Annotated in this window: 53 protein-coding genes, 1 tRNA gene and 2 pseudogenes (2 of these 56 cut by a window edge); 30 read left to right on the top strand and 26 right to left on the bottom strand. The window is 69.7% G+C overall.

Translation table 11 applies throughout. The features are described from left to right. The 3 genes from LX16_RS17490 to LX16_RS17500 form a co-directional block, all read right to left on the bottom strand. A protein-coding gene (locus tag LX16_RS17490; RefSeq protein ID WP_147140167.1) for an AI-2E family transporter crosses the window boundary here: on the bottom strand, positions 1-629 show its 5' portion. It extends 547 nt beyond the left edge of the window; 629 of the gene's 1,176 nt are visible here — the first part of the coding sequence; its start codon is at positions 627-629; the stop codon falls past the left edge of the window. Between the two features lie 197 nt (positions 630-826). Next, positions 827-2,680: a hypothetical protein gene (locus LX16_RS17495; RefSeq protein ID WP_158645641.1), complete on the bottom strand. Its 1,854-nt coding sequence runs from the start codon at positions 2,678-2,680 to the stop codon at positions 827-829. Positions 2,681-2,956: 276 nt separating this feature from the next. Next, a complete protein-coding gene (locus LX16_RS17500; protein ID WP_147140171.1) occupies positions 2,957-4,192 on the bottom strand; it encodes a coiled-coil domain-containing protein in 1,236 nt (411 codons plus the stop codon). 351 nt (positions 4,193-4,543) lie between these two features. Between LX16_RS17500 and ahcY the strand changes: the two genes are divergently transcribed. The 6 genes and pseudogenes from ahcY (at position 4,544) to LX16_RS28275 (ending at position 12,861) form a co-directional block, all read left to right on the top strand. Beyond that, positions 4,544-6,004: an adenosylhomocysteinase gene (ahcY, locus tag LX16_RS17505; RefSeq protein ID WP_147140172.1), complete on the top strand. Its 1,461-nt coding sequence runs from the start codon at positions 4,544-4,546 to the stop codon at positions 6,002-6,004. 113 nt (positions 6,005-6,117) lie between these two features. Continuing rightward, positions 6,118-6,612 carry a hypothetical protein gene (locus LX16_RS17510; RefSeq protein ID WP_147140174.1) on the top strand — a complete coding sequence of 165 codons (495 nt, stop codon included), beginning with the start codon at positions 6,118-6,120 and terminating at the stop codon, positions 6,610-6,612. 314 nt (positions 6,613-6,926) lie between these two features. After that, on the top strand, positions 6,927-8,690 hold the full coding sequence (locus LX16_RS17515) for an ABC transporter family substrate-binding protein (RefSeq protein ID WP_158645642.1): 1,764 nt from the start codon (positions 6,927-6,929) through the stop codon (positions 8,688-8,690). Between the two features lie 98 nt (positions 8,691-8,788). Continuing rightward, positions 8,789-9,829 carry an ABC transporter permease gene (locus LX16_RS17520; RefSeq protein ID WP_147140179.1) on the top strand — a complete coding sequence of 347 codons (1,041 nt, stop codon included), beginning with the start codon at positions 8,789-8,791 and terminating at the stop codon, positions 9,827-9,829. After that, positions 9,822-10,745 (top strand): ABC transporter permease, encoded by a 924-nt coding sequence (locus LX16_RS17525; protein WP_147140181.1) that lies wholly within the window; start codon positions 9,822-9,824, stop codon positions 10,743-10,745. Before LX16_RS17520 ends, LX16_RS17525 begins: the two co-directional genes overlap by 8 nt. Further along, a pseudogene (locus LX16_RS28275) lies at positions 10,742-12,861 on the top strand (ABC transporter ATP-binding protein). The gene LX16_RS17525 and the pseudogene LX16_RS28275 overlap by 4 nt, the downstream one beginning before the upstream one ends. Before the next feature lie 566 nt (positions 12,862-13,427). Here the strand turns inward: LX16_RS28275 and LX16_RS17540 are convergent. After that, on the bottom strand, positions 13,428-14,096 hold the full coding sequence (locus tag LX16_RS17540; RefSeq protein WP_147140185.1) for a GNAT family N-acetyltransferase: 669 nt from the start codon (positions 14,094-14,096) through the stop codon (positions 13,428-13,430). 107 nt (positions 14,097-14,203) lie between these two features. Next, complete coding sequence (locus LX16_RS17545) at positions 14,204-15,190, bottom strand: stage II sporulation protein M (protein ID WP_147140187.1); 987 nt, start codon at positions 15,188-15,190, stop codon at positions 14,204-14,206. A gap of 92 nt (positions 15,191-15,282) precedes the next feature. Between LX16_RS17545 and LX16_RS17550 the strand changes: the two genes are divergently transcribed. From LX16_RS17550 to LX16_RS17565, 4 genes and pseudogenes are all read left to right on the top strand, one after another. Beyond that, positions 15,283-16,224, top strand: coding sequence for an RDD family protein (locus LX16_RS17550; protein WP_147140189.1), 942 nt, complete (start codon positions 15,283-15,285; stop codon positions 16,222-16,224). Positions 16,225-16,410: 186 nt separating this feature from the next. Then, positions 16,411-16,496: transfer RNA gene (locus LX16_RS17555), tRNA-Leu, on the top strand. A 339-nt stretch (positions 16,497-16,835) separates the two neighbouring features. Beyond that, positions 16,836-17,144, top strand: a pseudogene (locus LX16_RS17560) (glyoxalase); the annotation flags it as partial. Positions 17,145-17,557: 413 nt separating this feature from the next. After that, complete coding sequence (locus LX16_RS17565; protein ID WP_147140193.1) at positions 17,558-18,901, top strand: MFS transporter; 1,344 nt, start codon at positions 17,558-17,560, stop codon at positions 18,899-18,901. Positions 18,902-19,087: 186 nt separating this feature from the next. Here the strand turns inward: LX16_RS17565 and LX16_RS17570 are convergent, their stop codons facing one another. The 4 genes from LX16_RS17570 to LX16_RS17585 all read right to left on the bottom strand — a co-directional run bounded on the left by LX16_RS17570 (position 19,088) and on the right by LX16_RS17585 (position 22,070). Further along, on the bottom strand, positions 19,088-19,276 hold the full coding sequence (locus tag LX16_RS17570) for a hypothetical protein (RefSeq protein WP_147140195.1): 189 nt from the start codon (positions 19,274-19,276) through the stop codon (positions 19,088-19,090). Positions 19,277-19,562: 286 nt separating this feature from the next. Further along, the gene (locus LX16_RS17575) at positions 19,563-20,072 is read right to left on the bottom strand and encodes a hypothetical protein (protein ID WP_147140197.1); all 510 of its coding nucleotides are present in this window, start codon (positions 20,070-20,072) and stop codon (positions 19,563-19,565) included. Then, on the bottom strand, positions 20,069-21,166 hold the full coding sequence (locus tag LX16_RS17580) for a DNA polymerase III subunit beta family protein (protein ID WP_147140199.1): 1,098 nt from the start codon (positions 21,164-21,166) through the stop codon (positions 20,069-20,071). Before LX16_RS17580 ends, LX16_RS17575 begins: the two co-directional genes overlap by 4 nt. A gap of 412 nt (positions 21,167-21,578) precedes the next feature. Next, on the bottom strand, positions 21,579-22,070 hold the full coding sequence (locus LX16_RS17585; protein WP_147140201.1) for an SRPBCC family protein: 492 nt from the start codon (positions 22,068-22,070) through the stop codon (positions 21,579-21,581). A 384-nt stretch (positions 22,071-22,454) separates the two neighbouring features. On the opposite strand from LX16_RS17585, the gene LX16_RS17590 reads away from it, so the two are divergent. The 5 genes from LX16_RS17590 (at position 22,455) to LX16_RS26690 (ending at position 27,905) form a co-directional block, all read left to right on the top strand. Continuing rightward, positions 22,455-23,081, top strand: coding sequence for a TetR/AcrR family transcriptional regulator (locus LX16_RS17590; RefSeq protein WP_147140203.1), 627 nt, complete (start codon positions 22,455-22,457; stop codon positions 23,079-23,081). Beyond that, positions 23,078-23,863 (top strand): SDR family oxidoreductase, encoded by a 786-nt coding sequence (locus LX16_RS17595; RefSeq protein ID WP_211354560.1) that lies wholly within the window; start codon positions 23,078-23,080, stop codon positions 23,861-23,863. Before LX16_RS17590 ends, LX16_RS17595 begins: the two co-directional genes overlap by 4 nt. A 500-nt stretch (positions 23,864-24,363) precedes the next feature. Next, positions 24,364-25,035, top strand: a complete 672-nt coding sequence (locus tag LX16_RS17600) for a GAP family protein (RefSeq protein ID WP_147140205.1) — start codon at positions 24,364-24,366, stop codon at positions 25,033-25,035. Positions 25,036-25,044: 9 nt separating this feature from the next. Continuing rightward, a complete protein-coding gene (locus LX16_RS17605; protein WP_147140207.1) occupies positions 25,045-26,697 on the top strand; it encodes a SulP family inorganic anion transporter in 1,653 nt (550 codons plus the stop codon). A gap of 731 nt (positions 26,698-27,428) precedes the next feature. Beyond that, on the top strand, positions 27,429-27,905 hold the full coding sequence (locus LX16_RS26690; RefSeq protein WP_158645643.1) for a hypothetical protein: 477 nt from the start codon (positions 27,429-27,431) through the stop codon (positions 27,903-27,905). A 91-nt stretch (positions 27,906-27,996) separates the two neighbouring features. Here the strand turns inward: LX16_RS26690 and LX16_RS17615 are convergent, their stop codons facing one another. After that, entirely contained in the window at positions 27,997-30,861 is a 2,865-nt protein-coding gene (locus LX16_RS17615; protein WP_211354561.1) for an AfsR/SARP family transcriptional regulator, read from the bottom strand. Positions 30,862-30,993: 132 nt separating this feature from the next. On the opposite strand from LX16_RS17615, the gene LX16_RS17620 reads away from it, so the two are divergent. Next, positions 30,994-31,284, top strand: coding sequence for a hypothetical protein (locus tag LX16_RS17620; protein WP_147140211.1), 291 nt, complete (start codon positions 30,994-30,996; stop codon positions 31,282-31,284). A 14-nt stretch (positions 31,285-31,298) separates the two neighbouring features. Continuing rightward, positions 31,299-31,757, top strand: a complete 459-nt coding sequence (locus tag LX16_RS17625) for a carboxymuconolactone decarboxylase family protein (RefSeq protein WP_147140213.1) — start codon at positions 31,299-31,301, stop codon at positions 31,755-31,757. A 167-nt stretch (positions 31,758-31,924) separates the two neighbouring features. Here LX16_RS17625 and LX16_RS27210 read toward each other — a convergent pair whose 3' ends face one another. The 3 genes from LX16_RS27210 to LX16_RS17640 form a co-directional block, all read right to left on the bottom strand. Beyond that, entirely contained in the window at positions 31,925-33,655 is a 1,731-nt protein-coding gene (locus LX16_RS27210) for a hypothetical protein (RefSeq protein WP_211354562.1), read from the bottom strand. A gap of 282 nt (positions 33,656-33,937) precedes the next feature. After that, positions 33,938-34,573: a TetR/AcrR family transcriptional regulator gene (locus LX16_RS17635; RefSeq protein ID WP_147140215.1), complete on the bottom strand. Its 636-nt coding sequence runs from the start codon at positions 34,571-34,573 to the stop codon at positions 33,938-33,940. Positions 34,574-34,578: 5 nt separating this feature from the next. Next, positions 34,579-35,073: a DUF6463 family protein gene (locus tag LX16_RS17640; protein ID WP_147140217.1), complete on the bottom strand. Its 495-nt coding sequence runs from the start codon at positions 35,071-35,073 to the stop codon at positions 34,579-34,581. 368 nt (positions 35,074-35,441) lie between these two features. Here LX16_RS17640 and LX16_RS17645 point away from each other — a divergent pair, with 368 nt between their 5' ends. Genes LX16_RS17645 through LX16_RS17655 form a run of 3 tightly spaced genes read left to right on the top strand, consistent with a single transcriptional unit; the run spans position 35,442 to position 37,286 of the window. Then, a complete protein-coding gene (locus LX16_RS17645) occupies positions 35,442-36,242 on the top strand; it encodes a Bax inhibitor-1/YccA family protein (RefSeq protein ID WP_147140219.1) in 801 nt (266 codons plus the stop codon). 9 nt (positions 36,243-36,251) lie between these two features. Continuing rightward, the gene (locus tag LX16_RS17650; protein ID WP_147140221.1) at positions 36,252-36,611 is read left to right on the top strand and encodes a hypothetical protein; all 360 of its coding nucleotides are present in this window, start codon (positions 36,252-36,254) and stop codon (positions 36,609-36,611) included. Positions 36,612-36,662: 51 nt separating this feature from the next. After that, positions 36,663-37,286, top strand: a complete 624-nt coding sequence (locus tag LX16_RS17655) for a VanZ family protein (protein WP_147140223.1) — start codon at positions 36,663-36,665, stop codon at positions 37,284-37,286. Here the strand turns inward: LX16_RS17655 and LX16_RS17660 are convergent. Beyond that, positions 37,247-37,840: a GNAT family N-acetyltransferase gene (locus LX16_RS17660; protein WP_147140225.1), complete on the bottom strand. Its 594-nt coding sequence runs from the start codon at positions 37,838-37,840 to the stop codon at positions 37,247-37,249. The two genes, LX16_RS17655 and LX16_RS17660, sit on opposite strands and share 40 nt — an antisense overlap. A gap of 189 nt (positions 37,841-38,029) precedes the next feature. Between LX16_RS17660 and LX16_RS17665 the strand changes: the two genes are divergently transcribed. The 4 genes from LX16_RS17665 (at position 38,030) to LX16_RS17680 (ending at position 40,132) form a co-directional block, all read left to right on the top strand. Then, positions 38,030-38,353: a hypothetical protein gene (locus LX16_RS17665; RefSeq protein ID WP_147140227.1), complete on the top strand. Its 324-nt coding sequence runs from the start codon at positions 38,030-38,032 to the stop codon at positions 38,351-38,353. A 69-nt stretch (positions 38,354-38,422) separates the two neighbouring features. Continuing rightward, a complete protein-coding gene (locus LX16_RS17670; RefSeq protein WP_158645644.1) occupies positions 38,423-39,037 on the top strand; it encodes a histidine phosphatase family protein in 615 nt (204 codons plus the stop codon). 338 nt (positions 39,038-39,375) lie between these two features. Beyond that, entirely contained in the window at positions 39,376-39,666 is a 291-nt protein-coding gene (locus LX16_RS17675) for a F0F1 ATP synthase subunit epsilon (RefSeq protein WP_147140231.1), read from the top strand. A gap of 28 nt (positions 39,667-39,694) precedes the next feature. Beyond that, complete coding sequence (locus LX16_RS17680) at positions 39,695-40,132, top strand: DUF2550 domain-containing protein (protein WP_147140233.1); 438 nt, start codon at positions 39,695-39,697, stop codon at positions 40,130-40,132. A 99-nt stretch (positions 40,133-40,231) separates the two neighbouring features. On the opposite strand, the gene LX16_RS17685 is transcribed toward LX16_RS17680, so the two are convergent. Further along, a complete protein-coding gene (locus LX16_RS17685) occupies positions 40,232-40,804 on the bottom strand; it encodes a cob(I)yrinic acid a,c-diamide adenosyltransferase (protein WP_147140235.1) in 573 nt (190 codons plus the stop codon). A 140-nt stretch (positions 40,805-40,944) separates the two neighbouring features. On the opposite strand from LX16_RS17685, the gene LX16_RS17690 reads away from it, so the two are divergent. Beyond that, complete coding sequence (locus LX16_RS17690) at positions 40,945-41,802, top strand: 3-hydroxyacyl-CoA dehydrogenase family protein (RefSeq protein WP_147140237.1); 858 nt, start codon at positions 40,945-40,947, stop codon at positions 41,800-41,802. 91 nt (positions 41,803-41,893) lie between these two features. Here the strand turns inward: LX16_RS17690 and LX16_RS17695 are convergent, their stop codons facing one another. The 7 genes from LX16_RS17695 to LX16_RS17725 form a co-directional block, all read right to left on the bottom strand. After that, positions 41,894-42,115 carry a MazF family transcriptional regulator gene (locus tag LX16_RS17695; protein ID WP_147140239.1) on the bottom strand — a complete coding sequence of 74 codons (222 nt, stop codon included), beginning with the start codon at positions 42,113-42,115 and terminating at the stop codon, positions 41,894-41,896. 56 nt (positions 42,116-42,171) lie between these two features. Beyond that, positions 42,172-42,405, bottom strand: a complete 234-nt coding sequence (locus tag LX16_RS17700) for a hypothetical protein (protein ID WP_147140240.1) — start codon at positions 42,403-42,405, stop codon at positions 42,172-42,174. Positions 42,406-42,572: 167 nt separating this feature from the next. After that, positions 42,573-43,880, bottom strand: a complete 1,308-nt coding sequence (locus LX16_RS17705) for a DUF58 domain-containing protein (protein ID WP_211354564.1) — start codon at positions 43,878-43,880, stop codon at positions 42,573-42,575. After that, entirely contained in the window at positions 43,877-44,851 is a 975-nt protein-coding gene (locus LX16_RS17710) for an AAA family ATPase (RefSeq protein WP_147140242.1), read from the bottom strand. Before LX16_RS17710 ends, LX16_RS17705 begins: the two co-directional genes overlap by 4 nt. Continuing rightward, positions 44,848-46,143 (bottom strand): DUF4350 domain-containing protein, encoded by a 1,296-nt coding sequence (locus LX16_RS17715; protein ID WP_147140244.1) that lies wholly within the window; start codon positions 46,141-46,143, stop codon positions 44,848-44,850. Before LX16_RS17715 ends, LX16_RS17710 begins: the two co-directional genes overlap by 4 nt. Continuing rightward, positions 46,140-46,718 (bottom strand): DUF4129 domain-containing protein, encoded by a 579-nt coding sequence (locus LX16_RS17720; protein ID WP_147140246.1) that lies wholly within the window; start codon positions 46,716-46,718, stop codon positions 46,140-46,142. Before LX16_RS17720 ends, LX16_RS17715 begins: the two co-directional genes overlap by 4 nt. After that, complete coding sequence (locus tag LX16_RS17725; protein ID WP_147140248.1) at positions 46,715-47,566, bottom strand: hypothetical protein; 852 nt, start codon at positions 47,564-47,566, stop codon at positions 46,715-46,717. The genes LX16_RS17720 and LX16_RS17725 overlap by 4 nt, the downstream gene beginning before the upstream one ends. 249 nt (positions 47,567-47,815) lie before the next feature. Between LX16_RS17725 and mtrA the strand changes: the two genes are divergently transcribed. From mtrA to hpf, 5 genes are all read left to right on the top strand, one after another. Further along, complete coding sequence (mtrA, locus tag LX16_RS17730; RefSeq protein ID WP_147140250.1) at positions 47,816-48,505, top strand: MtrAB system response regulator MtrA; 690 nt, start codon at positions 47,816-47,818, stop codon at positions 48,503-48,505. Between the two features lie 119 nt (positions 48,506-48,624). Next, on the top strand, positions 48,625-50,265 hold the full coding sequence (mtrB, locus tag LX16_RS17735; protein ID WP_147140252.1) for an MtrAB system histidine kinase MtrB: 1,641 nt from the start codon (positions 48,625-48,627) through the stop codon (positions 50,263-50,265). Continuing rightward, entirely contained in the window at positions 50,249-52,021 is a 1,773-nt protein-coding gene (locus LX16_RS17740) for an LpqB family beta-propeller domain-containing protein (protein WP_158645645.1), read from the top strand. Before mtrB ends, LX16_RS17740 begins: the two co-directional genes overlap by 17 nt. 58 nt (positions 52,022-52,079) lie before the next feature. Continuing rightward, positions 52,080-52,805: a phosphoribosyltransferase family protein gene (locus tag LX16_RS17745; protein WP_147140256.1), complete on the top strand. Its 726-nt coding sequence runs from the start codon at positions 52,080-52,082 to the stop codon at positions 52,803-52,805. 178 nt (positions 52,806-52,983) lie between these two features. Beyond that, positions 52,984-53,604 carry a ribosome hibernation-promoting factor, HPF/YfiA family gene (hpf, locus tag LX16_RS17750; protein WP_147140258.1) on the top strand — a complete coding sequence of 207 codons (621 nt, stop codon included), beginning with the start codon at positions 52,984-52,986 and terminating at the stop codon, positions 53,602-53,604. A 298-nt stretch (positions 53,605-53,902) separates the two neighbouring features. Here hpf and LX16_RS17755 read toward each other — a convergent pair whose 3' ends face one another. The 4 genes from LX16_RS17755 to LX16_RS17770 all read right to left on the bottom strand — a co-directional run. Further along, a complete protein-coding gene (locus tag LX16_RS17755; protein ID WP_147140260.1) occupies positions 53,903-54,376 on the bottom strand; it encodes a pyridoxamine 5'-phosphate oxidase family protein in 474 nt (157 codons plus the stop codon). 73 nt (positions 54,377-54,449) lie between these two features. Continuing rightward, a complete protein-coding gene (locus tag LX16_RS17760; protein ID WP_147140262.1) occupies positions 54,450-55,211 on the bottom strand; it encodes a protein phosphatase 2C domain-containing protein in 762 nt (253 codons plus the stop codon). Beyond that, on the bottom strand, positions 55,202-56,332 hold the full coding sequence (locus tag LX16_RS17765) for a GNAT family N-acetyltransferase (protein WP_147140264.1): 1,131 nt from the start codon (positions 56,330-56,332) through the stop codon (positions 55,202-55,204). The genes LX16_RS17760 and LX16_RS17765 overlap by 10 nt, the downstream gene beginning before the upstream one ends. After that, positions 56,329-56,469: the 3' end of a GNAT family N-acetyltransferase gene (locus LX16_RS17770; protein ID WP_158645646.1), read on the bottom strand. The gene runs 1,020 nt beyond the window's last position; only the last 141 of its 1,161 coding nucleotides appear in the window; the start codon falls outside the window, past its right edge; it ends in the stop codon at positions 56,329-56,331. Before LX16_RS17770 ends, LX16_RS17765 begins: the two co-directional genes overlap by 4 nt.

Consider the following 56,469-nt stretch of genomic DNA (forward strand, 5'->3'; position numbering starts at 1 on the left):
AGGACGATCATGACCCCGTCGAAGACCGAGCCGATCGCCACTCCCAGCACGCTGGCGATACCGCCGGCGGCGTCGAACACGGTGGCGGCGCTGAGGCCGCTGGCGGCGTCACGCAACGCCTGCACGATGTCGTACCGCTCCTGGAGTTGCAGGACCCACGGCTGGTGGCTGAGCGTGTCGATGTAGTCCGGCAGCGCGTCGATGAACGCCGTGCCCTCGGTGATGATCGGGGGCACGATCGCGAGCAGTCCCCCGCACAGTACGAGTATCGCGGCCAGGCACACCGTCGTCACGGCCAGGCCACGTGGCAGCCCGAGGCGTTGAAGCCGGACGACCACCGGGTTCAGCCCGATCGCGATGAACGCCGCCACGACGATGACGACGAGGAGCCCGAGCACGACCCCCAGGCTCTGGTAGATCAGCCACGCCGCCAACAGGCCGAGCCCGCCGTACAGCCCCTGATGGAAGGGCGTCTTGGCGAAGGGCCGCCCGGACGCTCCGAAGGGGGACGCGGGCGCGCCCGCGGCCGGAGTGTCCGCCGGCGGCGGTTCGGGCGAGGTTCCCCGGGCGTCCGTGTCGTCGGAGGGCGGCTCGACCGGCTTACGCCGGCGATCACGTCGTCTGCTCATGGCCGTCTCTCATCACCAGGGGGTGGTTCTGCGTTGTGGATCCGGTGGTGGAGTGGTGTGCCCGTGCGACCGTCGCCGGCCACGGGGAACCGCCTCCCGCCCACCCGATGCGCCCGTACCGGTACCACCGTGGCCGCTCACCGAGCGGGCGTGTACGGGGAAACCGCACACGCCCGGATGACGACCGCCGCGAGGGCTCAGTTGGGCGTGGAACCAGTGTGCACGGTCTCACCGTCCGATGCACGGTCGGTGCCGTTCTGGCCGCGGTTCCTGCCCTTCTTGCCGCCGTTCTTGCCACGGTTCGGCTTGTTGCCGCCGTGCGGCTGGCCGGAGTGCTTGGCACGCTCGACGCTCGACGCGTCGATGGCCTGGGTGGCGTCGGTGTCCGCGGGGCTCTCCGGGGCCGCGGGGGAGTCGGCCTCCTTCGGCGCCTCGTTCCCGGTGTCGCCGGCGGTGACGGCGGCGACGTCGATCGCGGCCGTGGGTGGTTCGGCGTCACCCCCGGTGGCGGCGGGAGCCCCGGTGTCGCCCGCCGGTGTCCCGTCCGGCGTGGCCGGCGTGGTCCGGGCCGCCGCGGCGACGTCCGCCTTACTGATGACGACCGTCTCGTCCTCGGGGTTCTTGCCCTGGCGGGCCTGGGCCACCAGGCGCTTGGCCTGCGCGCGTGCCGTGGCGAGGATGGCCTCGGCGTCACGGCGCGCGGTCTGGACGGCGGCCTTGGCCGCCTCCTCCGACCTGGTCCTGACCGATTCGGCGCGCCGTTCGGCGGCGGCGGTCTGTTCCTCCGCGCGCTCGGCCGCCTCGGTGGTGAGCCTGCGGGCCTCCTGGTCCGCCTCGGAGGTGAGCGCGGCGATCTGCCGGTCCGCCTCCTCGGTGACCCGGGAGGCGCGCGCCTCCGCCTCGGCGGTGATCCGGGCGGCGTGCTGCTCGGCGTCGGCCACCAACTTCTCGGCCGTGCGGGTCGACTCGGTGGTCAGCTTCTCGGCCTCGGCGCGGCTGGACTCGGTGAGCTGCCGCGCGGTCGCCTCCGCGTCGGCGATCAGCGCGGCGGCGTTGCGTTCGGCCTCGGCGAGCGCGGCTGCCGCCTTCCGGTGGTTCTCGGCGGTCTCGGTGCGGAGCCGTTCGGTCTCTGCCTCGGTGGCGGCCCGCAACCTGGCGGCCTCCTCCTCGGCCTGAGTGCGGATGACCAGGGCCGCGGCCTCGGTCTCCTGCTTGAACCGTTGGGCGTTGGCCTCGGCCTCGTTGCGGATCTGCTGGGCAGCCGACTGTGCCTCGGTGCGCAACCGTTCCGCCTCGGCGGTGGCCTGCCCGACGGTGTCCTTGGCCTGGTTGGTCGCCGAGACGCGGATCTGTTCGGCCTCGACCTCGGCGTCCTGCTTCGCCTGATGTGCCTCGGTCCGGAGCCGTTCGACGTGGACGACCAGTTGCCGGGCCTGTTCGTCGGCCGCCTCGCGGATCCGCACCGCCTCCGCCTCGGCGTCGCTCTTCATCGCGGTCGCCTTCTGGGACGCCTCGGTCAGCATGTCCTGGGCCTGTTGGGCACGCTTGTTCATCTCGGCGTCGACGATGCGGCGGCGATCGGCCTCCGCCTTCTCCGCGGCGGCGCGGCGCGCGGCCAGAGCGGTCTCGAAGTCGCGGCGGGCGGACTCGGTCTCGGCCTCGACGTCGCGGCGCATCTGCTTCAGAGATTTGCGCTCCTCGTCGAGCTCGGCGGCGGCGCGTTGCTTGATCGAGTCGGCCTCCTCCTCGGCGAGGGTGAGGATGTGCTCCACCCGCGGTCCGAGGTGCCGGTACGACACCTTGTCGTCCACGGCGGTGCGGCGGCGGATGTCCACGATCTGAGCCTGAAGCTGCTGCACCTGCATGACGAGCCGGTCGACCTGCCCCACGGCCTCGGCGCGTTCCGCGGCGAGCTGGGCGATCTCCTGATCCATGTTGCTCAGGTACTTGTCGACCTGCTTCTTGTCATATCCCCGCAGCGACTGCTCGAAGTCCCGGCTGGCGCCGTGGGACGATCCAAAGCTGCTGAAGAAGTCTCCACCGTGCGACATAGGCCCCATCCTCACACGCGAACGCATCCGTCACATCGGATATGACGGGACAGCTCACGATTCTGCTTGATAACCGTCGAATAACGATCTGATCGATTTCCTGCCGTTAAGACGTTAGCTCGGAAGCACGGGAACTGGGAATGCACCCTGGAACACTGCTAAATGTGTTGATATCGTCACAGTCCGGCCCATTATGGACCGACCCGGCGGCCGGCGCACGGAACAGGCCCGCCGTCGAGGTGTCGACGGCGGGCCTGTCGTGTCGCCATGCGCGGGTCAGGAGGACGCCGCGGTGTCCTTCTCCTTCTCGGACTGCTTCTTGTCGTCGGGGTCGCCACCCAGGGCGCCCAGGCCGATGCCCTGAAGCTGGCCCATCATCGTGCGCAGCGTGGACTGGACGTTGTCGCGCTCGCGGGTGAGCATGTCCACCTCCTTGCGCGCCTTCGTGGTGGTCTCCTCCGCGTCGGCCTTGGCGTCGGAGATGAGGCGGGACGCCTCGGCCTTGGCGTCGGCGACGGCCTTCTCGGCGGCCGACTTGGCCTTCTCGGTCGTGTCGGTCGCGTACCGCTCCGACTCGATGCGACGGGCCTCGGCCTTGGACTCGATCTCCTTGGCGCGTTCCTCGGCGGTCTTGGCCCGCAGCTCGGCCTCCGTCACCAGCTTCTGGGTCGCGGCGATCGCCTCGGCGTGACGCTCGGACTCCTCGCGCTCCGCCCGCTCGCGGCGCTCCGCGAGTTCCAGGTCCAGCGCCTGGAGCTCCTTGTCGCGCTTCTCCTTGGCGTCGGCGAAGAGCTTGGCGGCCTCGGCGCGCTTCTCCTCGGCCTCCCGCGCCGCCTTGGCGCGCAACTGGGTGATCTCCCGGTCGGCGGTGGCGCGCAGGCTCGCGACCTCGCGTTCGACGCTGGCCTTGAGTTCGGCCACCTCGTGCCCGGTCGAGGTGCGCAGCTGCTTGGTCTCGCGCTCGGCGTCCGACCGGAGGGTCTCGGCCTCGCGGCGGGCCTGCACCCGCATCTCGGCGGCCTCGCGTTCGGCGGCGGTACGCAGGTTGCCTGCCTCGCGTTCGGCGGCCTGCTTGTAGCCGTTGGCCTCGTTGCGGGCGGCGTCGGTGATCTCGCGGGCCTCGAGGCGTGCCGCGGACAGGATGCCCTCGGTCTCACGTTTGGCCTCGGCCCGGTGTTCGTTCGCCTGCTCCTCGGCCAGGCGCAGGATCTGCTCGACCCGCGTCCCCAGGCCCGACAGAGTGGGGCGGCTGTTCTCCTCGAGCTGTTGTGCCTGCTCCGCCAGCCGCTGTTCCAGCCCGGTGACCCGCTGCTCCGCCTGGCGGAGTCGCCGCTGAGCCTCGGTCATTCGCTGTTCGGCTTCGGAGCGTGCCTGCTCGCTCTGCTTCAGCGAGGCGTTGACGCGCTGGAAGTGTTCCTCGACCTGATTCCGGTCGTAACCGCGAAGTACGACGGGGAATTCGACCTGTTGGTGTGACGGTTCGAAGAAGGAATTGGAGGGCTGCTGGGACATTGGCCTATCGTCGCAGATCGACTGGGGGGAAGCGCAACCCCGGTGGAGGATTTCACCCGAAAATTTTGGGCGGATCGTACGTTGGTATGCCGGAATCGTGACACTATGTGGGATTCGCCGGGTTTGGCCCGGCCTCACAACGAGCTGAAATCGATTTCGTTACGCAATGACGCAGTCGGATAGCCGACAGTTCGATCCGGTTCGATGTGACCCGTGGGAGACTGCCCGATTCACTGTGCCATGCGGGGACCGGCCGCCACCGCCCGGCGGCCACGGCGCGCCGGTGACGTACGACCGCACCGGGGGTTGCGGCCGGTCGGCGCGGCGGAGCCGGTGGGTAGCATCCACCCCATGACAAAGTCGCTCACTCCCGATGATTACAAGGTCGCAGACCTGAGCCTGGCCGCGTTCGGTCGCAAGGAGATCGATCTGGCCGAGCACGAGATGCCGGGCCTCATGGCCGTGCGCCGGGAGTTCGCCGACGCGCAGCCGCTCGCCGGTGCCCGGATCACCGGCTCACTGCACATGACCGTGCAGACCGCGGTGCTCATCGAGACCCTCGTGGCGCTCGGCGCCCGGGTCCGCTGGGCGAGCTGCAACATCTTCTCCACCCAGGACCACGCCGCCGCCGCGGTCGCGGTGGGAGCCGGGACCCCGGAGGACCCGCGGGGTGTGCCGGTCTTCGCCTGGAAGGGTGAGACCCTGGAGGAGTACTGGGACTGCACCGAACGCGCCCTCGACTGGGGCGACGAGGAACCGAACATGATCCTCGACGACGGCGGCGACGCCACCCTGCTCGTGCACAAGGGCGCCGAGTACGGCAAGGCCGGCGGAGTCCCGGACCCGGCGACCGCCGACAACGAGGAGTTCGCCATCGTGCTGGCGCTCCTGCAGCGCGTCCTGGCGGCCGACCCCGACAAGTTCACCCGGATGGCCGCGGAGATCCGCGGTGTCACCGAGGAGACCACGACCGGCGTCCACCGGCTTTACGAGATGTTCAAGTCGGGAACGCTGCTGTTCCCCGCCATCAACGTCAACGACGCCGTCACCAAGAGCAAGTTCGACAACAAGTACGGCTGCCGGCACTCCCTCATCGACGGCATCAACCGGGCGACCGACGTGCTCATCGGCGGCAAGGTCGCGGTCGTCTGCGGCTACGGCGACGTCGGCAAGGGATGCGCGGAGTCACTGCGCGGCCAGGGCGCCCGTGTGATCATCACCGAGGTCGACCCGATCTGCGCCCTGCAGGCCGCGATGGACGGATACCAGGTGACCACTCTGGACGACGTCGTCGGGGAGGCCGACATCTTCGTCACCACGACCGGTTGCAAGGACGTCATCACCGCCGACCACATGCGACGGATGAAGCACCAGGCGATCGTTGGTAACATCGGCCACTTCGACAACGAGATCGACATGGCCGGACTCGCCAAGACCGACGGCGTCGTCAAGACGGAGGTCAAGCCGCAGGTGCACGAGTGGCTGTTCCCGGCCGCGGACGGCCGCGACGCGCACAGCATCATCGTGCTGTCGGAGGGCCGGCTGCTGAACCTGGGCAACGCCACCGGGCACCCGTCCTTCGTGATGAGCAACAGCTTCACCAACCAGGTGCTCGCCCAGATCGAACTGTACACAAAGCCCGGTGAGTACCCCGTCGGCGTGTACACGCTTCCCAAGGCGCTGGACGAGAAGGTGGCGCGCCTGCACCTGGACGCCCTGGGCGTCAAGCTCACCACACTCTCCAAGGACCAGGCGGACTACCTGGGTGTGCCCGTGGAGGGTCCGTACAAACCGGACCACTACCGGTACTGATCGGCCACGTCTTCGGCGCCCCGCGCCTCCGCCGTCCACGGTGGGGCGCGGGGCGTTCCATGTCGGCCGGGAGGTGACGCCACGGCCGCCCGCCGCTGGTTAGAGTCATCCTCATGACCGACTACAACAACGACCCGGTTACCGGGATGCCGTCGCCGCATCAGCCCGGCTACCCGGACCAGCCCGGTTACCCGGTCGGCCCCGGAGGTTATCCGGCCGGGGGCCACCCGGGATACAGCCCGGGTTATCCGGGCTCGGGGGCGCCGGTGGTGCTGACCATCGGGGACATCGCGGTGACCCAGCACGAGGTGATCGTGCCGCAGGGACGATTCCCGTTGCGGGGGACGACCTGGACGGTGCAGGACTCCAGCCACATGCAGGAGAGCATCCCCGCCTACGCGATCGTGCTCGCCGTGATCTTCTTCTTCTTCTGCCTGTTGGGTCTGCTGTTCCTGTTGATCAAGGAGCGCAAGTACACCGGCATGGTGATCGTCAGCGTCGCCGGTGAGGGGCTCTACCACTCGGTGCAGCTACCGCCGGGTCCCGGCACCGTCCATCAGGTGACCCAACAGGTGAACCAGGCGCGCGCGATGGCGGCGATGGCGTAGACCGAGTTGCTTCGGTCAACTAACTGAAGGGTCGTTCGTGGACGCCGCGCGGTCCACCCGACCTGGTGCGGCGTCCCCGCTTCCCGTTGGGGTTATGGGAAACTTATGGAATCGGCGGCCGGGCGGCCGCCGTTCCCCTCCACCGTTCGGACGGGCCGACCAGCCGATCGCGCGACGTCACACGCTGTGCAAATAACAAGGTCATCACGAAAGGGCTGCGGTTGGTTGCCGAGGGTCCAGATCCCCTGGAGCTTATGCAAAGCTGTCTCAATCGACGGATGCCGATCGAGTAGATGGAGCAGAATTCAATGCGATTGAGAAAGCAGCCAGCGGCGCTCGTCGCCGCGGGTGTGGCCGCAGCACTCGCGCTCAGCGCGTGTTCCGGTGACGACAGCGGCGACGGTGGCAGTGCCAACGTCGGCGGTCTGGAAGCCTGTGTCGACGACCCCAACAACTGCAACGCGGCCGAGCGCCGTGACGGTGGCGAGCTGACCTGGGCGCTGTCTTCCGGCTGGGACGCCTGGAACGGCAACACCGCCGCCGGGAACTCCCTGTACCTGACCCAGGTCATGGCCGGCACCCGGATCCCGACCGGTGAGTTCCTCCCCGACGGCACCTACCAGTGGCCGAAGGACCTGCTGACCGCGGCTCCCGAGCTGATCTCCGAGAGCCCCATGCAGGTGCGCTACGAGATCCGCCCCGAGGCCAAGTGGGACGACGGGAACGCGATCGACCTCGACGACTTCCTGTTCCACTGGTACGGCGCCACCAGCGACGCCGACAAGTGCGACCAGGAGCTGTGCGACCCCGCCGCGATCTCCTACGGCGACAACGTCGAGAGCATCGAGGAAGTCGACGGGGGCATCGTGGTGTCCTACGTCGAGGGTTACACCGACCCCGAGTGGAGCCTGGGCGTCCCGGTGTCGCTGCCCGCGCACATCGCCGACGAGCAGGGCTTCGACTGGAAGAACGACCCCGCCGACATGGGTGCCGCCGCGGAGTTCTTCAACACCACGGTTCCGACCTGGACGGCCGGCCCGTACAAGATCCTGCCGGACTCGGTGGAGATGGGACAGTCCCTCTCCCTGGTGCCGAACGAGAACTGGTACGGTGAGATCAAGCCGACCCTCGACAAGATCAACCTGGAAGTCATCGCCGAGCAGCCGACCATGCTGACCGCGCTGGAGAACGGTGAGATCCACGGCTCCGAGCCGGCCTCGCTGGACCCCGACGTGGCCGAGCAGGCCGGTGACCTGCCGGGTGCCGTCTCCGCGATCGGATCGCGTCCGGCGTGGGACCACCTGGACTTCAACCTCAGCAACGAGTTCCTGTCCGACATCGAGGTCCGCAAGGCGATCATGACCGCCATCAGCCTCGAGGACATCAAGGCCGCCACCTACGCGGAGCTGACCGAGACCGAGACCCGGACGAACCACATCTTCCCGGCCACCTCGGAGTACCACACCGACGTGACCTCGGAACTGGGCCAGGGCTCCGGTGACGTGGAGGCCGCCAAGCAGATCCTGGCCGACGCCGGTTACACCCTCGAAGGCGAGACGCTGAAGACGCCGGAGGGCGAGGACATCGAGCCGCTGAGCCTGGTGTGGCTGGAAGGCAACACCATGCGCGAGATCACCATGACGCTGGTGCAGGCCGTCCTGAAGGAACTGGGCATCCCCGCGAACCTGGAGCCGAACGCTCCGGACAAGCTGGGCACCACGCTGGCCGAGCGCAAGTTCGACATCGTCGAGTTCGGTTGGATCGGTTCGCTGGCCTTCACCGGCGCCCCGAGCCAGTACTGGCACTCCGGCTCCGCCTCTAACTACGCGGGCATGAAGAACGACGAGATCGACGCGGTCATCGAATCGGTCACCCAGACCACCGACCTCGCCGAGGCCGCCGCGCGTGCCAACGAGGCCGCCAAGATGGTCGCCGAGCAGTACGTGATCCTGCCGGTCGTCACCACGCCGGGTCTGATCGTCATGTCGGACCAGGTGGCGAACGTCCGCCCCAACAGTTCGGACCAGATCGGCCCGTTCTACAACATGGAGGAGTGGGGCTTCAAGGCCGAGGGGTGATCCAGGTCACCTCTCACTGAGAGGCAATCCTTCACGTGATGGTGGGGTCTGGGCTGAGGCTCGGGCCCCACCATCCCGGCAAATAAGGGCGGAATACATTGCTTGCTTACATCATCAGGCGGCTACTCGTCGCCATACCGATCCTGTTGCTGGCCTCGCTCTTCACCTTCGTCATGGTGGAGTACTCGAGTGACCCGATCCCGACGTACCGGCAGCAGCTCGAACAGAACGCCACCGCGTCGGGTATGGACGCCGAGGCCATCGACGCGGCGGTGGAACGCTTCAAGGAGCGCAACTACTACGACCGCTCCACACCGGAGCGGTACTGGCTGTGGCTGACCGGGATCGGCGGTGACGGCGACATCGGCCTGCTGCAGGGCGAGTTCGGTCCGTCCCTGCGCGCCAACTACGACATCAAGGGGCAGCTCGGCGACCGCTTCTTCATCACCCTCAGACTCGTGATGATGGCGGTCATCTGTTCGATGGGACTGGCCATCCTCGCGGGGGTGGTCATGGCCGTGAAGCAGTACAGGAAGATCGACTACATCCTGACCTTCATAGGCTTCATCGCGTTGTCGATGCCGGTGTTCTGGTTCGCCGGCCTGGTGAAGAACATGGCCGTGTCCTACAACAAGGCGACCGACACGGAGACCTTCGCGACCTACGGTGAGAACGCCGCGGGCGGCACGGGCAACATGACCACGTTCGAGGCGCTGCTCGACTCCGCCTCCCACCTGATCCTTCCGTCCCTGGTCCTCATGCTCGCCGGTTACGCGTCGGCCAGCCGGTTCCAGCGGGCGGCCATGCTCGACGTGCTCAACTCCGACTACGTGCGTCTCGCGCGCGCCAAGGGGCTGCGCAACCGTACGGTGATGCGCAAGCACGCGCTGCGCACCGCCCTGATCCCGATGGCCACCCTGGCACCGGTCGCCGTCCTGGGGGCCATGGCCGGCGCCGTGGTCACCGAGACGGTGTTCGAATGGCAGGGCATGGGCAGATTCTTCGTGGACGCACTCGGACAGCGGGATCCGTTCGCGATTCAGGCGTTCCTGATCATCTCCGGTGTCCTCACGATCATCGGTGTACTGATCTCCGACCTGTTGTACGGCATCGTCGACCCGAGGATTCGTTATGAGTAGTACCACTGAGGCTCCGGTCGACGCCAAGGTCGGATCCGGCGACGCCATCACGTCGAAGGAACGCACCCAGTTCGAGATGGTGGTGCGCAGGTTCATGCGCCACCGTCTCGCGGTCACGTCACTGATCCTGCTGGTGCTCCTGCTGCTGATCGCCTTCGTCGGTCCGCTGTTCTACAAGTGGGGATACGAACCGCAACCCGGTGAGATCCCGATCGCCAAGGCCCCCAGCGGGGAACACTGGTTCGGTACCACCCGCAAGGCCCAGGACCTGTTGGGCCTCATCATCCGCGGAACCCAGCAGTCGTTGAAGATCGGCCTGCTCGTCGCGGTCCTCGACATCGGCATCGGCGCGGTGTGGGGTGCGGTGGCCGGACTGTTCCGCGGCTGGGTCGACGCCATCATGATGCGCATCGTCGACGTCATCTTCGTCGTGCCGTTCCTGGCCGTCGTCGCCGCCGTGTCCACCGGCATCAACCGGGTGACCTGGCTGGAGATCGCGCTGCTGATCGGCCTGCTGGGATGGGGTACGACCGCGCGGCTCGTGCGCGGTCAGGTGCTGTCGCTGCGGGAACAGGAGTTCATCGAGGCGGCCAGAGCCGTCGGTGCCTCCAACACCCGTATCGTGTTCCGGCACCTGCTGCCGAACGTCACCGGCATCATCCTGGTGTCGGCGACGCTGGCCATCGTGTCGGCGATTCTGCTGGAATCGGCGTTGTCGTTCCTGGGCTTCGGCATCCAGGCACCCGACACCTCGCTCGGTTCACAGGTATCGGACGGTGCCGGTTCGGCGCAGAACAAGCCCTGGTTGTTCTACTTCCCGGGCATCACCCTGGTGTTGATCTGTCTGACGTTCAACTTCATCGGTGACGGACTGCGCGACGCCTTCGACCCACGGCAGACCCTGGAGCGGAAATGACAATCGAGATCGACGCGAACCGCCCGGACACGGAGAGCGAGTACGTCCTCGACGTCGGGGACCTGACCGTCGACTTCCCCAGTGACGACGGCCCGGTACACGCGGTCCGTGGTGTCAGCTACCGGCTCCGCCGGGGTGAGGCGCTGGGGATCGTGGGCGAGTCGGGATCCGGGAAGTCGGTGACCTCGCTGGCGATCATGGGCCTGCTGCCCCGTTCGGCCAAGGTCGGCGGAACCGTGCATCTGTTGGGTCAGAGCATGCTGGGGCTCAAGGACGAGGAGATCTCCAGGATCCGGGGCAACAAGATCTCGATGATCTTCCAGGATCCGTTGACGTCCCTCAACCCGGTGTACACGGTGGGCAAGCAGTTGGCCGAGGCCGTGCTGGTGCACAACAAGATCGGCAAGGAGAAGGCACGGCAACGCGCCATCGAACTGCTCGACGTCGTGGGCATCCCCAACCCGCAGCAGCGGGTCGACGCCTACCCGCACGAGATGTCCGGTGGTATGCGGCAGCGCGCCGTCATCGCCATCGCGATGGCCAACCAGCCGGACGTGATCATCGCCGACGAACCCACCACGGCACTGGACGTCACGGTGCAGGCGCAGGTCATGGAGGCGCTGGAGACGGCGCGCAAGGAGACCGGCGCCGCCATGGTGCTGATCACCCACGACCTGGGCGTCATCGCCGGGCACGTCGACAGGGTCCTGGTCATGTACGCCGGTAAACCGGTCGAGACCGCTCCGGTGGACGACCTGTTCTACAGCCCCCGGATGCCGTACACCCTGGGGCTGCTCGGTTCGCTTCCCCGAATGGACGAGAACCGGGAACACCGGCTGACCCCCATCAAGGGCAACCCGCCCTCGATGGTGAACCTGCCGCCGGGATGCCCGTTCGCGCCGCGTTGTCCGATGGTGCAGGACGTGTGCGTCCAGAACGAACCGGAACTGTTGCAGATCGAGGTTCCCAGCCGGGCCGCCGCGTGCCACTTCCACGAGCAGTTGGTGGACGTGGAGGCGACCGACGTGTACGACACCGGTGACCCGGAATCGGAGGAAGTGGCATGACCGTGACAACCGAGACCGCGGCCGCCGAGACCACCGGGCAGACGGTGCTGTCGGCACGCAATCTGGTCAAGCACTTCCCGGTGCGCTCCAAGGGCGTGCTGCGGCGCAAGATCGGTGACGTCCACGCCGTCTGCGACGTGTCGCTGGACCTGAACGAGGGCGAGACCCTGGCGCTGGTCGGCGAGTCCGGCTGCGGCAAGTCCACCACGGCGCGGCTGCTATTGGGACTGATCCCGGTCACCTCCGGGACGGTCAGCTACAACGGCACGGAACTCACCAGCCTCAGCCGCAACCAGATGCGGCCGTACCGGGCAGAACTCCAGATCGTCTTCCAGGACCCGTTCGCCTCTATGGACCCGCGTATGACGATCTTCGAGATCATCGCGGAGCCCCTGCGGGTGCACGGCCTGTTCGCCAACGGCGGACGGCAGCGGGTCCGGGACCTGATGTCCGTGGTGGGGCTCAACCCCGAGCACGTCAACCGTTACCCGCACGAGTTCTCCGGCGGGCAGCGGCAGCGGATCGGAATCGCCCGGGCGTTGGCGCTCAATCCGAAGGTCCTGGTGCTGGACGAGCCGGTGTCGGCACTCGACGTGTCGATCCAGGCCGGCGTCATCAACCTCCTGGAGGACCTTCAGGAGGAGTTGGGCCTGTCGTACCTGTTCGTCTCGCACGACCTGTCGGTGGTGAGGCACATCGCCGACCGGGTCGCGGTGATGTACCTGGGCAGGATCGTCGAGACCGGTACGGTGTCGGAGATCTTCGCGGGTGCCTCGCACCCGTACACGCAGTCGCTGATCTCGGCGGTGCCGTTGCCGGACCCCCGCAAGGAGCGGTCGCGCAAGCGGATCCTGCTCACCGGCGACGTCCCGTCCCCGGTGACGCCGCCGTCGGGATGCCGGTTCCGCACCCGCTGCCCGAAGTTCGCCAACGAGCTGACCGAGGAACAGCAGAAGTCCTGCATCGAGGAGATCCCGGCGCTCAGCGCGGACCGTGACGGCCCGACCACGTCGGCGTGTCACTTCGCCGCGCCGGTGAAGCTGCTGTAGAGCGCGGCACCGGTGAAGCTGCTGTAGGGCGCCGCTCCGGTGAAGTCGCTGATGGGCCCGCCCCGGTGACCTCACCGGGGCGATAGGCGAGATCGGGGACCGTCCGTCCGGACGGTCCCCGATTCGTGTCCCCGGTCCGCCGATCCTATGGAGGGACAAGGCGGGCCGCCGGGTTTCGGAGAGACCTCGGCGACCCGCGTAGGGAGGGGGCGTTCCCTACTGTCGGATGGGCATCGGTGGAATCGTGAGGCCGTCACCGCACCACGCCGCGGCGGATTCCGCCAGCCGCTTGGCGTCCGCTCGGCGGCGTTCGAGAGCCTGCCCCGCGCGACGCAGGATCTCTTCGGTGCCGTGCCGGGAATCCATCTTCCGACGCCTCCTGATATCCGACTCCCAAGACGCTAGTGAGCCACGCCAACTCCATAGTGGATCAGAGGTGGCGTGAGGACGGACGTCTGGCGCCGCTTGAGAAGGAGTCGCTGGTCGCGGGCTCGGCACTCCGCGACAGAGGGCTCCAAGTAGTGACGCACATCACTTTATGGTCTGTTAAATCCGCGTGAAGCGACTCAGGCGTCCGGCTCGGGAACGAAGGCCCCCGGCACGTCGGAACGCACCCGCCACCCCAGCGACAGGTACAACGCCCGGCCCTCCTCGGTCGCCACCAGGACCCCGACCCGCATCCCCGCCGCCGCCGCATGATCCTCCAGCGCACGGATCACCAGGCGCCCCAACCCCCGGCGCCGATGCACCGGTTCGGTGACCACCCTGTCGACTATCCCGAAGTGCCCCGCGTGGGCGAGCCGTCCCGAGGCCGCCACGTGACCCTCCCCGTCGCGGACCACCGCCACCGTCACGGAGTCCTCCGTGGCCGTCTCCAGTCGATACGGGTCCGGGCAGGCGTGGCCGACCGGGCGGAACGTCGTGGTCATCAGGTACCCCGCGGTGTCCATCCGCCACGGCCCGTCGAGGGCGGCGCGGAACTCCGCCGGATCACCGGCGGCCTTGAGCCAGCTTCCCGGCACCGCCTGCCGCTTCGCCAGCCCGGACAGCTCCCCGGCCGTGTAGTCGAACAGGACGTGCCGGAACCGCGCGCCCACCTGACCGATCTCGATGCGGTATCCACCCGGAAACGCCACCGGACGCCCGGTCCGGCGCGACGTCGCCCAGCCCTCACCCCACGCGGTCATCAGTTCGGCGACCGAGAGCGCGTCGGCCTCGGGATACGCGAGCGGCATGGGGACCTCTGCACCGGGAGACGTGGCGGCGTACGGCCACCTGATCGACGGGACCGGGCGAGCCTAGCCACCGCCGCCGTGGAGGGCACCCCTTTGTGAACGGCCTCTCAGCCGGACCCGACGGCGCGCCGTTCGGCGTCCGGGTCGGCGTCGTACCCCTCGGCGATCGCCGCGCGCCCCCGCATCACCACGTACACCAGGAAGCCGGACAAGGCGAAGGCCCCGATCGGGATGGCCACCAGCCCCGGCAGGTTCGGCGTGACGAACCCCTCGATCAGGCCGGCGACCGCGAGCACCGCCACCAGCCCGAGCGCGACCATGATCCCGGAACGGCCCGCCGCCGCGAGCGAGCGGCTGCGGCTGTAACCGGCGGCCGGCACGATCCACGACCAGCCGATCCGCAGCCCCACCGCGGCGGCCAGCAGTACCGCCCCCAGCTCCAACAGGCCGTGTGGCGCGATGAGCCCGAAAAACAGGTCGGCGCGGCCGTTGCCGACCATGACGCCCCCGGTGAGACCGAGGTTGAGGGCGTTCTGCCACAGCACCCACAGGGTCGGCAGTATCAGGGCGCCGCCGACCAGCGCGATCGCCGCGATCTGCGCGTTGTTGGTCCACACCCGCAGGGCGAAGTTCTCGTTGCGGTACTCGGAGTAGTAGTCGGCGAAGCTGTGGTTGACCAGGGACTGGATCTCCTGCGGCGACCACAACTGCGCCTGCACCTGCGGGTTGGCGGCGACGTAACCGATGAGCACGGCGACCACCACCACGAACCCGAAGGCGGTGCCCGCCCACCAGTACCGGGCCTGGTAGCACGCGAGCGGGAACGTGTGGGTGAAGAAGCGCAGGAAGCGCCGCCGGGCGAGGTCACCGGTTCCGGTGATGGAGCTGCGCGCCATCAGGACCAGGCCCGACAACCGGGCGACGACGAGGGGGTCGGGCATCCGGCTGCGCACGACCGACAGGTGGGTCGACGCCCGCTGGTACAGCATCAACATCTCGTCGGTCTCGGCGGGCGCGAGACGTCCCGTCCGGGAGAGCTGTTCGAGGCGCCGCCACTCGCCGTCGTGCTCGGCGACGTAGGCATCAAGGTCCACGTGGCGACCTTATCCGTACCGCGCCCGCCCGCGATCGTCGTACGCCCGCCCGGGTCGGCCGTGATGGAGCACCGGTGCGGCAGACTGGGGGCATGACCGACACCTCCCATCCGGCCGCGCAGGGCCGGTTGGTCTCCGGCGAGGCGGTGGAACTGGACGTGCGGGTGGCCCGCATCGGCTCCCGAGTCCTGGCCTTCGTCCTCGACTTCGCGCTGGCGGCGCTGGCGTTCGCGATCCTGCTGCCGCTGTCGTGGCTCCTGCTGAGCCTGTTCAGCGTGGACCAGGCGCTGGTCGACGCGGCCATGGTGTTGGTCGGCGTGGCGGCCTTCGTCGGGTTCCCGGTGACCGTCGAGACGTTGAGCAGGGGGCGATCGCTGGGCAAGCTGGCGATGGGGCTCCGGGTGGTACGGGACGACGGCGGACCGATCCGGTTCCGTCACGCGCTCGTACGAGGCGTCACCGCGTTCGGCGCCGAGTTCCCCGGCATCGTCATGCCGGGCATCACCTGGCTGGCGACGATCGGTGTGATGCTGGTCCACCCGTCGGGCAAGCGGGTGGGCGACCTGCTGGCGGGCACCATCGTGATCCACGAACGCACTCCGATCGGACGGGCGTGGGTTCCGGCCATGCCGCCGGGACTGGAGGGTTGGGGGCGGGTGGCGGACCTGACCGACCTCGACGACGAGCTCGCCCTGGCGGTTCGGCACTTCCTGTCCCGCAACCACGATCTGGCGGAACCGGCGCGCAGTTCGCTCGGCCGGGCGCTCGCGTCGGAGTTGCGTTCCAAGGTCGCGCCGCCACCGCCGCCCGGCGCGCCGGCGTGGGCGTTCATGGCGGCGGTGCTGGCGGAGCGTTACCGACGGTCGGCGCAGCGCATGGCGGGGAACCGCCGGATGACCGCCCAGGTGTGGGACACCCTGTACGGGGCACCGCAGGGAAACGCCTGGTGGGAGGGCTATCCGGTGGCCGGTCCGGTGCCTTCCAAGCCCCTGGGTGAGGTTACGGCGGGCGCGACGGGGCACCGTCCTCAGTAAACCGGTGCCGCTCGTGGTGTCGACAGGGGACGACATGTGACCCGAAGTAACATAAGAGTTGCATATTGACAAGTATCGTGTCGCAGATGCGACTTTCTGAATATTCACCGCCCCATAAGCGTTCTATGCCCGGTTTGGCCGGTGCGGTGAGTCGCACATCACGGCTAACGTGTCTTCATGCACCCCGCCCGGGTGGTGAAAAGGGAGACACGGCTGCCTTAAAAGCAGTTGCCGGACACGGCGTGCGGGTTCGAGTCCCGTCCCGGGCACCACACAGATCATCACGGCCGTCTGTAATGCCCCTGGCCAACGCGGCGGCGGTTACAGTGCTGTCGGGTGTAAGGGTGATCCGGCATGTGACGAGGCGTTCTTCGTGTCGGTAAGTGACCTGTAGCCGCAACGCCTCGCCAGGCCACCGGAACGCTGTCGCGTTACGCCCGCCCGGCGAGCGCGACCTGCGCTCGTGCCACTGTCACACCGTCCTGTGTGTTGGTGATGCCGTCGCCGGTGACATCACAACGGCGGCGAAAGTGCCATAGGCGAAGTCGGATTCAGCGGGGCATTCTTGTCGGCGTCGACGGAACGCACTTCGAGAAGGAAGCAGCCCACCTGTGCCTGAATCCACCATTCGCGCGGAGGACACACTGCGGTTCTATCGGGCGCTGGGCTTCACCGTCACTTGAGAACAGACGAAGCCGTACCTGTACCCGGCCGTGGAGTGGAGCGGGTTCGCGCTGCACTTCGGCAAGCAGGTCAAGCGGACCGACCCCGACGGCGAGGGTGCCGGAGGGTGCCTGGTCATGGTCGACGCGGTCGCGCCCTATCACGCGACCCTCACCCGGGCCATGCACCACGCCTACGGCAAGGTGCCGGCGTCGGGACGCCCCCGCATCACTCGCTACCGGCCCTGCGCCAGCCGCTTGGGGCCGGGCCATGCCACGTTCTCGCATGCCCACGCACTATGCGGATACGTGAACGTCAAAGGCATCGGGGAAGTCCTCGGATGGCACGACGCCGACTGACGGCTCGCTCGGATCGGCGCATGGGCTCCGGAGTCGCGGGTTTTCCGCTGCTAGCATCTGCAGCATGTCAGCCGCATCGTGCTCGGCCGCCTGCGCGGCAGTGACCAGGGCCTCCCGCTAGCGGCGGGACGTCCGGCACAAGGCAACACGTCACCTGGAACGTTCAGCCGCTTCGTGATCAGACCGAAGCGGCCCCTTGAGCTGCTCGGTTCCTCTTCAGAGCGACGGAGCAATCGATGCTTTCAGGCACTTTCACTTCTTCACGCGGGCACAGTCCCGCGCGTGCGCGCGCACGGCTGGTGTTGTGCGCGATGTCCATGTTGCAGTTCTTCATCGCGGTCGACGTGACCGTGGTCAACATCGCGCTGCCCGCGATCGGCGCGGAGTACCACGTCGACGGCCATGCCCTGACCTGGGTCGTGGTCGCCTACGCCATCACCGGCGGCGGGCTGCTGATGCTCGGCGGCCGGCTCGCCGACCTTCTCGGCCGCCGTCGCACCCTGCTGGTCGGCACGACCCTGTTCGGCGCGGCCTCCCTCCTGGCGGGTCTGGCCCCGACGTTCCTGATCCTGGTCGCCGCCCGCCTGCTCCAGGGAGCCGGCGAGGCCGTCGCGCTGCCTGCGGCCATGGCGACCATCGTGCTGCTGTTCCCCGAGGGCCCGCGCCGGTCGCGCGCCCTGAGCGTGTGGGCCGCGGTGGCCAGCTGCGGACTGGTACTCGGGTTCGCCCTGTCCGGGATCGTCACGGCCCATCTGGGTTGGCGCTGGATCTTCCTCATCTCGGTGCCGTTCATCCTGGTGGTGATCGTGGCGGCGCTCGTCCTGGTCCCGGTGGACCCGTTCGCATCCCGTGAGCGGCAGCGTCTGGACGTGCCGGGTTCGGTCCTGTTGACGGTGTGCCCGCTGCTGTTCGTCTACGCCGCGGTCGAGGCCGGCTCGCCCGCCACCGGCCCGTGGATGAGCCTGACGGCGCTGGCCGGCGCGGTGCTGGCCGCTGTCGGGTTCGTGCGCGTCGAGTCGAGGTCCCCGAACCCCCTGGTCCCGCTCGCCTTCTTCTCCGACCGGTCCAGGGTGCGGGCGAACCTCACCACGATGCTCCTCAGTGGAGCGCTGTCGACGTCGTTCCTGCTGTTCACCTTCTTCCTGCAGGACAGGCTCGGGATCGGTCCGCTGGGCGCGGGCTTGACGATGCTCCCGTTGGCCGTGTCGTTGATCGTGGCCTCGGTGCTCGTGCCCCGGCTGCTGGGACGCTGGGGCGCACGCACCTGTGTGCTGGTCGGGCTCGCGGCCACTTCCGGCGCGATGGTGGTGATCGCGCTCGTGGCCGTCCTGGGTGGCGGAGCGGCGTGGTTGCTCCCGGCGATGCTGCTGATCGCGGCCGGTATGGGCTTCGGACTCGTGGGACTGCAGTACATCGCCGTCAGCGGGACCACCGACGAGGACGCCGGGATCGCCTCCGGCGTCCAGCGAGCATCCGACCAGCTCGGCGGAGCAGCCGGCGTGGCCGTGTTCGCCGGGCTCGGGTTCGCCCCCGCCCTGCACCGTGGTGAGCCTTTCGTGGTCTCCGTGGTTCTCGCGATCGCCGGACTGGTCGTCGGTGCCGCGGTGATCTCCCGCTCGCCGGCCACGGTGGAGGCGCGGCCGCAGGTCGAGTAACGAAGCAGGCTGTCGCGCCGGAGCCCGGACGGCTACGGCGCGACGGCCTCTCGCCCGACCCCGCAGACCCGTTGCCCTGACCGGCGGCGTGAGCCGGGTGCCGCCCGAGGCTCGACACCTCGCTTCGCGTCTGGTGGAGGGTGATTCGGTGAGGAGACGGCGGTCGTGGTCGCCGGGGAGTCTCGCCTACCGGCGGAGCGCCCGTGCCCGGCGCGTCAGCAAGGTGATGCGTGCCGGGTCGTGGCCGCCGTTCAACTCGGCGATGAGTTCATCGGGACAGAGCTGGTAGAGGTCGCCCCACCAGCGACGCGCCCGGTTGTCCCACACGCGGTATCCACCCGGGACACCACGCGCGACGTAGCGACGCCTGCCCACCGGGCCTCCTCGACGTGATCGGTGTGCGGAGTATGCCGGAGGTCGTCGAGTCGGGCATCCGGTTTTCATCGCGGGCGTGCCGCGCGTATGGCGCCATCCACAGTTCATGGTCGGTTCAGGACCGCCACTCGGCGTGGGGCTGAGGGGCGTGATCGACCGCCGATCCGGGCCGCGAGCGCGGTGGTGCATCGAGGACGCGGGCCCCGGACGGGACGTGCGCGATCGGCGCCGACGACGTTCAACGACACCGAAGGCGCGCATCGACGGTGAGCGCGGCGCGACAGCGTCACGTGGTGGGGCCGGGTGCGGAGGGCCGCTTGGTCGTGTCCCGTCGGGAGACGGCCTCTGCCACCTCGTCGAGGGCGATGCGCAGGGAGGCACCGTATGCGTCCCGGGGGAGGTGGTGGGCGTGCTCCTCGGCCGCGTGGATGTGCTCGGTGGCCGCCTCGAAGGAGCCGAGGCGGCGGTAGTCGTCGGCCAGATTGAGGTGGAGGGAGGGGTAGAAGCCGGCGATGTGGAGATCGGTGTGGTGCTCGTGGGCACGCTGTTCGGTCACTGCGTCGGCGGCGTCGAGGGCCCGGACGTCCCAGGCGAGGGCCTGGGCGGGATCCTCGTAGAGGTCCGCCAGATAGTGGGCCAGTGAGCAACGGTGTAGCGGGTCCCCGGTGACGCCGATCTCCGACCACAGGTTGAGGAGTTTGCGGCGGGCGGACGGGATGCTGCCCGTCCGACCTTCGACGACGGCTCGGCCGATGGCTTCCATGGTCGGGTCGGGGCCGTGGGGTGTGGTGGTCATGAGGTTCCTCGTCGTCGTTCTCGGGTCGGGTGGTCGCGTGTGACGGGCATGGCGAGAGTGGTGAGATCGCCGCGGTCGGCGGAGCGGATCGTGGTGGGCTGGTCGTTTCTCCTCAGGTCGAGCATCACGTCGGGGCCGATCGCCGTGCTCACGGCGGGATGGAGCGTAGTCATCTCGAACCGGATACGGCGGGCCTCACCAGTCACGTCGGCGGGGAGCGCGATCGCGGGGTGTGCGTCGTTCGGGGCCAAGACGTTCACATGGCGATCGGTGACGTGCAGTACGACGTGTTCATCGGGGTGTTCCTCCAGAACCCGCAACAGCCGGTCCTTCGAGACGGTCACGCGGGTGGTGACATCGTCCAGGGACTCCCACATCGAACGGTGGTCGGGGAAATCCTCGGGAAGTGTCCGGCAGTGCCGGTCATTCCGTTCCGGCATGCGCAGCCGGATCCCGTGTGGCACCACTTCGATACGGACCAACGGACTGCGCCGGACCTCGCTGGCCGCTGTCCGGAGATCGTTCCCGTCGACCGTGCCCGCCCAGGTCTGCTCCGCTGGCCGCGCCGGCACCAGGGTCCGGGTGGAGAGCCGGTACCGGTCGGTCGCCGTCAGGACGACCGCCTCGTCACTCGCCTCGACGTGCACGGCGGCGAGCACCGCCATCCCCGGCTCGTACGTGGTCGCAGTCAGAACCTGCTCGACCGCACTCGCCAGCACGGGCCCCTTGAGCGTGGCGATCAGCAGGCCCGGCACATCGCCGCCGAGCGCGGACTTGATGACCGCCGCCTTCCGCCGCACCGCCGCCGCATCCGCTTCGATCCTGGCGACATGCGCGTCGAGCAGCCGTGCGGCCTCGTCCACGCCGGCGGCGAGAACGGCCTCGACCGTGGCGAGGGGCATGGAGATCTCGCGGAGCCGGCGCAGGGTGGTCGCCCGCTCCAGCTGGTTGGCGGCGTAGTAGCGGTATCCCGTGACCGGGTCCACGTCGGCGGGGGACAGCAGTCCCGAGTCGGCGTAGAACCGCAACGCACTGGAGGTCAGGCCACTGCGCCGCGCGAAGACCCCGATGGACATCAATTCCGAACCAGGCACCCCACCATCATCGAGCCTCAACCGACTTGAAGGTCAAGTGCGACGCGGATCACGGCTCACTGCCAAGCCGCATGGAACCCACACCGCTCTCCACGGACGGTCGGTCCCGGCACCGCCAGGGCTGCGCACCCCCGACATGTCGTGCGCCATCGACTTGAGCGGGTCACGGAGAGGCGTTCGGGATCGTGGAAGTCCGCCGAACATCTCCTCGAATACTGGTGTCATCCGTCCGGGCGGGTTCTCTCCTGCGCAGGCCCCGCCGTGTTCGGTGGCCGGTTCGGGGGACATGCGGCCACGGTGTCGGTGACCACGTGCAGACCCCTCCCGTCAGCAGTCGGCCGGGAGGAGCGGCGAGTGGACCGCACGTCATGGCGGTGGCCGACGAGTCAATCCGGCGGCCGGTGCGGCCACGTCAGCCCTTCGTCTCTCGGAGGTCCGTTCCGTGTTCGGCGAACGCCTTGAAGTCCCGCATGTGTTGCAGGGACTGTTTCCGGAAGGTGCCGGGCATCAGGCGACTGACCAGTCGCATCAGTAGGCCGTCGAACCGGTACTCGTTCTCACTCGTCCAGAGCGTCGTCTCCGGACCGGATTCGGTGAACCGCTCGCGAGCGGCGTTCCACATGCCACCGCCGACGATCTCACGCTCGAAGTGGACGACGGCGGCTTCCGGGATCCGGTCCAGGTCCGCCGGATCGAGGCGTGTGATCGTCTCGATGCACTCGAACTCCTTTCCGCCCATCTCCAAGACGACCCGAGACCTGGTGCCGACGCGCCCGTGCATCCCGTTCAGCGGTTCGTGCAGCACCACGCCCCGCAGCCACTTCGGTAGGTGCGCCGGATCCGCGAGCAGTTCGACCACTCGCTCCCGTGGCAGGGCGATCTCGATCGAGACGGTGTACTTCATCGCGGTTCCTCCAGGTTCACGACACCTGGCGTGCACGGCTGCACGCCGGATCATCACGTGACGCCGGTGCCCTCACCGGGCCCGATCCACGATCTCCGCCGATGCTATGTGCCGGGTACGACCGTCGTCGGCTCGACGGCGTCGTCGACCACTTCGCGGATCAGCTCGGTGTTGCAGTGGTGGGGTGCGACGTGTGAAGTGCTCCGCGCGAGCGGGACCCGGTTCACATCTGGTTATCCGTCCGGATAATGTTATCCGCATGGATAACGAAGACAAGAGTCGGTCCACCGCCTGGTCGTCGATCGCGTATCCCCGCCGGAGACGGCGCCCGGCCCTACTCACGCCGAGGGCCGGAACCGGCCCGGGTCCGGGGACGGTGAAGGCATGACCGGTCGGGAGGCCGCGACCACGGCGCGCCGGGAGCAGATCATCCGCACCACCATCGCCCTGTTGGCCGAGCGTGGATACCAGGCCACCACCTTCGAGGCCATCTGCCGGGCGGCGGAGCTCAGCAGCAAACGGCTCATCACGTACCACTTCTCCAGTAAGGACGAACTGTTCGCCGCCGTGGCCGAACGGGTCGCCGCCGACAGCGAGACCCACGTGCAGGCGGCGATCGCCGGTGTGGACGATGCTCGCGAACTGCTCACCACCGTGATCCGGGCGAACGTCATGTTCATCGCCGACCACGCGCCGCAGATGGAGGCGCTTCGGCAGATCCTGCTCAACGGCGGCATGAGCGACTGGCGGCGGTACCACGTGGACTCGCAGGACCGCCTCGCCCGCCTGTTCGCCGAAGGGCAGGACGCCGGTGCGTTCCGTCGATGCGATCCACGGGTCATGGCGGCCGCGCTACGCGCCTCGATCGACAGCACGGCCGCGCTCATCTCCGACGGCGTCGACCCCCGGCGCTGTGCCGACGAGTTGGTCACGCTCTTCGACCTCGGCACGAACCCACACCACGACCGCCGCACCGAGGACGCCCACCCGACGCGAAGGGAATCGCCATGACAGATGAGACCGCCGGACGGACGTATGTGGTGACCGGTTCGGCGTCGGGGATCGGCGCCGCGACCGCCGCCATGCTCCGTGAACGCGGTGCCGAGGTCATCGGATGCGATCTCGACGACGCCGAGATCCACGCGGATCTCTCCACTCCCGACGGACGTCGTGCCCTCGTCGAGCACGTGAACGCGCATGGGCGTGTCGACGCCGTGCTCGCCGTCGCCGGAGGCGGGAGGACCGGACTCCTCGAAACCAACTACTTCGGAGCCGTCGCGACCCTGGAAGGGCTGCGTCCGTTGTTGGCGCGGAGCCGGGCACCCCGCGCGGTGGTCGTGTCGTCGACGTCCTCGCTGGCGCCCGCGGACGAACGCGTGGTGCGGGCGTGTCTCGACGGTGACGAGGTCGCCGCCGTCGCGCTTCTCGACGCCGAACCGGCCATCGGTGGGGTGACCGGCGGCTACGGTATCGCCAAGCGCGCCCTGAACCGCTGGGTACGAAGGACGGCTCCGACACCCGAATGGGCGGGAGCCGGTATCGCGCTCAACGTCGTCGCTCCCGGGGTCGTCGACACGCCCGCGGCGGCGTACATCTTCGCGGACGAAGACATACGCGCGGCTGTGGAGGCGTCGTCGCCCCAACCGTTCGGTGGATTCCCGGGGCGACCCGAGTGGATCGGTGAGCTGATCTGCTGGCTCGGCGGAGCGGGCAACCGATTCGTCACGGGCCAGGTGATCTTCGCGGACGGCGGCGCGGAGGCCGCATTGCTGGGTGATCTGCACTGGCGCTGAGTCATCGTGCACTCGTCGTGCCGTCCCGCCGTGAGTCGGACCGGTGTCGAGCGGCGGCGACGGCGGTGAGGTCGCGTCGGGCGGCGGCACGTCGCGGCATTCTGTCGCATGCCACCGGAGCGCCTCGAACCGTTCGGGGTGTCGGTGGCCGGTGCGACGGTCTCGGCGCGACCCGTCCATGTGGAACGACTGCCACCGGACCTGCGATGTGGCGGCATCGCGGGCCCCGGTGTTCGGTCGCGTGTGGTCGCGTCCTGCCGTACCTCGTCGGCCACATCGAGTGATATGAGGCTGCACATCCCTCGCCGGTGTTGTCCCCGGATCGGGGGGTGTGGCGGGTCCGCCGCGGTTACGCTCTCTGCACCGACGGGCCGCGGTGCGGGGAGGAACGGAGACGTCGTGCTCTCGGCGCATGTCACGCCTGCGCCGGCGGCCCCGTGCGAGGCGCGGTGGGGAGGCGGGGTCGAGTCCGGACCCGAGTGACCCTCTGGGAGGCGACTGTGTGGGACGCGTTCGGTGCGATGCTTCCCTACGCCACCGGCCTGTTGGTCTCTCCCCTGCCGGTGGCGGCGGTCATCATGCTCCTGGTCTCTGCCGGTGGCAGGCGCAAGGCCGCCGTCTTCGAAGTCACCTGGCTGGTCGTCTCCCTCGCCTTGCTACTGGTGACGGCCGTGATCGTCGGTAACGCCCCGGCTCGCCAGCGAGGCGCCACGCCGACCTGGGAATCGGTGGTGGCGATCGTCCTCGGCGTCATCATGCTCGTCATGGCGCTGATCATCGCGGTGACCTGGCGCCGCCGGAGCGGGCCGACGACGCCTCCCCGCTGGATGCACGTCCTCGACGTCCTCTCGCCGCGGAAGACCGTCGGCCTGGCCGCGGTGCTGATCATCGCCAATCCCGTGAACCTCGGTATGCTCCTGGCCGCGGGCATCGAACTGGGGCAGTTCCGCCTCCGCGCCGGCGCCGAACTCGCCGCAGCCGCGCTGTTCGTCCTCACCGGATCGCTCACGATGCTCGCCCCGTGGTTGATCACCCTTGCGTCGGGACGCGACGCCGGCTTCCTGCCGAAGGCCCGCCGCTGGCTGCTCAGACACAACGACGCCCTCTCCTTCTGGATGACGTTCGGTTTCGGCATCCTCTTCCTGACCAAGGGCCTGCGGGCCCAGTTGTGAGGGGCGTCCATGCCGAACCCACTGCGGCACTATCGGTCCGCCTGGTTGCGCCCGGACCTCGTCGCGGGACTCACCGTGTGGGCCGTCCTCGTCCCCGAGTCGCTCGCTTACGCCGCCATCGCGGGCGTCCCGCCGGTGGTGGGCCTGTACGCGGCGGTTCCCGCGTTGGTCCTGTACGCGTTCTTCGGGTCCTCCCGGCACCTCGTCGTGGGTCCGATGGCCGCCACCGCGGCGTTGTCGGCGAGTATCGTCGCCGTCTACGCCGACGGGAGGGACTACGCTGTCGTCACCGTGGCGCTCGCCCTCGTCACCGGTGTCGTGGCGCTCGCCGCCGGGCTGCTGCGGCTCGGATTCCTCGCCGCGTTCATCTCCGAGCCGGTGCTGAAGGGCTTCATCCTCGGTATGGCGCTGACCATCATCGTCGGACAGGTTCCCAAGCTCCTAGGTGTCGAGAAGGCCGAGGGGAACTTCTTCGCGCAGGTGTGGGAGGTCCTCACGCGACTGGGTGACACGCACCTGTGGACGCTCGGGATCGGTGTGTCGTGCCTGGCCGTCGTGCTGGGCTTTCGGCGGTGGCTGCCTCTGGTGCCCGGTTCGCTGGTGGCGGTGGCGGTCGGCATCGTCGCCGTCGCCGCCCTGGGCCTGGACGAGCAGGGCGTCGCCGTCGTGGGGCACATCGACGCCGGCCTCCCCGCGCCGGGCCTGCCGGACGTCCCGGTCGCCACCCTGGTCGATCTCATCGGACCGGCCGTGGGGGTGATGCTCATCGGCTTCGCCGAAGGACTCGGCGCCGCGAAGACCTACGCCGACCGGAACGGATACCGGATCGTGCCCGACCGCGAACTCATCGGGCTCGGCGCCGCGAACCTGGGGGCCGGGCTCACCTCCGGCATGGTCGTCAACGGCAGCCTGTCCAAGACGGCCGTCAACGGCGGCGCGGGCGCACGCACCCAGCTCTCCGGACTGACCGTCGCCGTGCTCACGGTCGTCACCCTGCTGTTCCTGACCGGACTGTTCGCGCGGCTGCCCGAGGCCGCGCTCGCGGCGATCGTCATCGCCGCCCTCATCGAACTGGTCGACTTCCGGCTGTTCGCGCGGTACTGGAGGGCGTCGCTCGCGCCACGCGGCACGCCCGCATCCCTCGCCGCCCGGCCCGACTTCACCGCAGCGGTCGCCGCCATGCTCGGCGTCCTGATCTTCGACACCCTCCCCGGGCTGGTCATCGGGATGGCGCTCTCGTTGCTGCTGCTCGTCTACCGTTCGTCCCGGCCGCGCCTGACACCGCTGGGCCGCACCGACGACGGCCGATGGGTCGACCGGACCCGCCACGAGGGCGCCGAACCGGTCGAGGGTGTCGCGGTGGTCCGCTGCGACGGCAGCCTGTACTTCGCCAACGCCGACTACGTGCGCGCCGCGCTGCTGACCGCCGCGGCGGGTCGGCGGGCCCTGGTCCTCGACGGCGAGTCCATGCCCGCCGTCGACCTCTCGGGTGCGGAGATGCTCACCGATCTCGACCGTCGCCTGGCAGGTGACGGCGTCGACTTCTATCTCGCCCACGACATCGGACAGGTGCGGGACATCCTGCGCCGTACCGACAGCGACCTGGAACGGGTCTACCCCACGGTCGAGGCGGCCGTCCGGGCCGCCGAGGAGTCCCGCTGAGCGTTTCCGGCGGGTACGCGGCGCCCGGTGGAACCCCGATCGGGTCGTGGCGGCCCTTGCGCCGGTCCGGCACACCGTCGATGGGCGAGAGCTCGGCGCCCCTGTGGCCGGTCGTCCTCCCCGTTACTTCCGGGGCGCCGGTGGCGGCGTCGGTCTCGCGGCATCGCGTTCGGGCGCCGGATTCGATACCGTGACATGGATTCCGCCGTTCAGTCCCTCCGAGCGGAGACGACCGGCGGCGGTGCCCGGGAGTGCGATGAGTTACCTGATGGACGCCGTCGACGTGGGCGGCGAACTCCACGACGAGCGTGTCGTCCCGATCCCGCCGACCCCGACGGAGGTCGCCGAGTTCGGCGACGCCGCGCAGGCGCGTTACGTGCTGGTGGGCGACGGCCGTGACCTCGTCACCGTCTACGGCCGTGACACCGACGGCTCCTGGGCGGTGATCGCCGCCGACGTCGACGAGGAGACCGCCGAGGAGGTGCGCCTGTGGTTCGACGTCACGCGGCATCACCCGCCGCCGGCGAACGGCGACACCGGTGGCCGACCCGACCACCCCCTGGACGGTTTCGCCACCCCGGAGGACGAACGGCTGCCCGCGGAACGGGCCGTCGAGGTCGTCGTGGACCGGATCCGGACCCGGCGACTGGACTACCCGGTGCACGGGCTGGTGGCGGATCGCTTCGACGCGGGCTGGAGCGTCTACGCGCCGGTGGAGGTCGACGAGAGCGATGGTGGAGTGGGTCGGCTATTCGGCCAGCCGGGTCGCCCAGAGGCGATTCCTGTTCCCCACCTTCTACGACAACCGCTGGACCTTCGACGTCGGCCGGTATCCCTATCACGGCGGAGAGAAGGTCGCGGTGTCCTTCTCCAAGGGCGGTCGCCACGCGGAGCAGCCGGAGGGCTGGACGTTCCTGGTGGACCTGTCCCGGCGGTACCTGGAACCCCGATTGCGCGACGAGCTACTGGCCCGAGTCCATCGTGGTGAGACGGTCACGGTCGGCGGCAGCGTGGAGATGAACCGGGACGGCATTTCGTGTGTGAAACCGCGTTTCTCGTTGCCGTGGAACGCCGTCAGCCCGCCGACACTCCAGAACGGACTGATCGTGATCGCCAGGAGGGGTGTCGCCGCCCCACTCGTCACGGTGCCTCTCGGTCACCCCAACGCGGTGTTGATACCCGACCTGTACGCCGCACTCGCGCGGTGACGGCCGCCGTCGTCGCGTGTAACCCGGCCACCGCAGGGGAAAGGAGGTGTGGCCGGGTCGGAGCGTGAGTCATCCGGCCACGGTCGATCCTTCATGGACGGACGGTGTGGGCCGCCTGCGGTGCCGGGGCCGCCAGGGCCAGCAGTGCGGCGGGCGCGGGCTGCCCCAGTCTCCGGAACAGGTCGAGCGCCCGAGCGGCGTGCTCCCTCGCCTCGGGCGCGCCGGGTTCGAGGAGCGAGGCCATCCCCTCATGTCCTCGGGCCTCCTCCAGCCGGTCGCCGAGTTCCCCGGCGGCCTCGATGGCGGCCCGGTGATGTCCGGCCGCCCGATCCCGTGCGCCGGTCGCCGACGCCACGGCCCCGAGCCCGTTGAGCGAACGGGCCTCACCACGCCTGATCCCGAATCGCCGGTACAGTTCCAGCGCCGCCCGGTGACACTCTTCGGCTTCGGCGAGCCGACCCCTGCGGCGGTGGACCCGGCCGAGGTTGTCGAGCACGTCGGCCTCCCCGTCGGGACTGCCCGACGACCGGAAGGTGTCCCGTGCGGTGCGCAACGCCGCCAACGCCTCGGTGAACCGGTCGGCCTCCCCGTGCAACGCACCCAGGCTGTTCAGCGCGACGGCGCGCCCGAAGTCGTCTCCCGCGCCGGTGAACAGCTCCAGTGCGGTGGTGAAGCGCCGCACCGCCTCGGCGTCCTCACCGCGCCGTTGGAGTACACATGCGACACCGTGTTGAGCCCTCGCGTGGGCGACGTCGTCACCGGCGGCCGCCGCCTTGGCCACCGCCTCCTCGAAGTGCTCCAGCGCCTGCGGGTAGCCGCCGCGCCCGAACCACAGCCAGCCCAGGTCGGACAGTGCCCGTGACTGTGCCGCCGCGTCGTCCCCGCGACGCGCGGCCGTCAGTGCCGCCGTGAAGACGACCTGCGCCTCGGTGCCGTGACCGTTGTTGTACAGGTAGCGGTACAACAACGTCGCGAGGTCGGCGACCTGGGCCGGCCAGTCGCGTACCGCCGCGAACTCGCACACGGCCGCCAGGTTCGCCCGTTCCGCGTCGAGCCAGGCCGTCGCCTGCTCGGGTGTGAACTCCCGGTTTGCGGGCGGGATGTCGGGCCGACGATGCCGACTGTCCGGATGCAGCACGTCGGCGGCCGAGACCGACGTGCGCAGGCAGTGGTCGATCAACCGGGACAGGGCCGCGGTGCGCGAGGCGTCGTCGTCCTCCGACGCACCGGTGGCCCGCGAGTGTTCGCGGAGCAGGTCGTGGAAGGTGTACCGGCCGGGCTCGTGCTGGAGCAGCATGTGCGCGTCCAACAGGTCTTCCAGGTCGGATTCCGCCGCCATCACCTCGACACCGGCGAGCGCCGCGGCCGCGTGGGCGTCCACGTCCCGGCCCGGGTGCACTCCCAGCAATCGGAACATCCGTCGCTGGGAGGCGGGAAGCTGCCGGTACGACAGGTGGAACGCCGCCGCCACGTCACGTTCCGCGGTGGTCAGCTCCGTCAGGCGGCGCCGTTCGTCCCGCAACCGGTCCGCCAGGTAGCCGACGGTCCATCGTGGCCGGTGCTGGAGCCGTGCGGCGGCGATCCGGACCGCCAGCGGAAGGTGACCGCACAGCCGCAACACCTCGCCGGAGGCGGCGTAGTCGTGGCGTGCCCGGTCCCCGACGACGTTGACGAACAGGGCCATGGCGTCGGGCGCGGGAAGCACGTCCAGTGACAGGGCGTGGACACCGTCGAGGTCGGTGAGCCGGCGACGGCTCGTCATGAGGACCGTGCTCCGTGACGCCCCCGGCAACAGCGGCCGTACCTGGCCGGTGTCGGCGACGTTGTCGAGGACGATGAGCACCGCGCGATCGGCCAGCCTCTCGCGCCACAGTGCCGCCCGCGCGTGCGCGTCCAACGGGATGTGATCGGCGGGTACGCCCGTCTGGCGCAGCAGCGCGTCCAGGGCGTCGAACGACGACGACGGCGAATGCCCCGAGGAGTGCGCCCGCAGGTCGATGAACAACCGGCCGTCGGGGTACCTGTCGGCGAGACGATGCGCGGCGTGGACCGCCAGTGTGGTCTTCCCGACGCCGGCCATGCCGTCGACGACACACACCCGGTGATCGGAGACCGCCCGCGTCAGCCGGTCCAGTTCGACGGCGCGGCCCGTGAAGTCGGGGACGTCGTACGGCAGGAAGTCCACCACACGCGGCGCCGGATCCGGCGCCGCCGGTGCCGGCCGGGACCTGTCGCGGAGGACCTCCCGTTCCACGGCGAGGAAGTGGGAACCCGGATCAAGGCCCTGTTCCTCGGCCAGGCTCGTCCGGTACCGCCGCCCGGCCGCGAGCGCGTCCGCCTGACGGCCCGACAGGTGGAGTACCCGCATGAGCTGCGCGGTCAGCCGCTCCCGCAACGGATGGGCCGCCACCCAGGTCGACAGTTCCTCCACCAGCGAGGCGTGGCGGCCGAGGTCGGACTCCCATTCGACCAGTTGCTCGAACGCGGCCAGGCGGCGCTCCTCCAGCCGGGCGCGCGCCCCCGCGACGTATCCGGCGTTCACACCCGTCAGTGCCTCGCCCCGCCACAGGGCGAGGGCCTCGCGCAGTCCCGCCGCGCCGGCCGCGCCGCCCTCCCGTCGGGACTCCTCCACCATCCGCCCGAACTCGGCGAGGTCGAGGGCGCCGGGGGGAGGGGTCAGCACGTAACCGGCGGACCGGGTCTCCAGCAGCGAATCGGCGTCGGCGACGCGCAGCACCCGCCGGATCGTCGTCACCGCGGCGTGGATCTGCGAGCGTGCGGTCCCGGGAGGGGAACCCGCCCACACCGCCGACGTGAGGCGATCGGAACCGATCACCGTACCCGCGTGCAGCAGCAGGTATGCCAGCACCGCCCGGTGCCGGGGAGCCAGCCCCGTCAACGCCCGGCCGTCGTGCAGCACCTCGACCGGTCCCAGCACGGTGAAACGCACGTCCACCCGTCATCACCTCCCGAATCCACCCGTGGATCGGCGACGCATCGCCGATGCATGGCCGAGATATCAACCCGACTCCCCATGATCGCTCAACAGACACCGATCAGCCGATCGGGACGAACCCAGGAGGAACAGATGACCGCGGTGCGGATACACCACTACACCGTCGACCCCGCCGACCTCGCCCAGCTCCTCGCACGCCGCGGCGAACTCATCGCGGGTATCCGGGCCGGATTCACCGGCTTGCAGGAGACCAGGCTCACCCGGTTGGAGGACGGCAGTTACGAGGACGTGTGGCGTTGGGAGACCGCGGAACAACGTGACGCCGCCGTCGCCGCGTCGGCGGCGTTCCCGCCGGTGGCCCAGACCCTCGCCCTCACACACGACGCCACCGTGGGCAACGGCGACATCATCGACGAGCGATAGGACGGACACCTTCCATGGGACCGAGGATGAAGAACCCGGCTTTCGTACTTCCGGACGGCATGAAGGGGATCGGCGCGCTGTTCAAGGCGATCGGCGCCGGCGGGCTGTCTCACGCCGTCCAGGAGATCACCGCACTGCGTGCCAGCCAGATCAACGGCTGCAGCGCGTGCGTCCACGCGCACACCGCCAACCTGCGTAAGGCGGGCGAACCCACCGAGCGGGTGGACTCGGTGGCCGCGTGGCGGGAGGCGCCGTTCTACAGTGACGCGGAACGGGCCGCGCTGGCCTTCACCGAGGCCGTCACCCGGTTGGCGGATCGCTCGGGCGACGCGGTTCCCGACGAACTCTGGGAGGACGTGTCGCGGCACTTCGACGAATCCGAACTGGCCGCGTTGCTGCTGTCCGTCGCGGTGACGAACATGTTCAACCGGCTCAACGCCGCCGTCAAGGAGCCGGCCGGCGCCACCTGGTGACGGCATCGCGGCCGCCCACATCCTCCTGCGGACGGTGTGGGCGGCCGCCGACGTCCTGCCCGGGGCGGCTGCCTTGAGGTGACTGCCGTGGTTCGTGTGTGGCGGATACGTCGAGCGGGGTGGTCGGGTCGTCACCCGGGTGACTCCGGATGTGACACCACGGACCGTCACGGGTGCGACGGAGAGGAGTCGGAATCCTCCTCCTCTTCCAGGTCGCTGTCGGAGCCGTCGGCCTCCTCCTCGGCCTCCCGTTCTGATTCCCCCTCGGACTGCTCCGAGTTGTCCGACGATCTGTTCGGCGTTGAATCCCAGTCGTCCTCGTTCCAATCGGGCTCGGCATTCTCTTCGCTCCCACCTCCCCGTCCGCGTGAGCCGAACTGCGCGAACAGGTCGGCCTGGTAGCCCGCCAGGCCGGGGGCGGGCCGCTGCTGTTCGCCGGACACGCCCTTCACGTCCCGTTCACCGGGGACGGGAACGGGGGCGGGGGTAGGGGTGGGAGCCGGGGCCGGAACGTGCGACGTGGTTGTGGTTGTGGTTGTGGTCGTGGTCGTGGTCGTGGCGGGCAGCGCCTTCCACTGGTCTTCGGTCATCCTGCGCCGGGCGTCGTATCGCGCGGCGTTCTGCAACAGCACCGCGATGAAGGCGTCCGGGTCGCGATCGCCCAGGTAGGCCGTGGTGATGTCGACGGCGCGTTGTTGTTGGTGGCCCAGCGACCGGGTCGCGGGTGTGTTGAACGACTTTCCGGCCGGGGTGCCCAGCCGTTTGGCGTTACGCAGCAGCTTGGCACCACCGTCGTTGGCGCCCAGGTACACCGCCCGTGGTCCGGCGAAGGCGTCCGCCAGGGTGCCCCTCCCCTGGGCCACGTGGTGGAGCGCCGCCGCGCAGAACGCCAATGCCGCCGAACTGCGTGACATCTCGGCACGCACCACGATCGCCAGGAAGTGGTCGATCTGGACCATGGTCGGCTCCGACAGCCTCGGAACCACTCCGTTGGCGAGGATGTCCAGCATGGCCGCGGCCAGACGAGCCTCACCGAGTTTCTCACCGTTGCTGTCGGCGCTGATCAGAGCGGTGCACAGTTCGGCGTACGTGGCGCCGGTGCCTCCGCCACGGCCACCCATGGAGTGCCGGGAACCGAGGCTGATCCCGCCCAGGTGGGTTCCGAGCCGGACCGGCTCGACGGTGTTGTCGAGCCGTTTGTGTTCGTCGGCGTCCCGACGGCGGAACGTGGGCGCGAAGGTCGTGAGCGCGGGAAACCCGTCGGCGTTGCCGAGAACCTGTTCACGGAGGTCGGAGGCGGCGCGGGCCATCTCCCCGACTCGTCGGCGCTTGCGCTCGCGTTCCTTCTCGTCCTCGGGGCGGCCGTCCGGTGCCGGACGGGCCTTCTCGGGGGCGAGCTTGCGTTTGCGGATTCGTGTCGTGGGATTCCGGTCCACATCGGTGATGGAGGCGGGTGGTGCCACCGGCTTGATGATGCGCCACAGGGTCGCGGGGACGTCGTTGAACGTATCCGCTGCCGTGAGGTCGTGCTGGGTGTCGTCCTCCACCCATTCCTTGAGCCGCCGCCACAGTAGCGCCTCGTCCTCGGGGCTGAGGTGCATCGCCTCGACCCGGCTCCGTAGCGCCTCCTTGCGAGTGGTGGTGTGCGATTTGGCCTGTCCGGGCGCCTTGTACTGGAAGCGGCTCTTCCAGTTCGCCCCGTTGAGCTCGAATCCTCGTCTACCGCCGTAGAGGATCCGCCGCTGCACCGCCGCGTTACCCGCCGCCGCCTGCAATCGGATCACGGTGGCGGGATCCCAGGGGCGCATCGGGTGAGGGGCCGGAGCGGATCCGGGGCCGACGGGGGACGGCCGGGATCGGCCGGGGGCGGGTTCCGGTTCCTCTCGTTGCACGCGCATCGCCTGCTCCTGCCGTCGTGCTTACCCGGAAATCGTCTCAGGGTCTCGACGGTGGTGTCCACGTTCCGACACGATGGGGCGACACCCTGCCCGATGGGGAGGTCCAGGCTTCCCGTTCGGCCCGGGGGAGACCGGTGTCGTCGCGAGGTGGGGAGGGCGTTCCCGTGCGGAAGCCGGGTACCGGCGCGATGCCGAACGGGCCGCCGACGGGGTCGGCCCGTCGCGTCTACGGTCGGTCCCGGGTCGCCGGTCACGGACCAGGCGCGCGGACCGGTGGACTCATCACCGCACCTCCTCGGTGTCGCCTTCGGACGGACCGGGCAGGCCGAGTACGCCCCGTGCCGCCCGGTCCATGAGCGTGATGTCGTGCGGATCCTGGCCGGCCAGTTCGATCCCCACCGCCTCGACGACCGCGGTGTACGCCGCCGCGGTCTGCCGCGGTGGTGGTCCGGCGGGGATCGTCCCGTTCGCGCGGCCCGCCGCGATCAGGGCGGCGCACTCGGAGTCGAGTCGGTCGATGATCTCGGTGATCGCCGCCCCGACCGGGTGTTCCTGGCCGGCGAACTCGACTCGCAGGGTCATCAGCACCCGGGCGACGTCCCGCCGGCAGAAGACGGCGTGTCGGTGGGCGATCGTGGTCAGCGCCTCGACGGGATCGGTCTGCGCGGCGGCGAAGCGCCCCACCTCGGCCTCCCAGGTGTCCCGCACCCACGTCACGACCGCCAGGGCGAGCTCCTCCTTGTTGGTGAACAGGTGGTACACCGCTCCTCGGGAGTAGCCCGCGTCGCGGGCGACCCGTTCCAGCATCAGGTTGGCGTATCCGTGGGTGGACAGCCGCCGCGCCGCCGCCTCCAACAGCGCGTCGCGGGTCCGCGCGCGCCGCTCGGCCTGCGTGCGCCGGGGTTTCGGTTCCGTCATCGGCGTCACCCGCTCACCGTGGTGTCGCGGAGGACGCTTCGCTCTCCTCCGTCGGGTTCCGGTTCGTTGGGGTGACCGGGGACCGGACGACCGGCGCGGTCTCCGACGACGATGAGCGCACCGACCACGACCAGTGCCCAGGCCGGTGAGACCGGCGCGGCGGTGGCGAGTACCGACGCCCACACCAGGAGGAGCCAGCCGAGTCCGGCCGGGACCCGATGCCGCCGCCGCACCGACCACAGGACATGGCAACCGAGGATGAGGACCGGGACGCCGAAGCTTCCGATCGTCATCCAGAACGTCTCCGACCGGTCGAGTGCCGCGAGGGTCGTCGCCTGGTCGAGGGTGAAGGTGTTCCACCAGCCTTCGGCGAACACCTGCGTCCAGGTGTCCCGGGTGTCCCACGGTGCGACGGCGGTGTGGACTATGCCGAACGCGACGGCGATCCAGCCGGCCACCGTCGTCGGCCGGGATCGTCTCACTTCGTGGTCTGCAGTCATGGCTACAAACGTACACGCATGTTTGTTTCTTCGGCGAGGTGTCGCCCTGCTCCGGGACCACGTCTTCCGAAGCGTCGGTCACGTCGGTCCGGGCGTACCGATCCCCACCGCCGCAACCGGAGAACGCCGTGTCGGCCGAGCATCACCGCGTCCACCCGGCCGGCGGGATGTGGAGTGGCGGGAGTCGGCGGCCGGGTTCCGGGGGTGGCGCTCGGCCGGATGTGTTCGGGCGCAGGCAGCCGAGGCGGGAACAAGGCGGTCACCGCGAGCGTTCGTCACAACGGTGACATGGCGCATCATCTTTACCTGGTCGTTGCCATTTCCCATTACAGTTGACGCATTGAAGCGTCCCAAGGAGGTTTTCCGCGATGCGGAGCAACAACACCGCACTGAACCGGATGGTGCAGACTCAGGCGCACCAGCACCAGCAGATGGCCCCTGAGTACGGACACTACGGTCAGATGGCCGCCCCACCGCAGGTCCAGCCGATGACCCTGGACGACGTGGTCGTCCGTACCGCCGGCCTGTTGGTGCTCACCGGTGCCGCAGGCGCGCTCACCTGGTTCCTGACCGACGTCAACCCCGCCGCCGCGCAGGGTCTGATGTTCCTCGGCATGATCATCACCCTCGGCGCCATGCTGGCCTCCTGGATCGGGTCGGGCAGGCTCTTCGCCAACCCGGTCGTCCCCTCGCTGTACGCCGGCGGCGCCGGTCTCATGCTCGGCGGCATCAGCTACGCGTACGAGACCGCCTACACCGGCATCGTCATGCAGGCGGTGATCGCGACCTTCGGCACCTTCTTCGGAATGGCGCTGCTGTTCAAGGCGAAGGTCGTCCGCAACAGCCCCCGTTTCACCAAGTTCATGGTCGGTGCCGGTATCGGCATCATGGGCCTGTTGGTGATCAACCTGGTCATGAGCCTGTTCGGCGTGAACCTGGGCCTGTTCAACAACGGCGACGGCGACGTCACCCTGATCCAGTGGGGCATCGCGCTGTTCTTCGTCGGATGGGGAGCGTTCTCCTTCATCCTCGACTTCGACATGGTCCAGGAGAGCGTCCGCTACGGTGCCCCCAAGAAGATGGCCTGGGTCGCCGCCTTCGGGATGGTCGCCGGCCTCATCTTCCTATACCTGAGCATCCTGCGGCTGCTGAGCTACCTGCGCCAGTAACCTCGGGTCGTGCCTGACATCGAAACGATCGGGCGGGAGTCCAGGCGCGTCGTCCACGGCGTCGCGCATTGGAGTCCCGCCCGTTGGCGTACCCCCGCCCTCGACGGGGAGGGCGATCGCGCGCAGGTGATGCGGACGCTCGTCCAGACGCTCGCCGACCTGGCGGCACAGGCCGAGGGCGAGCCGTCCCGAACCGTACCGCCGCCGGAACACGACACCGTCCTGCCCGACCAGCTCACCGTGATCACCGCCGACCTGGTGGCGGCCCGGCCCGGTCCTGAACAGTGCGACCTGGCGGCCGGGGCGATCCGGGTCGCCAGGGCCGGACTGTTCGGTTCCGAAGAACACCTGACCCGGTCTCCCGAGTGACACAATCCCCCTGAACACCGGGCTCGACCTGATGAGGGGGTGGCGGACGCCATGGATCACGCCGGGGAATGGCAGGTGGTCTGGCAGGGACTGCGGCAGGTGACGTCCGAACCGTCCGTGCGCCTCGTGCTGCTGATCGGCCTGTTGCTCTCGGTGCCGCTCGGATGGTGGCTCGCCACCGTGGCCGGCTGGCGGCGGATCCCCACGGTGCTGACCCTGGTGTGGACGACGGTGATCCTGGCGCTGACGCTGCCGGTCAGTACCGGCGGCACCTTCTCCGCCGAGGCGGTCCGGTCGGGCGCCGGATTCCTGTGGCACCTCCCGGGCCAGGACAACCTGACCTTCTGGGAGTACACCCTGGGCACCGCCTACGGTGTCGCCAACATCGCCCTGTACGTCCCCTTCGGACTGTTCGCGGCCCTGGCGACCCGGCGGTACGTGTGGTCTCTGCTGGCCGGTGTGGTGCTGACCGTGGGAGTCGAGACGACCCAGGCCATGTTCGGCAGGATCGCCGAATCCGACGACGTCATCAACAACACGCTGGGCGTCCTGCTCGGCGTGGCCGCGGCACTCCTGATCGGGGGACTACTACGGCTCGGCCGGGGACGACCGGCCGGACGCGGAACGACCAGCCGTCACTCCGCAGACGGCGGCCGCAGCATCGACCAGGTGTGAGGACCCCCGTCGGGCAGGTCGTAGTCGGCGGTCACCCGGAAACCGAGTGACTCGTACCAGGTCACGTTGCGCCGTATCGACGTCTCCAGGAACGCGGGGACGCCCTCACGGGCGGCCTCGGCCAGTCCAGGCGCGATGACCGCGCGGCCCAGCCCGGCCCCCTGCCGGTCGGGCCGCACCCCGATGGTGCCGAGGAACCACACCGGCTCGGTGGGGCGGTGGCGGGCCATGACCGCCTCCGCGTCGGCGTGCTGCCGCGCCCGGTCACCGGCGATGTCGATCAGCTCGGCGGCCACCCCGGCGAACACGTCGCCGGCGGCGGCGGTCGCGGGTGTGGTCCACACCGCCACCGCGGCGTGGTCGTCGGCCACCCACACCCTCCCGTACGGAAGACCGATCCGCTCCAGGAAGAGCCGCTGGAACCGTCGCAGCCGGTCGCGGTGACCGTCGGCGGCGACCGTGTGCCGGGTGAACGCGTAGCCGTCGAACGCCTCCGCCAGCGTGTCGGCGGCGGGTGCGATGTCGTCGGCGGTCGCGAGCCGGATGTGGGTCATCGGGCGCCTCCGTTCTCCGGGCCGGGCGGTGCGCCCGGCGGCGACCACGGTAGCAGCGGCCCCGGTCACCGGCCGTGGTGTGTACCGAACCGTCTAAAGGAGAACACGCACGGGTGGACGATCCGGCGGATGGCGGCGTAGCGTGTGGAGTTCACAGATGCCATGGCGGCGAGAGAGGTGGGTCCCCTCGTGGAAGCCGAGTTTCCCGGGTTTCAGCCGGAGGACAGGCAACGACTCGTCACGTTGCGAGAACGGTTGCGGGGATACCGGAGTGAGCTGTCGGAGGGCCACGTGTCGCCGGAGCTGTGGTCGGGTGTCGTCGAGTGCGGGGTGGAGGCGACGGCGTTGCGCAAGGCCGCGATGGCGCTCCTCGACAGGGATCCCGAGTCCGACCACATCCGTCGTGGTGCGGGGTACGCCATCCGCATCGAGACCGACATCTGGTCCTTCGCCAACGCGATAGCCGGGCTGTGCCTCAAACAGTCCGACGCGCGCCGCAACCGGGAGGCGTGACCGCGGTCTCCTCCGCTTGCGGTCGTGGGGCATGATGCAGCCACCGTCCCCTACGAGAGGAACCCCCCGGTGGCAGGTCGGCTGCTGTATCTGGTCCGGCACGGCGCCTACGATCCCGACCCGGCGGACCCGCTGCACGGCGGCTCGCTGAACGACGCCGGGGTGGCGCAGGTCTCCGCACTGGGGGAACGGTTGTCGGGTGTGCGGTTCAGCGCGATGCACCACTCGACGGCGTTGCGGGCCGTCGAGACCGCCGACGTCCTGGCCTTCACGCTCCCGGCGGTTCCCCGGTTCGGCGACGACCTGTTGCGCGAGTGCATTCCCACCGTTCCGGACGACGGACTGTTGACCCCGAGCCAGCGCGACTTCTTCGCCCGCTTGCCCGCCGATGTGCGGCGAGAGGGGCCGCACCAGGCGCGCGCCGCCGTCGAACGGTACGGCGTCCCCTCCGACACCGACGAACGCGTGCTGCTCGTCACGCACGGCAACCTGATCAACTTCTTCGTCGCCTCGGCCCTGGAGGCACCGCCGCACGGGTGGTTGCGGCCGCTCGACTACCACTGTGGCCTCACCGTCATCAGGTACGCCGACACGGTGCCGCCGAGACTCATCACCTACAACGACACCGGTCATCTGCCCGCGGACGGGCGCGGCCTCGACTACCCGGCCGAGCTGCGCATCTGACCGTCCACGATGGTGTCGGGACCGGTTCCGCCGCCTTCGACGGCGCTCACCGTGCCCTCGACCACGGCGGTCGGGCGACGGGGTCGCCGTGACCACGCCGTCACGGGAGACAGTGGACACTCCGGTCCGATCCGGCCGCGTGGACCGCGTTCGCGGTGGCCGGTCTCGCCGGGCGGCGCGCCTCACAACGTGTCCGGGGCCACTCGTGCCGGCGCCACTGGTGTGACGCGGTCGTCGCCGTGACCTACCACCCCGGCGGCACCGGGCGGTGGCAGGGTCGATCAGGGCGGCTACACTCGCATTCACCGTCCCCAGCATCGGAAAATTCGAGGAGCATCGTGGCAAAGACGCTGAACGTCGAGCTGGTCGCCGTCGAGGAGAAGGTGTGGTCCGGCGAGGCCACGATGCTGATCGCCCGCACCACCGAGGGTGAGCTCGGTGTCCTGCCCGGTCACGCCCCGCTGCTCGGCCAGCTCGCCGACCCCGGCATCGTACGCATCAAGCGCGACGGCGACCGCGAACTCGTCTACCGGGTCAACGGCGGATTCCTGTCGGTGACCGGTGAGGGCGCCACCGTACTCGCCGAATCATGTGAACCGGCCGAGGCAGCCTCGGCCGCCGGGCACTGACCCGAACCAGGCGCGGGTGGGGATGCCGATGCTGAACACGGTTCTCGCCATCGCCGCCGTGCCCCTGCTCGCCGGTGTCGCCCTGGCGCTGCTGTTCGCGAGGCGCGCCTACGTCACCCGTGACGGCGCCGTCGCCATGGCGGTGCGGATCTACCAGCGGATTCCGGGTCGCGGTTGGGCGCCCGGATTCGCCAAGTTCGATCACGGCCGACTCCACTGGTATCGGATGTTCAGTTATTCGCTGCGTCCGCGCCGGGTCCTGCACCGTTCCGACGTGAGGGTCGAGCAGCGACGCGACCCGGTGGGCGCGGAGCGGCAGGTGTTCCCACCGAGCATCGTGATCCTGTGTTGCCAGTCCGCCGAGGGCCAGGTCGAGATCGCCATGACCAGGTCGGCACTCACCGGATTCCTCTCGTGGCTGGAGGCCGCCCCACCCGGGGCGGCCTCCAGCGTCTACAGCGACTGATCCGATCCCGCCCGCGGTGTCCGTTCCGGTCACACCGTCACGGTGCCGGGCGCGGGAGTGCGCCCGGCGATCGGCCCGGCCGGTGCGCCGCGGCGGCCGTCAGGCGTTCGCCGCGGGCTTCCACAGCACGTCGGCACCGTCGTTCGCGGTGCGGGCCAGTATGAACAGCAGATCCGACAGCCGGTTCAGGTAGGTGGCCGGCAGGGCGTGTGTGTCGTCGGGGTGCTCCTTCAACAGCGCCCAGGTCGCCCGCTCGGCGCGACGCGCCACCGTGCACGCCTGGTGCAGCAGCGCCGCGGCCGGAGTGCCTCCCCGCAGGATGAACGAGTCGAGCTTGGGCAGGTCGGCGTTGAACTCGTCGCACCAGCGTTCCAGCCGGTCCACGTACGCCTGGGTGATGCGCAGCGGCGGGTACTTCGGTTCCGGGTGCACCGGCGTCGACAGATCGGCGCCGACGTCGAAGAGGTCGTTCTGCACCGCCTGAAGCACCTCGGCGAGCCGTTCGCCCGGTGAACCCAGGGCGACGGCGACCCCGATCGCCGCGTTGGTCTCGTCCACGTCGGCGTAGGCGACGATCCGGGCGTCGGTCTTGGAGACCCTGCTGAAGTCCGACAGGCCGGTCGTGCCGTCGTCCCCGGTCTTGGTGTAGATCTTGGTCAGATGCACGCTCATGGCCGAACCATACCGGGCGTGTGGGGTGGCGCTCCGCGCCGCTGAACAACCGTTAAGGTCGATGGCGTTACCCACGAGTACGCGGCGCGCGTCGGCCGGGCGTCTCACGTCACGGACCGGCCGCTTCGAGAGGAGTAGGCATGGCAGGTCAGGTAGCCGTAATCGGCGCGGGTCTGATGGGCGCGGGCATCGCCCAGGTGGCCGCGCAGGCGGGATGGCGGGTCACATTGCGCGACCTGACGACCGAGGCGACCGAACGCGGTGTCGCGGGCATCCGGAAGTCGCTGGAGAGGTTCGCCTCCAAGGGGAAGATCACCGAAGACGACGTGAAGGCCACCCTCGACCGCATCACGACGACCACCGAGCTCTCCGCCGCCGCTGACGCCGACATCGTCGTCGAGGCCGTCTTCGAGAAGCTCGAGGTCAAGCAGGAGGTCTTCAAGGCACTCGACGACATCTGCAAGCCCGGGGCGGTGCTGGCCACCAACACCTCGGCGATCCCGATCACCCAGATCGCGGCGGTCACGCGGCGGCCCGAACAGGTCGTGGGCACCCACTTCTTCTCGCCCGTGCCGATGATGGCGTTGTGTGAACTGGTGCGCGGGCTGAAGACCTCCGACGAGGCGCTGGCGACCGCACGCGCTTTCGCCGAGGAGATCGGTAAGACCTGCGTGGTGGTCAACCGTGACGTCGCCGGATTCGCGACCACCCGGCTGATCTGCGCCCTGGTGATGGAGGCGGTGTCCCTGGTCGAGAACGGCGTCATCTCGGCGGAGGACCTGGACGTGGCCTGCAAGCTCGGTTTCGGACACGCCATGGGGCCGCTGGCGACCACGGACCTCACCGGGTTGGATGTGCTGCTGCACGCCACCCGCAACATCCACACCGACACCGGCGACCCGAAGTTCTTCCCGCCGGAGTTGCTGTCCCGCATGGTGGCGGCCGGAGACCACGGCCGCAAGACCGGCAAGGGCTTCTACGAGTACGACGCGGGCTGACCGCGTCTCGACAGCCGAAGGGCCGTCCCCCGCACCGCTGGGGGCGGCCCTGTCGCATTCCACGGGCATCACGGTGATGCGCGTCCTCGTGTCAGTCGGTGCCGAGGATCTTGAACAGCATGTTGTTGACCTCGGTGAGCTCGCCGATGGTGGCGCGGCCGACGGAACCCGTGACGGCGGACTTCGGAATGCTCGTCACCCAGCCGGGAACGGCGTATCCATGTTCTCCGAGCTTCACCGTCAGCGGTCCTGAGGCGTTGTCGGTGATCGGGACTGCGACCATTCCGGGTTCGTCGGGCAATTGGTTGAACATGCCCCCCGAGACCACCAGTACGACGTCGGGTCCGACTTGGACCAGTTCCCCCCGTTTTACCGCCACTGTTCCCCGCTCAGCTTCCACAGGCGCATCATCTGCTCCTCATGCGCCGTTTTGACCTCGGGATTGGCCCTCAGCCATTCACCGTGGTCGGCGATGCGGCGACGCCAGACGGTCTCCTCGGTGGCCTTGGCGATCTCCGCCGCGAGATTGGTGCCGTTCTTCTTGGCGAGATCCGCGAGAATCGCGCCGACGTCATCCGGGATGCTCACGGTTGTTCTGATCATGCATGGATTGTACATAACAGTGACGGTAACAATTCGACGACCTTCTGTATAAGCCGGGCCTGTTCTTTTGAGGACGGTCGATGAACACCCCCGATCCGCTGCGGCGTTCCGGCCGACCACGCCTCTCTTAGGCGGGTCGGATGGCCTGGCCACGGCGGGGCCGGAGGTCAGAGCCGGCCGGTCGCCTTCAACGTCAGATAGCGGTCGACGACGAGCGAGGCGAACCGGTCCGCGGGCTCGTCGATCACCTCCACGCCGTGGCGGGCCAGTGCCGCCGTCACCTTCCCCCGCTCCAACAGCGACTGTTCCGCCGCGGCCGCGCGGTACACGTCCAGCGGCGAGTCGTTCGCGTCACGCAACCGCGCGACCTCCGGATCCGACACCGCCGCCACGATCACCCGGTGCCGGGAGGCCAGCGCGGGAAGCGACGGCAACAGGGACTCGGTGATGACACCCGGCTCCAAAGACGTGAACAACACGACCAGTGCCCGCTTCGACTCCCGCCGCAGCACCTCCGACACCACCAGGCCGAAGTCGGTCTCGACCAGGGCCGGTTCGAGCGGGCTCATGGCCTGCAGCAGCCGCGGCACCACCGACTTGCCGCCGCTCTGCACCGCGGCGCGCACCTCGGTGTCCACCGCGAGCGCGTCCACCCGGTCACCGGCGACGGCCGCGACCGTCGACAGCAACAGGCACGCCTCGATCTGCGCGTCGAGCCGTGGCTCGTCTCCCACCCGGACCGCAGAGGTGCGTCCGGTGTCGATGACCGACACGACCCGCCGGTCCCGCTCCACCCGCCAGTTCTTGACCACGATGGACTGACTCCGGGCCGAGGCGCGCCAGTCGATCGAACGCACGTCGTCCCCGGGCACATAGTCGCGCAGGGCGTCGAACTCGGTGCCCTGACCACCTCCGCGCATCGCGACCGTCCCGTCGATGACCCGCAGCCGGGCCAACTTCTCGGGCAGGTGCCGTCGCGCGTGGAACGGCGGAAGCACCCGCACCCGCCATCGCGGGGTCAGCGCCGACGCCGCCCGGTTCCCGGTCTGCCGGTACGCGAACCCCATCGGTCCGAAGGACCTGATGGTCACGGTCGCGGCGTGCCGGTCGCCACGCCGCACCGGCGTCAGCCGGGTCGTCAGGGTCGCGGTGGCGCGCGGCGGCAGGTTCAGCAGGTACCGCTCGTTCTCGGCGCCGGCGGACGGCGTCCAGGCGTCCCGGACCCTGCCCCGGATCGGGCGCGCACCGTCGTTGCGCACGTGCAGCGTCACCTCGGCCGAGTTGCCGAGCCGGACCACCGTGTCCCCGGTGCGCCACATGTGGACGGCGGTCGGCGGCACCGCCAGCAGCCAGTCCGCGAGGGCCACCGCGGCGACCACGACCAGCCACGTCCACAACACCGGCCAGGGCGACGGCCAGGCCGGCAGCGTCAGGATCCCGGCCGCCCACAGCGCGACCGGCCGCCACGTGATCACCGCGGCGTGGGGACGGCCGCGAGCAGCGAGCCCAGTACGTCGTCGGCGGTGACCCCCTCCAACTCCGCCTCCGGGCGCACCTGCACCCGGTGTCGCAGCGTCGCGTGGGTGAGCGCCTTGACGTCGTCGGGCGTGGCGTAGCCGCGTCCCGCCAGCCACGCCCACGCCTTCGACACCGCCAGGAGCGCGGTGGCCGCGCGCGGCGAGGCACCCAGCGACAACGACGGCGACTGCCGGGTGGCCTGGCAGATGTCCACGATGTACGCCAGCACCCCGTCGGCCACCTGCACCGCGTCCACGGCGTGCTGCGCGGCCGCCAGATCCGCCGCCCCCGCCACCGGCGTGACGCCCGCGGCGGTCAGGTCGTGGGGGTCGAATCCGCGGTGGTGGTGCTGCAGGATCGTGATCTCGTCCTCGCGGGAGGGGGTCGGGACCGTCAGCTTCAACAGGAACCGGTCGAGCTGCGCCTCGGGCAACGGGTAGGTGCCCTCCTGCTCGATCGGGTTCTGGGTGGCCGCCACACAGAACGGCGTCGGCAGCGGCCTCGGCACACCGTCCACGGAGACCTGCCGTTCCTCCATGACCTCCAGCAGCGCCGCCTGCGTCTTGGGAGGAGTCCGGTTGATCTCGTCGGCCAGCAGCAGATTGGTGAAGACCGGGCCGTTGCGGAAGTCGAACCGGCCCGTCTGCGTGTCGTACACCAGCGAACCGGTCACGTCACCGGGCATGAGGTCCGGCGTGAACTGGATCCGCTTGGTGTCGAGCGACAACGCCGCCGCCATCGCCCGCACCAACAGGGTCTTGGCAACACCCGGCACGCCCTCGAGCAGCACGTGGCCGCGGCACAGCAACGTCAGGACCAGCCCGGAGATGGTCGCGTCCTGCCCGACCACCACCTTCCCGACCTCCCGGCGCAGCAGCCCGAGGGACTCACGTGCCTGTTCGGCGCTCACCGCCGTCGTGTCATTCACTCATCTCTCCCTTGTGGTCTGGAGTTCTCCACCGCGGCAACCAGGGCGTCCAGGGTGTGGCGGGCGTGAAACAGTTCGGCCTCGGACCGGGGCTCCGACCGGAACAGCACCGCGGCCACGTCCGGTTCGGACCAGCCGCAGTGCGCGGCCGTCCGCGAGACGACGGTGGCCTCGTCGGCCTGGGACGACAGCCCCAACACCGGCCGTATCCGGCGAAGGGCACCGGCGCGCAGGGCACGCAACGCCTGAGGATAGGCGTAGGCCCGGCGGTACAACCGCGCCCGCCCGTGCACCGTCTCGGCTGACGGCACCGACGCGGGCAACGGCTCCGCGACGGGCGGCCCCAGTCGTCGGCCCCGCCACAACGCCGCCATGACACCCAGGACGAGTAGACCGACCAGACCCGCCCACAGCCACTGCGGCATCGCGTCGTACAGCGGGTTCGTCGGACCGGCCTCCGGCCACCGGATCGGCACCGACGGCGGCGGCTCGGGTGCCTCCACGTCGGGGTAGTCGGACGGCTGCGGTGCCGGTGCCGGTGTCGCCAACGCGTGGACGTCGATCCACACCAGCCGGTCGTGACCCGCCAACAGTTCCAACGCCAGCGTGCGGTTGCCCGGCAGGGCCATTCCCGCGTTGCCGAACGGGTCACCCGCCCCGACGACCGTCACGTCCAGACCGGTGAGTTCGGCGCGCGCCAGATACCCGTCGAAGCACAGCGACCACTGCTCGCCGGCACCCGCCACCGTCTCACTCGGCCGGTACGCCTGCCGGCCGACGTCGGCCTCGGCCGTCGTGGCGAGGGCGTCGCATTCGGGCGCCAGCCGCCTGGTGGCGATGCGCGCCCCGCCGGAGGTGTCCAGGCCCAGTGGCGTGATCTGGTTGCGAGGCGGATCGACCATCACGATCGTCACGTCCGACGCCGTCAGGACGAGATCACCGAGCTGGTAGAGCTGATCGGTGTTGAGGAACGCCGGAGCCGGGAGGAACACCGTCGTCCCGTCCCCGGCGGCGGCGAGTCCCTCCGTCGCGTCGGTGAAGCGTTCGACCGTCACCCCCGCCGCGGCCAGTTCCCCGGCGAGAACGCTGCCGCCGTCGGGCTGCGCCGATTCGGGCGACAGGTACGCGGGATCGCTCGGGTCGGGGCTCTCCACCAGGGCGGCCACCACCGTGAACACGATGAGGACCAGCGCGACGAGCAGCGGAATCGCCATGCGCCGCCGGTCGAACCGCGGCCGTGGCGTCGTGGGCTCCTCCGGGCGCTTCACGTCCGGTTCGGCGACGGCGGTCATGACGCCGCCTCGGCGCCACGCACCAGCACCGGCGAGTGCGGGACCAGGGCCGTCGCCAGCCGATCGCGCAGGCCACGCATCCGTTCGGCGCTCGCGATGTCCGCCTCCACTCCGCCGTACCAGATCGCGGAGAACACCTCGGCCGCCTCGCTCATCGGGCCCGCCGCGCCCGGCACGGTCCATCCGGCGGCGGTCGCCAGCTCCGTCACGGTCATGCCGGGACTGTGCACCAGACCGCCGTCGTCGATGAGGTCGCGCACCATCACCCGCAGCCACTCCCGTACCGCGCGCCGGTAGTCGCCGGAGGCGGTGTACCGGTGCGCCCGGTCCACCAGCACGTCGCCGGGGACGTCCGGCACCAGCTCGTCATCGGTCTCCTCGATCTCGGCGGTCACCTTCGCCTCCCGAGGCGGTGCGGCACGCCGGCGAGAGGGCCGCCACCGGAACAGGCCCCGGCGCTGTATCGCCAGCCCCACCAGTACGGCCGCCACGACGACCGCCAGCAGCAGGCCGAACAGTCCGCCGGGGAACCAGTCGGCGACGTCGGCCACCAGGTGCGTCCACCACTCGGTCATCGCGCCTCCGGTGCGGGGAGATCGACGGGCTCACCACGCGCCCGCATCCGCGCCACCGCGACGTCGAGGGCCTCGGTGCGCACCCTCGCCTCGATGTGGATCACGGCGTCGGCACACGCCATCATGGCGTACCCGGCGGTGTTCACCAGTAGGTACACGAAGCCGAGCAGGATGAGGAAGTAGTCGAACAGCAGGGTCGTGAAGTCGAAGTACTGCAGTAGCGCCATCGCGCCGCAGGTGATGCCGAGCCGGATCACCAGCCAGGCGAAGTAGGTCACCAACCTGATGTACCCGGTGCGCCACCGCGACCGGGCGAGCAGTTTCGGGGACCGCCAGAACGCCTTGCCCGGTACGAGTCGGTCGGCCACCAGCGCCGGCACCGACAGGCCGAACACCATGTACACCGCGAACCACGGGAAAAAGCAGGCGGCGGCGGCCACGCCGCCGATGAGCGCGATGATCCCGGCGAACGCCGTCACCTGGCCCCAGCGGCCGCCCGACAGCGTGGACCACGGCAGCGACGCGGGATCCTCGCCGCGTACCGCGGCTACGGCGGTCCGGGTCGCCGGTCCCGACAGCAGCGTGATTATGAAGATCTCGCTGGTCAGCCCGATAGTGATCCAGGCCCAGGCCATGCCGCCGTCGCCGACCAGTTCCCCCCAGTAGCGGGGCCGGACGTCCTCGGCGGTGGCGAGCCGCAGCGCCGTCATCCCGACCTGTTCGATCAGGGCGAGCGCGAACGACATCCCCAGGAGCGCCTGCCAGCGGGTGCGCAACAGCGCCGCCGCGGTGTCCAGCACCTCCCCGACGGTCATCGGGCGCAGCGGGATCACCGGGGATCCGGTCATACTTAACCCTTGTCGCGTGATGAGTGGTCGGTTCATCGTGCCATGGCGGGGCCAGCGGGCCGTGACAGCGGTGCCGCGACCGGTTCGGAGGAACGCCCGCCGCCCGCGCGTACGGTGCGGGGTGACCGAACGGACCGGGTATGCGGTGATCGGCCGACGCGGTGGTGTAGCGGGCGGCAATAAGCTGATCATGCGCCGCTAATGTCGGAGTTCTACGAGTAGTTTTGGCCGGATGGAAGCATGGGTGTTATGAGAGCAAGGGTTCTGGTCGTCGACGACGACCCCGCGCTGGCGGAGATGCTCGGAATCGTGCTGCGCAGTGAGGGCTTCACGCCGTTGTTCGTCACCGACGGCGAACAGGCGCTGACCGCCTTCCACGAACACCGTCCCGACGTGGTCCTGCTGGACCTGATGCTGCCCGGCATGAGCGGTATCGACGTGTGTAAGTCGATTCGCGCGGAGTCGGGCGTGCCGATCGTCATGTTGACCGCCAAGAGCGACACCGTGGACGTGGTGCTGGGGTTGGAGTCCGGCGCCGACGACTACATCATCAAGCCGTTCAAGCCCAAGGAACTGGTCGCCCGGGTGCGTGCCAGGTTGCGTCGCGGCGACGACGTCGCCCCCGAGAGGCTGCAGATCGGCCGCCCGGGTCTTCAGGTCGCCATCGACGTTCCCGCGCACAGCGCGACGCTCAACGGGGTGGAGGTCAAGCTGACGCCGCTGGAGTTCGATCTGCTGGTGGCGTTGGCGCGTAAACCGCGGCAGGTCTTCACCCGTGAGGTCCTGTTGGAGCAGGTGTGGGGTTACCGCCACGCCGCCGACACCCGGTTGGTGAACGTCCACGTGCAGCGGCTCCGCGCCAAGATCGAACCGGATCCGGAGAACCCGCAGCTCATCCAGACCGTGCGGGGTGTCGGATATAAGGCGGGGACGGCCTGACGGGTGGCCGTGGGACAGTCGGCCGTCCGCGTGACGGTACGTGACGGAGAGCCGCTCGGCCGTGTGCCGGGCGGCGTCCTCGCCGGGTGCCCGGCGCCGGCCGGGTTCCCGTCGGCGTCATGACCGGCCGCGACGTCGTCGAGGGCATGGCCCGCGCGACCGGCCGGATCGTGCGGTTCGCCCGGCGGTTGGCCGCGCCGGTGTTGCGGGCGTGGCGTGGGTCGATGCAGGTCCGGGTGGTGTCGGCGACCCTGGTGGCGTCGACCGTGCTGGTCGTGGTGTTCAGCCTCGTCGTCGCCTCCACCATCATCGGCGGCATGGTCGACACGAAGGTCGACGGGTCGGTGGACCAGGTGGAGCGGGCCGGTGACGTCGTCCGGGACGCCCTCGACACGGTGGTGACCGCCGAGGAACCCAATCTGGGCGGCCAGATGGGGGGCCTGGTGCGGGAGCTCGCCGGCGAGGAGGACCAGGTCGGGCAGCCGACCGTGTTGCTGCGCATCCGCGGCGCGAATCCGATCGGGGAGGCGTGGCCCGCCGAGGCGTCGGTCACCGAGGCGCAGTTGCCGGAGGAACTGACCGACAACGTCCGTGACGGCAAGTTCAACCGGCAGTTCGCCACGCTCAATCCCGACGGTGAGGGGAACCGGCCGTTCCTGGCGGTGGGCACACCGGTGTACACCGACCAGCTCGTCTACGAGCTGTACTTCCTGTTCCCGTTGGACGCGGAGAACCAGATCGCCTCGCTGGTGCGGACGACCCTGGTGATCGCCGGTGTCGCCCTGGTGCTCCTGCTGGGGGTCATCGCGGGCCTGGTGACCCGGATGGTGGTGACGCCGGTCCGGTTGGCGGCCCGCACGGCACAGCGGCTCTCGGCGGGTCTGCTGCACGAACGCATGACGGTGAAGGGCGCCGACGACCTCGCCAGGCTGGCCGGGTCGTTCAACCTCATGGCGGAGAACCTGCATCAGCAGATCCTGCGGTTGGAGGACATGTCGCGGTTGCAGCGCAGGTTCACCTCCGACGTCTCCCACGAGTTGCGGACGCCGTTGACGACGGTCCGGATGGCCGCCGACCTGTTGTACGACAACCGGGAGGACTATCCGGCGCCGGCGGCGCGCAGCGCCGAACTGCTCCACGACGAACTCGACCGTTTCGAGGACCTGCTCGCCGAACTGCTGGAGATCAGCCGGTTCGACGCCGGCTTCGCCCAGTTGGACACCGAGCCGGTCGAGGTGGGGCCGATCGTGACGAGTGTGTCGGCGTCGTTCCACGCGCTCGCGGAACGCTGCGGAGTACCGGTGCGGCTGCACATCCCGGACACGCCGTTGATCGCCGAGATCGACGTGCGGCGGGTGCAGCGGATCCTGCGCAACCTGATCGGCAACGCGATCGAGCACGCCGAGGCGGCGCCGGTGTGCGTCGTGTTGGCCTCCTCGGAGACCTCGCTGGCCGTCGTGGTCCGCGACCGGGGCATCGGCCTGAAACCGGGGGAGGAGGAACTGGTGTTCAACCGGTTCTGGCGGGCGGACCCGTCACGTGCCAGGCAGACCGGCGGCACCGGCCTGGGCCTGTCGATCAGTTCGGAGGACGCGAAACTCCATAACGGACAGTTGGAGGCGGTGGGCCGGCCCGGTGAGGGCTCGGTGTTCCGCCTCACACTCCCGCTGCGTTCCGGCGACAAGGTGCTCAGTTCGCCGTTGCCGTTGGACTTCGCGGCCGATCCCTGCGGTGGAGATGACGATGACCAGACCGAATAGGCCGCTGCTGGTGGCCGCGTCCGTGACCGTGTTGACGATGTCGGGCTGCGGCGTGCCCTCGTCGGGACCGGCGACCGTCGTCAGCGAGGTGGCCCGCGAGGACACCCAGGAGTCGTTCAGCGAGCAGTTCCCGCCACTGGAACCCGAACGCGACGCCGAGCGGACCGTCTCCAACTTCCTCGGCGCGTCGGCCGGTGACTGGGCCGGCCGCGACGACCGGCTCGACATCTTCCTGGAGACCGAGGCCGACTGGAGCGAACCGTCGGCGGGCATGCCGGTGATCCGGTTGCGCGAGGACGGCGTCCGGTCCGTCTCCGGTGGCAGCACCACGACCGCCACCGTGGAGGTCGCGGCCGACATCGTGGGCGTGTACAGCCAGTCCGGGCAGGTCCGCAAACCCACCGGGGACACCAGTTACGTCAAGGAGTTCAAGCTCTCCCGCGACTATCAGTCCGACCTGTGGCGGATCGTCAACCCGCCGGAACAGGTCGTCGTGCTCGACACCGTGTTCGGTCAGCGTTACGAACCCCGTCCGCTGTACTTCCCGGCGACCTCGGACGCCGCCGGCACCCTGGTCCCGGACCTGCGGTGGCTGCCCGGTGCCATCTCCGATCCGGCCGCGCGCCACGAACGCATGCTCGAATGGTTGCTGGCAGGGCCTTCGGAGTGGCTGGAGGCCAGCGTCTCCAGCGCGATCCCGCCCGGGACGGCCCGGGAGGGCGTCACCGTCACCGACACCGAGGTGACGGTGGAGGTGTCGGCCCGTTCCGCGACCGCGCAACTCGACAGGTTCGACGTGGTGGGCGCCCAGCTGGCGTGGACCTTCGGCCTGGACGACGACATGGTGCTCACCCTGGTCGTCGACGGCCGCGAACAGCTCAGCGACACCGTGAGCAGCTGGGCCGAGCACAACCGCGCCCCCTCGGACGAGGAGACCGCCGACGGGGCCGCCATCTACTTCATCGACGAGGGCGTCGTCCGGGGGGTGGATCCCGACGCGCCGTTCTCCGGTGAGGCGGTGGAGGGCCTGCGGGAGGCCGCGGTCCAACCGCGCGGAACCCAGATGGCGGCGGTCGTCAATCAGGGCGCCGGTGACTTCCTCATGGTGGGGCCGCCCGGAAACCTGGAACGGGTGGGCGACTTCTCGGCCGGGTACATCACCGATCCGCAGTGGATAAACGCCGCGACGCTGTTGGTGCTGGCCGACGGTCGTCCCACGGCGGTGAAGGTGAGCAGTGGTGAGTCGGCGCCGGTGTCGATGGGTGACATCGACGCGCAGATCACCGACATCTCGCTGGCGCCCGACGCCCGCAGGCTCGCGCTGGTCGCCGGCGAGCACACGTACGTCGCGCCGGTCAGTTACACCGACGAGTTCGCGGTGAAACTCGGTGAGGCACAGCGCGTGGGGGTGAACATCGCCCAGGTCGCCGACGTGGGCTGGAGCCAGGAGACCCGGCTGCTGATGATCGGCGTCGTCGACGGCGCCGAACCGTGGCTGTGGGAGGTGTCGATCGACAACTCCGAGCAGCTCCCGATGCGCGACGTCGTCGACAGCACCACCGGTCAACGGGGTGACGCCCTCGCCGTGCGGTGCAACCCGCCCGACCGCAACCCCGCCGTGGGGCAGCCGATCGTCGTACAGGTCGGCGGCAGTATCGGCCGTGTCTACGGTGGCGGGAGTTATTCACCGGTACGCATCGAGCGGGACGGCGACTCGATGGACGCGGTCGGCGTCAACCCGTTCGTCGTGGGCTGACGGCGCCCGACGCGGAAACCGACTGGCGCGTCCGGCCGCTCCGTGCTGTCATCACATGATGACCGAAGGTGGGGATTCGTGGTGGCGGGCCGGGTTCCACCGGCTGCGGGATCTCGTGGTGCCGGACGAGTGCGGCGGCTGCGGCGGCCGACCGCCTCCGGGCCGGGCGGTGTGCGAGGGCTGCCGCGCGGTACTGGCGGGCTCGCCGGTGCTGCGGCGACGGCTCCCCGGGCTGGTCGTCCTGTCCGGCTGGCCGTACCAGGGCGTCGCGCGCAGTTGCCTGCTCGCGTTCAAGGACGGCGGCCGGCGGGACCTGGCGGGGGTGGTGGCCGCCCGCCTCGCCCGCCTGCCGGTGTTGGCGGGGCCGGAGCCGGTGGTCCTCGTCCCGGTGCCCTCGACCCGGCGGGCCAGGCGGCGCCGGGGGTTCGACCACGCGGCGACGTTGGCCGCACGGGTCGCCGCGGGACGTCCCGGGACGTGGTGGGTCCCCGCACTGGGTTCCCGCGACCGGCCCGACTCCGCCGGGCTGTCGGCGACGCACCGCCGGTCGGCCGCCGAGGCGGCGACGTACCCGCGACGGTCGGCGCTGTCGCGGTTGCGCCGCCTGGGACGGGGATCCCGGATCGTCCTGGTGGACGACATCGTCACCACGGGCGCGGCGTTGACGGCGGCCAGGCGGGCGCTGCGACGTGAGGGACTGCTGGTGAACGCCGCGATCACCGGGGCGACGGCCTTGCGGCGGGTCGAATCCGACCCGGATCTGATGATGACATCCGCCCTGTGACGCGCTACTGTCTAGAGATCTCAAGAAGATAACGCGCAAGGCGCGAACGGATGAAGGGAGATCGAATTCCCCCGCCGTCCCGCTGCGGGTTATTGCCCGGCCGTAACGGCCGCGGTCGGCGGGCGACCCGGTTCATCGACTCCGATTGATACACGTGTTGACGTGTGGGAGGTATGACGTGGAGATAGTCGTCAAGGGCCGCAACGTCGAGGTTCCGGATCACTTCCGGCAGCTCGTGACCGACAAGCTGCGCAAGAAGGTCGAGAAACTCGACCAGAAGGTGATCCGCATCGACGTCGAGCTACAGCATGAGCCGAACCGACGGCAGCACGAGCAGTGCCAGCGCGTGGAGATCACGTGCCGGTCCAAGGGCCCGATCATCCGGGCCGAGGCGTGCGCCAAGGACTTCACGGCCGCGTTCGAGGCGGCCAGCGACAGACTGGAGGGCCGGCTCCGCCGGATGGCGGACCGTCGACGGGTCCACCACGGCCGCCGGACCCCGTTGTCGGTGGGACAGGCCACGGCGGCGTTGGTGGACAACGGAGACCGCCCGTCCGGCAGGCGGGAGATCTCCGAGGACGTCGATCCGTACGACGGCCTGGTGGAGGACCGTCTGCCCGGCAGGATCGTGCGGGAGAAGTCGCACCAGGGCGAACCGATGACGGTCGACGACGCGTTGTTCCACATGGAGCTGGTGGGGCACGACTTCTATCTGTTCCACGACAAGGAGACCAGTCAACCCTGTGTGGTGTACCGCCGCAAGGGCTTCGACTACGGGCTGCTCCGTCTGGAGATCTGACCCGCCGCGTGGGGCGGATGCCCGGTCACCTCACCGGGCGGCCGCCGACGCACACGCCAGGGGCACCGGGGTCGTGGGAGACCTCCGGAACACAGCGCCCGCCATCGCGACCGTCTCCACCGGAGACGGCGCGACACCGGCAGTGGTTGGGCGCGTCACCTCGTGATCGTGCCGGTGGCCGGATTTCCGGCCGCCCGGCGAGACACGACGCCGGTGTCCCGGCGGTCGGGCCCCGCCGTCCGTCCGCGACGTACCCGGAGATGGCGTGTGCCGCCACGCGCGTGACGCGCCGCGTGGGTCACCACGCCGCCACCTCCTGTTTGGGCGGTTTGGATTCCAGCTCGTCGAACAGCACCCAGCCGTCCACGGCGATCTCGTAGATGCGGTGGTGGACCTCCTCCTTGGCCAGCCGCTCGACGTCGATCGCGTTGACCGCCTTCGGCCACCGGGCCAGGTACGCCGATACCTGGACGTCGACCCCGGTGGTGGGGAGCTGCCGGGCGGTGCCGGTGAAGGTCACGCCGCGCACCGGTGTGCCGCCCAGTTCATCCAGTGTGGTGTTCAGTACGGCACCGGCGACCTGCGGCCGTGCCCGCAGGTTCGCGCAGTGTTCACGGTCGTGGCGGGAGATGAACCACAACCTGTCGGGCCGAAGCGCCGAGGCGAACCACAGGTGGCAGATCGCGGGGTGGCCGGTCGGGGCGGTGGTGGCGAGTTGCATCACCTTCGCCTGGCTCACGTACTCCTCCAGCATCCGCCGGGCGTCCGCCATCGGGGCCTCCTTGCATCCGGGTTCGTCAATATCTGACCCTGGCGCCGCCGGAGGCCCCTGTCAACGGTTGCAATCAGTCGGGTATCCGACACAACACGGCGGTGGCGTCGTCGAACCGCTTGCCCCGCACGGGTTCCGGCCGGCCGCCGGCAGTCCCGGCGCGGGCGTCCTCGCCGTGCACCGTCTCGATGAGCGCGAGTGGTCCGGCCTCGTCCGCCAGGTCCATCACCCGCTCCCAGTCGTAGCCGTACCGGTCGACGAGCCGCGACACGCCGTCGGTCATCAGCAACACGTCACGCACCGACGCCCGGGGGACCTCGCCGGTGACGCCCCGGTGCGCGGCCTCGGGCGAAGTGCTGGCGACCCAGAAACCGCCGGGACGGTTGCGCCAGTACGCGACGGCGTCGAAGGTGTACGACGGCAGCCGGTCGACCTGATCGTCGACGACCGCCGTGACCTTCCCGTCCACGTCCCGCAACACCAGCGGTGAGTCCGCCAACGCCAGGTACTCCAACCGGTCACCGGTCTCGCGCAGGATCGTCACCGTCGTGGACGGCGAGTCCGGATTGGACAGGTCGCAGTCGCCGTGGTCGCCGCACATACCGCGGATCGCCTCGGCCAGGACCTCCGGCAGCGGCAGGTCCGGCCGGTGCAGCAGGGCGGCCGACAGGTGGCCGGCCAGCCGCGCCACCAGCCACGGGACGTCGTGGGAGCAGCCGCTGTCGCGTCCGGGATCGGTGCAGCCGTCGAACACCGCCGCGAAGCCGGCGCCGATGACGAACCCGTCGTCGTTGACCCGGCCGGGGGCCGGCCGGGTCGCGCCGATCACGTCCACGTCCGCTCCCCGCTCAGCAGCGACCAGGAGACGTTGTCCACCCTGGACCCGTCGGCGCCGGGCAGCCGGGAACGCTCCACGCCTTCACGGGTGAAACCGAGCCGGGTGAGCACCGCCTGGGAGGCGGTGTTGTCCACCGCGGTGCCCGCGACCAGCCGGACGACACCCGCCGCGTCGAACGCCCAGTCGGCCAGCAGTCTCGCCGCCCGGGTGATGTGGCCGTGGCCACGGGCCTCGGACGTGAGCTGGTAGCTGAGCATCCCCTCGCCGGGCGGCCCCATGAACATGTGCAGATCCACCTCGCCCAGGTACCGGCCGTCGTCGGCGGCGACGACCGCGACCTGGGCGGACCGGTCCTCCAGCCACCGCTCCGCGGCGCCGAACCGGCACGCCTCCTCCACCTCGGTGCGTTCCGGAGGGCGGGGAGGAACGCAGCGTCCCCACACGTCGGGATCGGAGTACATGCGGAACATCGGTTCGACGTCGTCGGGCCGAAGTGGACGCAGCGTCACGACCCCGTCGGACAGGCCGCCGTCGGGGAAGTCCGGTAGCGTCCGGTGGACCGGTCCCGGCGGGTCCTCCGGCACCCGCGAGTAGACCACCCGGTCCACCCGGGCGCCGGAGCGGTCGGTGATCGCCGCCCGCAACCTGCCGTCCTGCCGGAACCCGGCCCGTGACGCCGTGCGGCGGCTCGCGATGTTGGCGGGGGAGATGTGCAGTTCGGCGCGGCGGACACCGTGCCGGAACAGGAAGTCCGCGACGCCGGCGGCGGCCTCGGCCGCGTAGCCCTCGCCGCGCGCCCACGGCGCCACCAGGTAACCGATCTCGGCGGTCTCGAACGCCCATTCCAGGCGCGGCACCCCGATTCCACCCAGATACCTGCCGGTCGCAGGATCGGCGATCGCCCACTGTGCGGTGCCCTCCTGCCATCGCGCGGTGGCGCCGGAGATGAACTCCTCGGCGTCGGACCGCCGGTACGGCCGCGGTATGGAGTAGATGAACTCACCGACCGACGGGTCGGCGCAGGTGGCGGCGACGTCGTCGGCGTCCTCGGGGGTCAACGGCCGCAACAGCAGCCGTTCGGTGCGCCACGGTGTCGCGGGGAACCGCCGCGCGTTCACCGGCCGTCACCCTTGAGCAGCGCCGCCTGCCAGGCGTCCAGTCGGCCCTGCGGCCCGGTCAGGCCGCCGCGCACGGTGCCCTCCATGGTGAAACCGCACTTCTCCGCGACCCGGCGTGACGCGACGTTCCCGGCGTT

Source organism: Stackebrandtia albiflava (genome assembly GCF_007994225.1).
GTDB classification, from domain to species: domain Bacteria; phylum Actinomycetota; class Actinomycetes; order Mycobacteriales; family Micromonosporaceae; genus Stackebrandtia; species Stackebrandtia albiflava.

Excerpts from the sequence above, each read along its gene's own strand:
- LX16_RS17495 (WP_158645641.1), bottom strand. The coding sequence starts at position 2,680 with ATGTCGCACGGTGGAGACTTCTTCAGCAGCTTTGGATCGTCCCACGGC.
- LX16_RS17500 (WP_147140171.1), bottom strand. The coding sequence starts at position 4,192 with ATGTCCCAGCAGCCCTCCAATTCCTTCTTCGAACCGTCACACCAACAG.
- ahcY (WP_147140172.1), top strand. The coding sequence starts at position 4,544 with ATGACAAAGTCGCTCACTCCCGATGATTACAAGGTCGCAGACCTGAGC.
- LX16_RS17510 (WP_147140174.1), top strand. The coding sequence starts at position 6,118 with ATGACCGACTACAACAACGACCCGGTTACCGGGATGCCGTCGCCGCAT.
- LX16_RS17525 (WP_147140181.1), top strand. The coding sequence starts at position 9,822 with ATGAGTAGTACCACTGAGGCTCCGGTCGACGCCAAGGTCGGATCCGGC.
- LX16_RS17540 (WP_147140185.1), bottom strand. The coding sequence starts at position 14,096 with ATGCCGCTCGCGTATCCCGAGGCCGACGCGCTCTCGGTCGCCGAACTG.
- LX16_RS17550 (WP_147140189.1), top strand. The coding sequence starts at position 15,283 with ATGACCGACACCTCCCATCCGGCCGCGCAGGGCCGGTTGGTCTCCGGC.
- LX16_RS17565 (WP_147140193.1), top strand. The coding sequence starts at position 17,558 with ATGTCCATGTTGCAGTTCTTCATCGCGGTCGACGTGACCGTGGTCAAC.
- LX16_RS17575 (WP_147140197.1), bottom strand. The coding sequence starts at position 20,072 with ATGACCACCACACCCCACGGCCCCGACCCGACCATGGAAGCCATCGGC.
- LX16_RS17585 (WP_147140201.1), bottom strand. The coding sequence starts at position 22,070 with ATGAAGTACACCGTCTCGATCGAGATCGCCCTGCCACGGGAGCGAGTG.
- LX16_RS17590 (WP_147140203.1), top strand. The coding sequence starts at position 22,455 with ATGACCGGTCGGGAGGCCGCGACCACGGCGCGCCGGGAGCAGATCATC.
- LX16_RS17595 (WP_211354560.1), top strand. The coding sequence starts at position 23,078 with ATGACAGATGAGACCGCCGGACGGACGTATGTGGTGACCGGTTCGGCG.
- LX16_RS17605 (WP_147140207.1), top strand. The coding sequence starts at position 25,045 with ATGCCGAACCCACTGCGGCACTATCGGTCCGCCTGGTTGCGCCCGGAC.
- LX16_RS26690 (WP_158645643.1), top strand. The coding sequence starts at position 27,429 with ATGGTGGAGTGGGTCGGCTATTCGGCCAGCCGGGTCGCCCAGAGGCGA.
- LX16_RS17620 (WP_147140211.1), top strand. The coding sequence starts at position 30,994 with ATGACCGCGGTGCGGATACACCACTACACCGTCGACCCCGCCGACCTC.
- LX16_RS17625 (WP_147140213.1), top strand. The coding sequence starts at position 31,299 with ATGGGACCGAGGATGAAGAACCCGGCTTTCGTACTTCCGGACGGCATG.
- LX16_RS27210 (WP_211354562.1), bottom strand. The coding sequence starts at position 33,655 with ATGCGCGTGCAACGAGAGGAACCGGAACCCGCCCCCGGCCGATCCCGG.
- LX16_RS17635 (WP_147140215.1), bottom strand. The coding sequence starts at position 34,573 with ATGACGGAACCGAAACCCCGGCGCACGCAGGCCGAGCGGCGCGCGCGG.
- LX16_RS17640 (WP_147140217.1), bottom strand. The coding sequence starts at position 35,073 with ATGACTGCAGACCACGAAGTGAGACGATCCCGGCCGACGACGGTGGCC.
- LX16_RS17645 (WP_147140219.1), top strand. The coding sequence starts at position 35,442 with ATGCGGAGCAACAACACCGCACTGAACCGGATGGTGCAGACTCAGGCG.
- LX16_RS17655 (WP_147140223.1), top strand. The coding sequence starts at position 36,663 with ATGGATCACGCCGGGGAATGGCAGGTGGTCTGGCAGGGACTGCGGCAG.
- LX16_RS17660 (WP_147140225.1), bottom strand. The coding sequence starts at position 37,840 with ATGACCCACATCCGGCTCGCGACCGCCGACGACATCGCACCCGCCGCC.
- LX16_RS17680 (WP_147140233.1), top strand. The coding sequence starts at position 39,695 with ATGCTGAACACGGTTCTCGCCATCGCCGCCGTGCCCCTGCTCGCCGGT.
- LX16_RS17685 (WP_147140235.1), bottom strand. The coding sequence starts at position 40,804 with ATGAGCGTGCATCTGACCAAGATCTACACCAAGACCGGGGACGACGGC.
- LX16_RS17690 (WP_147140237.1), top strand. The coding sequence starts at position 40,945 with ATGGCAGGTCAGGTAGCCGTAATCGGCGCGGGTCTGATGGGCGCGGGC.
- LX16_RS17695 (WP_147140239.1), bottom strand. The coding sequence starts at position 42,115 with ATGTTCAACCAATTGCCCGACGAACCCGGAATGGTCGCAGTCCCGATC.
- LX16_RS17700 (WP_147140240.1), bottom strand. The coding sequence starts at position 42,405 with ATGATCAGAACAACCGTGAGCATCCCGGATGACGTCGGCGCGATTCTC.
- LX16_RS17715 (WP_147140244.1), bottom strand. The coding sequence starts at position 46,143 with ATGACCGCCGTCGCCGAACCGGACGTGAAGCGCCCGGAGGAGCCCACG.
- LX16_RS17720 (WP_147140246.1), bottom strand. The coding sequence starts at position 46,718 with ATGACCGAGTGGTGGACGCACCTGGTGGCCGACGTCGCCGACTGGTTC.
- LX16_RS17725 (WP_147140248.1), bottom strand. The coding sequence starts at position 47,566 with ATGACCGGATCCCCGGTGATCCCGCTGCGCCCGATGACCGTCGGGGAG.
- mtrA (WP_147140250.1), top strand. The coding sequence starts at position 47,816 with ATGAGAGCAAGGGTTCTGGTCGTCGACGACGACCCCGCGCTGGCGGAG.
- mtrB (WP_147140252.1), top strand. The coding sequence starts at position 48,625 with ATGACCGGCCGCGACGTCGTCGAGGGCATGGCCCGCGCGACCGGCCGG.
- LX16_RS17740 (WP_158645645.1), top strand. The coding sequence starts at position 50,249 with ATGACCAGACCGAATAGGCCGCTGCTGGTGGCCGCGTCCGTGACCGTG.
- LX16_RS17745 (WP_147140256.1), top strand. The coding sequence starts at position 52,080 with ATGACCGAAGGTGGGGATTCGTGGTGGCGGGCCGGGTTCCACCGGCTG.
- LX16_RS17755 (WP_147140260.1), bottom strand. The coding sequence starts at position 54,376 with ATGGCGGACGCCCGGCGGATGCTGGAGGAGTACGTGAGCCAGGCGAAG.